Source organism: Cellulomonas sp. P4_B5_2 (genome assembly GCF_056402235.1).
The window spans coordinates 1-53,282 of sequence record NZ_JBFUHU010000003.1 but is presented as its reverse complement, the minus strand read 5'-3'; the positions used below and the strand labels follow the sequence as shown (position 1 = coordinate 53,282).

Below are 53,282 nucleotides of genomic sequence, written 5' to 3'. Positions count from 1 at the left end.
CCTCGGGGGTCGACAGGTGGTCCGGACGGACGAACGCGGAACCGCCGCCCTGCACGAACGGGTGAACCGCGTTGGGGCCGAGCAGGGCGATCCGGGTGACGTCGTCGGGTGACACCGGCAGCGCGTGCTCGTCGTCGCGGAGCACGACCATGGAGCGGGAGACCAGCTCGCGCAGCACGCCACGCACGTCCACGTCGGCCACCCGGTCGCGGCTCGCACCCGACGGCGCCACGCCCTCGAGCGCACCGACGCGCTGGGCCAGCCGGAGCAGTCGGAGCACCTTGGCGTCCAGCAGCGACTCGCTGACGTCCCCGGCACGGACCGCGTCGAGCAGGCCGTCGCCCCAGGGGCCGTCCGGTCCGGGCATCTGCAGGTCGAGGCCACCCTCGGCGGCAGCCGCGACGGACTTGGTGGCCACCCAGTCGCTCATGACGACGCCGTCGAAGCCCCACTCGTCCTTGAGCACGCCGGTCAGCAGGGGGCGGTGCTCGGCGGCGGTCGCGGCGGTGGTCCCGTCGTCGATCCCGGAGTACGCGCTCATCACCGACCACGCCTGGGCGTCGTGCACCAGCCGCTCGAAGGGTGCCAGGTACACCTCGCGCAGGGTCTGCTCGTCGACGCGCGACAGGTAGCTGGTGCGCTGCGTCTCGGAGTCGTTGGCGACGAAGTGCTTGACGCACATGCCCACGCCGCGGTCCTGCGCGGAGCGGACCACGTGCACCGCGATGTCGCCGGTGAGCAGCGGGTCCTCGGAGTAGCACTCGAAGTGCCGGCCGCCGACGGGCGTGCGCTGGAGGTTCACCTGCGGGGCGAGGACGACGTCGACGCCGTGCCGGCGGGCCTCGGCGGCGAACACGTGGCCCAGCTCGTCGGCCAGGTCGACGTCCCACGTCGCGGCGAGCGCGCTCGGGGCAGGGAAGCTGGCGGACGTCTCGTCGGCGGAGTCGGAGACACCGCGGACGCCGGCCGGACCGTCGGACACGTGCATGGCGCGCAGGCCGATGTGCGGGATCGCCGTGGTGGACCACAGGCCGGCGCCGACGACGAGCCGCGTCTTCTCCTCCAGGCTGAGGGCAGCCAGGATGGTCGAAAGGTCTGTGGCGGGCCGTTCAGCCGTGGGCGGCTGGGTGGCCGTGTCGAGTGACACAGCAGGGTTCTCCGATCGGACAGCGTTGTCGTCTGCCGAGAATGAAACCACAACTTACTGACTTGTCAGTAAGTGGCAAGATCACAGTATGGTTTCGGTCATGGACGACGCCGTTCCCCCCGCAGCCGCGCCCAGGCGCCGCGCGCGGCAGCCCCGTCAGGCCACGGCAGACCGCCGTGCGGAGATCCTGCGCGCCGCCGCGATCACGTTCGGGTCCAAGGGGTACAACAACGGCTCGCTCGCCGAGGTCGCCGAGCAGGTGGGGATCACGCACGCGGGGGTCCTGCACCACTTCGGCTCCAAGGAGCAGCTGCTGGTCGAGATGCTGGAGTACCGGGACAAGGAGGACGTCCGCGACCTCGAGGGCCAGCACATCCCCGGTGGGCTCGGCCTCTTCCAGCACCTGGTCCGCACCGCGCGCATGAACGTCGACCGGCCCGGCATCGTCCAGAGCTACTCGGTGCTCACCGGCGAGTCCGTGACCGAGAACCACCCCGCCCGAGGATGGGTCACCGACCGGTTCCGCGTGCTGCGCGGCGAGATCTCGGACGCGGTGATCGCTGTCGGTGAGGGCAGGGTGTCCCGGGAGACCGCCGACTGTGCCGCCAGCGCGATCATCGGCGTGATGGACGGTCTGCAGGTCCAGTGGCTGCTCGACGACGACGTCGACCTGCCCACCTCGACGCAGTTCGCGATCGAGGCGATCCTCGCGGCGGCGCTCCTCGGCGACGACCGCCCGCACACCCTCGACTGAGCGATCCTCAGCCAACTCACAGGTTCGGTCCAGGGCCACAACAGGTAACCGGCCCAGTCTTGGGGTCATGACGACGACCATCAGCCACCGCCCGGACGCGCTCTCCCGTGCCGACGGATCCCCTGTCCGTGCTCTGGTGGTCGACGACGAGCCGACCCTCGCCGAGCTGCTGTCGACCGCCCTGCGCTACGAGGGCTGGCAGGTCGACCACGCGCTGACCGGCCACGCCGCCGTCCGCGCCGCCAAGACGCTCGACCCCGACGTCATCGTGCTCGACGTCATGCTCCCCGACCTGTCCGGCATCGACGTGCTCCGCCGGGTCCGCGCCACGCACCCGAACGTCCCCGTGCTCTTCCTGACCGCCAAGGACGCGGTCGAGGACCGGATCGCCGGCCTGACCGCGGGCGGCGACGACTACGTCACCAAGCCCTTCAGCCTGGAGGAGGTCGTCGCGCGGCTGCGTGCCCTGCTGCGGCGGACCGGTGCGGTGTCGTCGCGCGAGGAGGCCGTGCTCGTCGTCGGCGACCTGCGGATGGACGAGGACAGCCACGAGGTGTCCCGCGACGGCGAGGACATCCGCCTGACCGYCACGGAGTTCGAGCTGCTGCGCTACTTCATGCGCAACCCCAAGCGCGTGCTGTCCAAGGCCCAGATCCTCGACCGCGTCTGGCAGTACGACTTCGGCGGCCAGGCCAACATCGTCGAGCTCTACGTGTCCTACCTGCGCCGCAAGATCGACAAGGGCCGCACCCCGATGCTGCACACCCTGCGCGGGGTCGGCTACGTGCTGAAGCCGTCTGTCTGATCGTGCCCACTCGTCCACGCTGGACGCTGCGCCGGCGCCTCGTCGTGATGGTCGTCGCGCTGGTGGCGATCGTGGCGGGCGCCATGGGCACCGTGTCGACGCTCGCGCTCCAGGGCTCCCTGGTCGCGCAGCTCGACGAGAAGGTCACCGCGGCTCACCGGCGCGCGGCGGACTTCCCGCGGCAGGGCACCCAGGACCCGGGCGAGGTCTTCGCGGCCCCGCCCGGCACCGGTGACTTCCGCCCGGGGCAGGACGCCGGCACGGTCAACGTGGAGCAGCCCGCCGGCGTCGACCCCGCCGACCTGACCGTGTTCCAGGMCGGCTACATCGACGACGACGGCACGCCGACCGCGCTGACCGACGCCCAGACCGTGGAGATGCTCGCCGTCCCGACCGACGGCGACGCGCACACGATCACCCTGACCGGGCTGGGCAGCTATCGGGCGGTCTCGAGCATCGACGCCGATGGCACGACGACGGTCACCGCCCTGCCCACCACCTCGGTGTCCAGCACCGTCACCACGTTCGTCGTCGTGGAGCTGGTGGTGGCCGCACTCGCCCTGCTGGTTGCGGCGGCCGCCGGCCTGGTGCTCGTGCGCCGCGAGCTCCGACCGCTGGACCGGGTCGTCGGCACCGCCAACCGCGTGGCACAGCTCCCCCTCGACCGCGGTGAGGTGGTGCTCGCCGACCGCGTGCCCGCGCAGGACACCGATCCCGCCACGGAGGTCGGGCAGGTGGGTGCCGCGCTCAACCAGCTGCTCGGGCACGTCGAGCAGGCCCTCGCGTCCCGGCACGAGTCCGAGTCGCAGGTGCGCCAGTTCGTCGCCGACGCCAGCCACGAGCTGCGCACCCCGCTGGCCTCGATCCGCGGGTACGCCGAGCTGGTGCGCCGCTCCCCCGACGAGATGCCCGTCAGCGCGCTGCAGGCCATGTCCCGCGTCGAGTCCGAGTCCCTGCGCATGACCGCGCTGCTCGAGGACATGCTGCTGCTCGCGCGGCTCGATGCGGGGCGCCCCCTGGCCTCGGAGCCGGTGGACCTCACCGTGCTGGCCATCGACGCGGTGACCGACGCGCACGCCGCCGGCCCGGACCACGACTGGCGGCTCGACCTGCCGTCGGACGACGACCTCGAGGACGCCCTCGTGGTCGGCGACGACCACCGGCTGCGCCAGGTGCTGGCCAACCTGCTGTCCAACGCCCGGCTGCACACGCCCGCGGGCACCACCGTCACCGTCCGCGTCCGCCGCGCCGGGCAGCAGGTCGTCGTGCAGGTCGCCGACGACGGACCCGGCATCCCGCCCGCCCTGCGCGAGAGCCTGTTCCAGCGGTTCACCCGCGGCGACGCCTCCCGCAACTCCGCCAGCGGGTCCACCGGTCTCGGGCTCGCCATCGTGCACGCGGTCGTCACCGCCCACGGCGGCACGATCACGGTCGACAGCGGCCCGGGGACGACGTTCACGGTCACCCTCCCGGCGGCGGCCAGTCCCGACCGCACTCTCGCGCACGCCTAGCCGCCGGGCCGGTCTCGCGAGAACCTGGACGAGTTCTCGACCCTGATCCGGAGGAATGACCATGGCGGACCTCAGCAAGGCGTTCAGCGGGTTCTCGACCGACGACGTCCCGGCGGCGAAGGCGTTCTACGCCGACGCGCTCGGGCTCGACGTCACCGAAGAGAACGGGATGCTCTCCCTGCACTTCCAGGGCGGCCACGACGTCCTGGTCTACCCCAAGGGGCCGGCCCACGTGCCCGCCACCTACACGGTGCTGAACTTCCCGGTCGAGGACGTTCCCGGCACCGTGGCGGAGCTGCGCGGGCGCGGGGTGCCGTTCGAGCGGTACGAGGGCACGCCGGTGCAGACCGACGACGACTACGTGTTCCGCGGCGGGGGTCCGCTGATCGCGTGGTTCACCGACCCGGCCGGCAACATCCTGTCGATCATCGCGGCGAGCTGACTGCCGGGAGAACGACCTGGGACGCGTCCCCGGTCGTTCTCGGTCGTCAGAGCGGGAACGCGTTGTAGAAGTCGACGATCTCCGCGACCGGGCCCGTGACCTGGAAGACCGCGGAGCCGTTGGTCCAGACCGCGATGCCGGTCCCGTCGCCCGCGTCGCTGATCGTGTATGTGCCGGCCGCAGCCCCGCCGGCCGTGACCTCGCCGGTCTGCGGGAGGGTCGGACCGGTGGGCGACGCGGACGGGTCCGGGGCGGGTGCGGCCGGGACGGCGGCGACGAGGCTCGCGGCGAACGCGGTCGCCTCCGCGGGCGTCTCCCACTGGCCGGCGCGGACCGTCACGGTGCCGCTCCCGCCGTCGGAGTACGTCTCGGTATAGGCCTCGATGGCGCCCGCCGCCTGCCACTCGGCGTCGGGGACGGACGTCGCGAGCGCGTACTGGAGCACGGTCGTCGGAAGCGCCACGGCGAACGCGGTGGTCGCGGGCCGGGCGACCGGCTCGAGCGTGGGCGTCGGGGACGGCAGGAGGATGGTCGTCGCGACCGCGGGGGGCGCCTCGTCGGTGTCGCCGTTCGAGCTGACGACGATCCCGACGACGATCGCGGCGACGACCAGCACGACGACGCCGATGATCGCCGGGATCAGCCAGCGGGGACGACCCGAGCCGGCGGGCTCGGCGGCGGCGGGCTCCTCGTCCGCGCGCGGCGCAGCGAACCCGGTGGGCGGCCCTGCGGTCGGGCCCTGAGGTCCCGGCGAGGCGGGCGGCACCGGCGCCGTCGGGGGCTGACGCTGCACCGCCTCCCAGTTCGAGATCGGCGGCACCGGCTGGCCGACAGGTCGTTCGGGGCCGGGACGGCCGGTGTCGCTCATCGGGGCTCCCTCGTGCATCGCGTCGCCCGAACCCTCGTCGGACGCCCCGCAGCCTACCTACGCACGCTCATCCCACGACGTCACGACGCCGGAACGCGGCCAGCCCGGCGCAGATCAGCCCGACCGCGACGACGACCAGGGCCAGCACGGGCGGCCAGTCCATCGGCTCGGCCGGCAGCTGCGGGGTGTACGTGAAGGGCGAGAGCACGTCGGACCCCTCGGGCAGCAGCCGGGCGAACATGCCGAGGACGCCGACGTACGTGACGTAGGCCCAGACCAGGCCGAACGCCCGCGGGGCCACGCCCATGACGACGACGGCGACGCCGAGCACGATCCCGACCGCGGGCAGCGTGACCGCCGCGGCGCCGACCATGCGCCCGACCCAGGCGTCGTCGTCCAGCGAGATCGCCGCCATGACCCCCATCAGCAGGCCTGCGGCCAGCATCATCACGATCGCCGCGACACCGGCGACGGCGACCTGCGCCCCGAGCCAGCGTGCGCGGGACACCGGCCCGGCGAGAACGAGGGCGCCGCGTGCCGCTGTCTCCTCCGCCCGCGCGGCGCTCACCGCGGTCGCGCAGTAGGCCCCCGCGACGACCGCGAGGAACACCACGTAGAGCGCGAAGGCCGACGCCGCGGCGCCGGTGGGCCCGGTCGGGAACATCTGCTCGAGCCGCGGCTCGCTGGAGATGAAGTCCACCAGGGCCCCGGCCAGCAGCCCGATGAATCCGCCCATGGCGACGATCCCGACCCCCCACGCGAGGATCGAGCCCGCCTGGCGTCGCAGGGTCAGCGCGACCATCCCCGAGAGGCGTTCCGAGGCCCGCGCCGGGCCCACCCGCTCGGCCAGCAGACCGGTGCCCAGGTCGCGGCGGCCGACGAGCCAGAACGCCACCGCCACGAGCGCGAGGGCCACCACGAAGCCGATCGCCAGCGGCCAGAAGCGCTCGTCGACGTAGGCGCGCGTCGCCTGCGCCCACCCGAAGGGCGACAGCCAGGTCAGCACGCTCGTGCTCTCCGGCCCCCGCACGTCACCGATCGCCCGCAGCACGAACGCGACCCCGAGCGCCGCCATCCCGAGCGAGCTGGCCGCCCGCCCGTGCGCGGTGAGCTGGGACGCGACCGCGGAGATGCCGGCGAAGACGAACCCGACCATGACGATCCCGCCGGCGAGCGCGACCGAGCCCACCGGGTCGAGCCCTGTGCTCAGCAGGGCGAGGAACGTCAGGCCGCCGACCGCGAGGGTCGCGACCGCGGCGGCGACGAGCCCCGCGACCACCGGCGCGTCCCGGCCGACGGGCGCGGACCGCACCAGCTCGAGCCGGCCGTCCTCCTCCGCCGCGCGCAGGTGCCGGGTCACGGTGAGCAGCGCCATGATCGCGACCGGCACCATGACCCACAGCCCGAGCTCGTTGGCCGTCATGGCGCCGACGGTGTAGTCGTCCAGCCCGTAGCCCGGTCCGGCCAGGGCGGTCGCCGCGGGCGACGAGATGAGCTGCGCGCGTGCGGCCAGCGACTCCGGCGACGAGTACAGCTCCGTGAGCGCGTTGACCGACACCTGCGTCAGCCCGGCCACCGCCACGGCCCAGACCGCGGTCCGCCAACGGTCGAGGCGCAGGGCGACCCGGACCAGCCCCGCGGTGCCGGACAGCTRGTTCCCGCGTGCGTCGACGACGGTGGTCATCGCGATCCCTCCGGGACCCCCAGGGTCGCCAGCTCGTCGCTGTACTCGCGCAGGAACAGGTCCWCGAGGGTCGGCGGGTGCGCGGTCAGCGACTGGACGCCGAACGCGGTCAGCCGCGCGAGGACGCCGTTCAGCGAGGCGGTGTCGACGTCGACCGTCAGGTGGCCGTCGTCGCGCTGCACGTGGTGCACGCCGGCCAGCGCGGCCAGCGCGTGCTCGGCGTCGTCGGCGTCGCGAAGCCCCGCCGTGACGGTCGTCCGCGTGAGGCTGCGGAGCTCCTCGAGCGACCCGCTCTGCACCGCCCGGCCCTGCCGGATGATCGTCACGCGGCGGCAGAGGGCCTCGACCTCCGCGAGGATGTGGCTGGACAGCAGCACGGTGCGCCCGTCGGCCGCCGCCTCCTGCACCACCTGCTGGAACACGGCCTCCATCAGCGGGTCCAGGCCGCTGGTGGGCTCGTCCATGAGCAGCAGCTCGACGTCCGCGGCGAGCGCGGCGACGAGCGCGACCTTCTGCCGGTTGCCCTTCGAGTACGCACGGCCCTTGATCCGCGGGTCCAGCTCGAACCGCTCGACGAGGGCGTCGCGACGGCGGGGGTCCAGTCCGCCCCGGAGCCGGCCGAGCACGTCGATCGACTCACCGCCGGACAGGTTGGGCCAGAGGGTGACCTCGCCCGGCACGTAGGCGAGCCGGCGGTGCAGCGCCACGGCGTCCCGCCACGGGTCCCCGCCGAGCAGCTGCAGGTCTCCCGCGTCGGGCCGAAGGAGCCCGAGCAGCACCCGGATCGTGGTCGACTTGCCGGCCCCGTTCGGTCCGAGGAAGCCGTGCACCTCCCCCGTCCGGACCGTGAGGTCGAACCCGTCGAGCGCGCGCTTGGCGCCGAACGTCTTGACGAGTCCGCTGACCGCGATGGCGTCGGTCATGGCTTCTCCTTGTACTGCAGGTAGGCGTCGAGATAGGCGCTGTCGGTGAACAGGCCGTACGTGTAGAGCTCGAGGCCGGGGAGCATCGAGGCCCTCGTCAGCTCGTCGATGGCCTTGGCGGGGTCGTCCGTCCCGCCGTCCAGGAGGCTGCGGACGATGTAGGCGAACAGGGGGGCGTACTCCTCCACGCGCGCCAGCATCCCGATGGTCTCGGCCGGTGACCCGTTCGTGATCGCGGCGGACTTCTCCTCGCGGACCACCCGGAGCACGTGCTCGTCGCACTCGGCGCGCAGCGCGTCCTTGGAGCCGAAGTGGTGGATGACGAGGGCAGCGCTCACGCCGGCGTCCTCGGCGATGGCGCGCACCGGCGCACGGAACCCGTCGCGCCCGAAGCGTGCGACGGCCGCGTCCCGGATCCGGGCGCGGGCGGTGAGGTCCTCTGAACGCACGTTCACCAGACTAAACACTCGTTCAGTCGCGTGGCAAGGGCGCTCTGTCAGAGCCTGCGGCTAGCGTGCGGCGCGTGACCACGACCTCCTCGAAGCGGCCCGACCGCAGCGCGCGTCCGGCGTTCCGTTGCACCGAGTGCGGGTGGACCGCCGGCAAGTGGGTGGGCCGGTGCGGCGAGTGCCAGGCCTGGGGGTCGGTCCTCGAGGACACCGGCCCCGGCGGCGGTGCACCGCGCACGGTCGCCACCTCCCCCACGCGCTCCCCGGCCCGGCCCATCGACCAGATCGACGTCGAGACCGCACGGGCGCGACCCACTGGGGTCGACGAGCTGGACCGGGTGCTCGGCGGCGGCCTCGTGCCCGGCGCCGTGGTGCTCCTGGCCGGCGAGCCCGGCGTGGGCAAGTCGACCCTGCTGCTCGACGTCGCCGCCCGAGCCGCGCGCACCGGGCGCAAGGTCCTGTACGTGACCGGCGAGGAGTCGGCCGCGCAGGTGCGCCTGCGGGCGGGCCGGATCCACGCGCTCGACCCGCAGCTGCTGCTCACCGCGGAGACCGACCTGGGCACCGTCCTGGGGCACATCGAGCACGTCGACCCCGACCTGCTGGTGCTCGACTCCATCCAGACGATCGCGTCCGCGCAGGTCGAGGGCACCGCCGGTGGGGTGTCCCAGGTGCGCGAGGTGGCCACGGCGGTGATCCAGGCCGCCAAGGCCCGGGACCTGCCCGTCGTGCTCATCGGTCACGTCACCAAGGACGGCTCGGTGGCCGGACCGCGCACGCTCGAGCACCTGGTGGACGTCGTCTGCCAGTTCGAGGGCGAGCGCCACTCCCGCCTCCGCATGCTGCGCGCGACCAAGAACCGGTACGGCCCCACCGACGAGGTCGGCTGCTTCGACCTGTCGGAGTCGGGGATCGTCGGGCTGGCGGACCCCAGCGGGCTGTTCATCTCGCAGGCGCTGCACGCGGTCCCGGGCACCTGCCTGACCGTGACGCTGGAGGGCCGCAGGCCGCTGGTGGTCGAGGTGCAGTCGCTCGTGGCGCCCAGCGCGGTGCCCAACCCCCGGCGGACCACCAGCGGGGTCGACAGCAGCCGGCTGGCCATGGTGCTCGCGGTGCTCCAGCGCCGGCTGGGCGCCCGTCTGGCCGACCAGGACGTGTACGTGTCGACGATCGGGGGCGCCCGGGTGGTCGAGCCCTCGGCCGACCTGGCGCTGGCGCTGGCCGCCGTGAGCTCGCGGGAGAACGTCCCGCTGCCGCGCGGTCTGGTGGCCATCGGCGAGGTGGGGCTCGCCGGTGAGATCCGGACCGTCTCCGGCGTCGGTCGGCGGCTCGCCGAGGCGGCGCGGCTCGGCTTCACGCGCGCGATCGTGCCGGCGGGGGCGCTGGACGGCGCGACGCCCCCGGCAGGGCTGACCGTCCTCATGGCCGCCGACCTGGGAGAGGCCGTCACCGCGGCCGGTCTGGTGCCGGATCTCGCGGGCAGCGCACGTCGCTGACGTCGATCGCCAATTCCTCTTGACCGGTATAGAGGCTTGGGTTACTTTATCGGTACAGAAGAGATCGAGACCGACAGGAGAACCCTGATGTCGATGGACACCCCTCAGTTCGGACTGCTGTTCGGTGTGACTGCGGCGCGGCACGAGGCCGAGAGCGCACGGCCCTGGGCACCCGAGGTGCCGGAGCCGGAGCGCATCCCGCGCGTCCGCCGGGCCCGCGCACCACGCACCCGCCGCAGCCTGGCCGGTGCGCTGCACCACCTGGCCGACACCATCGCCCCCGCGAACGGCTGCGAGGGCTACCCGGCGCGATGATCGCCTCGCCACCGGGACCGGCCCCGGCGACCTACCCTGTCCCGCATGGAGCGGAACAGGGTGGCGTCGTGTCCCGGGTGACGCTGCAGACGATCGCCGACCGCGTGGGCGTCAGCCGGATGACCGTGTCGAACGCGTTCTCCCGGCCGGACCAGCTCTCGGCCGAGATGCGCCGCACGATCCTCGCGGCCGCTGCCGACCTCGGCTACGTCGGCCCGGACCCGTCGGCGCGGGCACTCGCCCGCGGCACCACGGGTGCGGTGGGCGTGCTGCTCACGGAGTCRGTGGGCACGGCGTTCCGGGACCCGATCGCCGCGGCGTTCTTCGGGGCCGTCGCCGAGGAGCTCGCCCCCACCGGGATGGCCGTCGTGCTGCTCCCCTCGACGGGCTCGGAGGGCATGATCCCCGCCCGCGACATCCCGATGGACGGCGCGCTGGTCTACGGGTGCGCCGGCGACTACCCCGCCGTCGACTGGCTGGTGAAGCGCCGGCTGCCGCTCGTCTTCGTCGACGGGGAGCCGGTGGCGGGCGCGGCGAGCGTGCTCCTCGACGAGCAGCACGGCGCGCGCCTCGGCGCCGAGCACCTGCTCGGCCTGGGGCACCGACGGATCGGCATCCTCACCATGAACGTGACCGTTCCCCCGGGGCTCGCCCCGGACCCGTCCGCCGCCGGGTCAGGGTTCGTGGCGCGCGAGCGGCAGATCGGCTGGATGGACGCCCTCGACGCGGCGGGTGTGACGCCCGCCGTGATGGAGGTGCACGACAACGCGGAGCCGTACATCTCGGAGGGCGCGCGGGCGCTGCTCTCCGGCGACGACCGACCGACCGCGGTTCTGTGCTTCTCCGACCTCATGGCCGCCGCCGTCGTGCACGCCGCCGAGGAGCTCGGGCTGCGCGTCCCGGAGGACCTGTCGGTCGTCGGCTTCGACGACTCGCCCCTCGCCCGTCGTCTGCGCCCGGCCCTCACCACCGTCCACCAGGACTTCGCCGCCAAGGGCAAGGCCGCCGCCGCAGCACTGACCGCGTCGATCGCGCGGTTCCGCGCGGGCGACGGCCCCGAACCGGAGCACCACCGGATCCTCGTCGACCTGGTGGTGCGCGACAGCACCGCCCCGCCGCGCTCCGCCTGAGCGTGTCGAACGAGCGAACCCTCGTCCGTCATGCGGGTCGTGACGGCCGTTGACCCCGCCCATCGTTACCATGCAACCGTGCCGTCGCACCTGCACGCCTCCGATGACCTCCTGAGGTCCACGCTCGCCGCCGTCGCCCCGGGTGGCGAGCTTCGCGACGGTCTGGAGCGGATCCTGCGCGGGCGGACGGGCGCGTTGATCGTCCTCGGGTTCGACCAGACGGTCGAGAGCATCTGCTCGGGTGGCTTCGTCCTGGACGTCGAGTTCTCCGCGACCCGCCTGCGCGAGCTGGCCAAGATGGACGGCGCCGTCGTCGTGGATGCGGGCATCTCCCGGATCCTGCGCGCGGCCGTGCAGCTGCTGCCGGACGTGACCATCGAGACGTCCGAGTCCGGCACCCGGCACCGCACCGCCGAGCGCGTCGCCAAGCAGACCGGCCTGCCGGTCGTGTCGGTCTCCGCGTCCATGCGGATCATCGCCCTGTACGTCGGCGGTCAGCGGCACGTCATCGAGGACTCCACGACCATCCTGTCCCGCGCCAACCAGGCCCTGGCCACCCTCGAGCGGTACAAGTCGCGGCTCGACGAGGTCAGCGGCACCTTGTCCGCGCTGGAGATCGAGGACCTGGTCACGGTCCGCGACGTGTCCGCCGTGGTGCAGCGCCTCGAGATGGTCCGCCGGATCTCCGAGGAGATCGAGGGCTACGTCGTCGAGCTGGGCACCGACGGTCGCCTGCTCACCCTGCAGCTGGACGAGCTGGTCGGCGGCATCGGCTCCGACCGGGCACTGATCATCCGCGACTACGTCGACACCAGCCGCCGGGACGTGGACTCGGTGCTCGACGAGCTGGCCGAGCTGGACTCCACCGAGCTGCTCGACAACGCGCGGATCGCCAGCGTGCTCGGCCTGCCCGGAGGTGGCGACGCGCTCGACGCGGCCGCCGGACCGCGCGGCTACCGGCTGCTGTCCAAGGTCCCCCGCCTGCCCGGCGCCATCGTCGACCGGCTGGTCGCGCACTTCGGCGGGCTGCAGAAGCTGCTCGCCGCGGGCATCGAGGACCTCATGGCGGTCGACGGCGTCGGTGAGCAGCGCGCGCGGGCCGTGCGCGAGGGGCTGTCCCGGCTCGCCGAGTCGAGCATCCTCGAGCGGTACGTCTAGCCCAGTCCGAACACCGCGGGCGGGGCGCTCGTCCCGGCCAGGTTCAGCTGCGCCGAGTACGTGCCGGCACCGGGAGCCGGGAGTCCCTGCGGGCAGCCCTCCGCCGACCGGACGCGGTTCCAGGCGAACGACGTGGTGTCGGTGAAGCCCGCAGCGAGCAGGAGCGTGCGCTTCTCCGTGCCGGGGACCACGCAGTCCCGGTTGGACCACACCCGGTCCGCGCCGGACGTGATGACGATCTCGCGCTGGACCTCACCCGCGTCGACCAGGCAGGCCTCCGCGCCGGTGTTGGTGATCGAGACCGTGAACGTGGCGCTCACCCCCGCCGCGAACGACACGGCGTCCGGCGTCATGGCCAGGACCAGGCCCGTGGGTGCGCAGCTGGCCAGGGCCGGCGTCTCGCTCGGCGTCGGCTCCTCGACCGGCGGCGTCGACGTGGTCTGCGCGTCCGGTGCCGGGTCCTCGTCCGACCCGCGCCCGGCGACCAGCCAGACCACCACGGCGAGGACGACGAGCGGGATGCCGAGCACCACCAGCCGACGCACCCAGTAGACCCGGGCGGGGAGGCGTCGCGAGTCGCTCATGCGTCCTCCGGACCGGTCGGCTGCGCCGCGCGATCCCGCGGCGCGACCACCGTAGAGGCAGGTCCGCCGACCCGCGCGGCGGACGCGCGGACGCGCTCAGAGAGCGAGACGAACGATCGCCCGGCCGTCCTTCGGCCGCGCCACCACGTCGAAGTCGGCCGCCAGGAAGAGGCTGACCGTCCCCCGGTAGAGGTCGGCCGACGAGAGCCTGCGGGCGCCCGGCTCGAGCGGATACCCCTCGAGCGTGTGGGCGCCGGATGCCCGGGCGTGCTCGACGGCCGCCGCGAGCAGGGCACCCGCGACACCCTGTCGTCGGAACCCCGTCCGCACGACGAAGCAGGTCACGGCCCAGATCCCCGGGTCGTCGAGATCCGCCTTGAGCTCGCGCGTGGTCATCGACGGGCTCGTCCGGATCCGCGGGAACTCCGACCGCGGCGCCACGGACGCCCAGCCGACCGGGTCACCGTCGAGCGTCGCGACCACGCCCGGGCTCGCTCCGGGCTCGCTGATCCGGGTAGCGAGCCGACTCTGCAGCTCCTCGACCGACATGGCCCGGTACTGCGAGTTCGGCACCCGGTCGAACTGGCAGAAGCACCGGCCGGGGTCACCCGGACCCTCGAGGACCGCGACCGCGTCGTCGACGCTCGCGCAGGGCGCCGCCCGCAGCTCAGCCATGCGACCACGGTAGCCACGACCTCGGACAGCCTCCTGTCACCGCGTGAGGCAGGATGCTGCGGTGCCGCCGTCCCCCGCCCAGCTGCGCGAGCCGGTGCTCGCCTGGTTCGACGTGCACGCGCGCGACCTCCCGTGGCGCGCCGCCGACCGGACGCCGTACGGCGTGCTGGTCAGCGAGGTGATGCTGCAGCAGACGCCGGTGGTCCGCGTCGAGCCGGCGTGGCGTGCGTGGATGTCCCGGTGGCCGACACCCGCGGACCTCGCGGCGGCCCCGACGGCCGACGTGCTGCGCGCGTGGGACCGCCTGGGCTACCCGCGCCGCGCGCTCCGGTTGCAGGAGTGCGCGCGGGCGATCGTGGAGCGGCACGGCGGGGTCGTCCCGTCCGACGAGTCGTCGCTGCTGGCGCTGCCCGGCATCGGCTCGTACACCGCCGCCGCGGTCCTGGCCTTCGCCTACGGACGCCGGTCGGTGGTGCTCGACACCAACGTCCGGCGCGTGCTGGCCCGCGCGGTCGACGGAGCCGCGCTCCCGGCCCCGAGCCAGACGGTGGACGAGGTCCGCCGCGCCACCCGGTACGTCCCCGAGGACCACACGACCGCCGCGCGCTGGGCCGCCGCGTCGATGGAGCTGGGCGCCCTCGTCTGCACCGCCCGGTCCCCGCGCTGCGACGCCTGCCCGGTCCGGGACGTGTGCGCCTGGTACGCCGCCGGACGGCCCGCCGACGAGCACGCCGGACGTCGCCGGACCCAGTCGTTCGCCGGGACCGACCGGCAGGTGCGAGGACGCGTGATGGCTCTGCTGCGCGAGGCCCTCGGTCCGGTCCCCGCCGCTGCGGTCGACGCGGTCTGGCCGGACGCCCCCCAGCTCGCCCGCTGCGTCGACGGGCTGGTGGCCGACGGGTTGGTCGCGCGGGACCCGGCCGTCAGCGACGACGACCCCCCGACGTACCGGCTCCCGTCCTGACCGCGTGGGACGATGCGGCCATGCTGACCTCCGCCGACGTGCTGAACCAGAAGTTCGCGGCCACCAAGTTCCGCGAGGGCTACGACCAGGACGAGGTCGACGACTTCCTCGACCGCGTCGTCGAGACCTTGAAGGAGCAGGAGGGCGCCGGCCGTGCGGCGAAACCCCTGACCGCATGGGACATCGGGCAGGTCCGGTTCCAGACCACCAAGTGGCGCGAGGGCTACGACCAGCAGGAGGTCGACGCCTTCCTCGACCGGGTGCGCGAGCAGCTGACGGTCGACGCCGCACCGGCGGCGGAGCCGGTCCCCGTGTGGCAGCCCGCTGCGACGCCGGCGATCTCCGGGTCCGCGCTGGTGCTGCACCTGCAGACCATGCGGGCCACGCGGCCGGCCGGTGCCCCGGACACCATCTCCGTCCGGCTCCCCGACGGCACGCTGCGCCCGGTCACCGACCTGCGCAACACGGCGGACGGCATCGAGCTCGTCGTCGGCTGACCTCCCGCGGCTACCGCCGCTCCCACGTCTCCTTGGTGATCTCGTATCGGAAGCCGCCCAGCTCGGAGCCCTCGACCATGAGCATGTCGTCGGGAGTGTCGAGCTTCTCCGCGACGGTCATGTCGACCTTCTCCATCACCTTCTGCGAGGCGCGGTTCAGGAACATCGTCGCGCCCCAGACCACGCGCACGTCGAGCTCGGTGAACGCCTTGTCGAGCAGTGCGCGCGAGCCCTCGGTGGCGTACCCCTTGCCCCAGGCGTCCTGGCGCAGCCGGTACCCGAGCTCGACCTCGTCCGTCGGGCCACCCGGCTCGGGTCGCAGGCAGAACCACCCGACGAACGCGCCGCTGTCCTTCTCGTGCGCCGCGAACACCCCGAACCTCCCGTCCCACCGGTCGTAGCCCCGCAGGAGGCTCGGCAGGTCGCGCTCGCGGACGACCTCGGGCGGGGTCGGCTCGCCCCCGCTCAGGTAGCGCATCACCTCGGGGTCGCTGTCCAGCTCGATCAGGAGGTCGGCCTCGTCGGCGGAGAAGGGGCGCAGGGTCAGGCGCTCGGTCGCCAGGTAGGTGGTCACGCCCTGAGCGTGCCCGACGCGGACCGGGCATCCCACCGATTTACAGCTCGATGAGCATCCGGGTGTTGCCGAGCGTGTTCGGCTTCACGCGCGCGAGGTCGAGGAACTCGGCGACGCCGTCGTCGTGCGACCGCAGCAGCTCGAGGTAGACGTCCGGTGTGACGGGCGTGCCCTCGATGACGTGGAAACCGTGGGACTCGAAGAACGCCACCTCGAACGTCAGGCAGAAGACGCGGCGCAGCCCCAGCTCCCGGGCACGGTCCAGCAGCGAGTCCAGCAGCGCGTGCCCGACGCCGGTCCCCCGGAACGTGCGGTCGGCGGCGAGCGTGCGGATCTCGGCGAGGTCCTGCCACATCACGTGCAGCGCACCGCAGCCGATGACCGTCGCGTCGTCCGCCTCGGCGACCAGGAACTCCTGCACCGCCTCGTAGTACCCGACCCACTCCTTGGCCAGCAGGATGCGCTCGGCGGCGTACGGCTCGACCAGGGCGCGGATCGCGCGGACGTCGGCGGGCAGGGCGGGACGGACACGGAAGGACACCGGGACAACCTAACCGCGAGCCGGGCGCCCACGCGGGACGGCTCACACCGCGGGCTCGGGCTCCGATCCGCGCGGGACCGGGACGGTCTCGTCGGGCATCCCGTCCGCGATCGCCCAGGCCTCCTCCGTCACCGTGCGCGGCCAGACCGCCGCGGCCACGAGGTAGGCCAGGAGCGACGCACCGAACCCCCAGAACGTCGGCCACCCGTCGAACGACGCGTCGATCAGGTCGTTCGGGATGTACCAGACGTCGTTGGGCACCCCGTAGACCGTCGGCGTGAGGACGAAGAGCACCAGCCGGACGCCGACACCGACCACCAGCGCGGCGACGGCCGCCCGGGTGCCGCCGCGCTTCCAGAACAGCCCGAGGATGAACGGCACCAGCAGGCCGGCGAGCATGAGGTCGAAGGCGAGGGTGAGCAGGATGCCGGTCTGAGCCACCTTGAGCGCCACCGAGACGCCGAGCACGACGATCGGGACCATCGCGACGCGGGTCCACAGGAGCAGGGGGTCCCGGACGCCCTCCTCCTTGACGGAGACCACGCGGCGGACGCCGACGATGTTCCGGACCGCCACGGCGGAGGTCGCGAGGATGGCTCCCGACGCGGTCGAGAAGGACGCGGCGACGATCCCCGACAGGACCAGCACGGTCAGGCCGGAGGGCGCGTAGTCGTCGAGGAGCTGGAACAGGATCGGCCCCGAGTCCGTCGTCAGGCCGAGCACCGACGACGCCGACAGGGCGACCATGGCGAACGCGACGCCGATGATCGCCGTGCCGGCCGCGCCGGTGAAGCAGGACTTCTGCGCGGTCTCGGGGTTGCGCGCCGCGAAGATCCGCTGCATGAAGTCGATGGCGACGATGTCCCCGATGCCGAGCGCGACGAGCGTGGCCCAGTTGATGGGCGCTCCAGCGCTGGTCTGGGTCAGCTGCTCGAAGTCGAACGGTCCCATGCCGTCGGCCACCTCGAACCCGTAGGTCATGCCGAACCAGACGACCAGGCTGACCGTGGCGACGATGGTGATGACGATCTGGATGGCGGCGGTGTAGGCGTCGGAGAACATGCCGCCGCCGATCGTGTAGACGAGCACCAGGGCGACCGCGACGAGCACCCCGACGGTGTAGTCGAGGCCGAGGAACCGCTCCAGCAGGAACCCGCAGGCCACCAGGTTGCCGGCCATGAGGATGGCGAACGCGAAGATCATGAACACCGACGACGCCACCTCGACCCCGCGCCCGTAGCGCAGCCGGTAGAAGTCGGCGAGCGTGAACAGCTTCATGCGGTTCATGGGCTTGGCCAGGAACAGGCCGGTCAGCAGCAGACAGATGGCCAGGCCGAGCGCGAGGGACGCCCCGGCCCAGAAGCCGAAGGACGCCGACAGGTCGGTGTTGCCGACCGTGGCGTTCGAGTCGACCGCGGCGGCCATGAGGGAGGCCGCGACGAGGGGGACGCCCAGGCGGCGGCCGGCGACGAGGTAGTTGGCGCTGTCCCCGTCGACCTTGCGGGCGACGACGATGCCGACGAGGACGACGGCGAGGACGGAGAGACCGACTCCGGCGATGATCATGGGGGCTCCGGGTGGCGAGAGGGGACCGACCGCCGGCCCGGAGTTTCTGTCGGCCGACAGGATCATTGACCACCCGGCCTGTGTCGGCTCCGCTGCACGCACGAAACGCTTGTGTTAATTCGGCGGCTGCAGCACTCGCGTACGCGCGCGAGGGGCTCAGACGGTGAGCGACACCGGCAGCGCGCGGGCCAGCGCGATCTCTGTCGGCGTGCAGCCGACCAGCCGCAGGACCCCGTCGGCCACCGCGTCCTGCACGGTGGGGACGTCGAGGTCCGGGGTGTCCCGGCGGCGCAGGATCACCGACTCCACCAGGCCGAGGACGAGCTCCCCGCGGTCGTCGGCCTCGTCCGACGCCGCCGAGGAGAGCTCGCTGTACCGGGCCCGCAGCCGCGAGCGCAGGGCGTGGAACTCGGCGAACTGCTCGCCGGCCACCTCGGGCAGCACGTAGAGGACACCGAGGTTCACGGGTCCCGCACCGAGCAGGCCGACGTCGGCGTGCACGAGGGTCCACAGGCGCGCCGCGGCGGGCTCGGAACCGGCGACGAGGGCGTCGGCGAGCTCCAGCGACGGGCGCACCGTGCCGAGCAGGAGCTCGAGGAGGAGCGCGTCCTTGCCGGCGAAGTGGTGGTAGATCGAGGCCTGGCGGACCCCGGCGGCGTCGGCGATCGCGCGGGTGCTGGTGGACGTGAAGCCGACCGTGCAGAACAGCGCGGCGGCGGCGTCGAGCACGTCGCGACGGGTGTCGCGCTCACCGTCGGGGTCGCCGCTCGCGCGCGGTCGACCGGGTCTGCGTGCCATGGCGAGCCGACGCTACCACCGGGCACCGAACGCTCCGTCGCCCACCCGCAGCGTCCGAGGATCTGGTCGCCCGAGCGCTCAGTTCCTCGGACGCTGCGGGGTGACGGCGGCTCGTAACAGGAGGTTTACCTGGCGGAGACGGGACGGGAACCTCCGCGCACGAGCCTGTTTCTGTCAGTCGACAGAAATCGAGGACGCGATGACCGCCACCACCACCGGGACCACGGCCGGCGCCCGGGAGCACGCACGGGCCCAGGAGGCCGCCGCCGCCGGCACGGTCCCGACCCTGCCGGTCCGCCCCGCGCGCGACTGGCCGACGCCGCCCAGCGAGGTCGATCCCGCCACCCTGGTGCATACCGAGGTCGTCGCGGGCGGCGGCTACACGCACCTCGCGGTCGCCCGGGGGACGCACGTCCGGCTGACCGACCTCGTCGGCGACGCCTGCGCCCACCTGCTGGCCTACCGGCTGGACCGCCCGTGGGAGCGGCTGAACGTCGCGGACACCGTCAAGGTGCAGTGGCAGGTCTACCTGACCGCGGGCCACCTGCTGCTGAGCGACCAGGGCCGCGTGCTGGCGAGCATCGTCGGCGACACGTCCGCGCACCAGGACGCGCTCTACGGGACCTCGTCGAGGGCCCGGAACGAGCAGCGGTACGGCGACGGCAGCGCGCAGGGTCCGACGCCGGCCGGGCGCGAGCTGTTCGCGCTTGCGGCGGCCAAGCACGACCTCGCACGCCGCGACCTGCCGCCGAGCATCTCGTTCTTCCAGGGCGTCCGGATCGACGACCAGGGCCGCCCGGTGTTCGAGGGCTCCGCGGGGCCGCGCGCCTCGCTCACCCTGCGGGCCGAGGTGCCGCTGCTCCTGCTCGTCGCCAACACGGCCCACCCCCTCGATCCGCGCGAGTACGTCAGCACGCCGGTGGAGGTCCTGGCCTGGCGCGGGGAGCCGACGGCGGAGACCGATCCGCTCTGGACCGCCACGCCGGAGGGTCGCCGCGCCTTCGTCAACACGCTCGCCGACCTCACCGCACGGGGGCTCGCATGACCACGCTGCTCGACACCGTCGTCCCCGCCCGCGCGCCCTGGTCCGCGGTGGTGCGCCAGGGCGAGGTCCTTACCATCGTCGACCTCGGCGGCAACCAGGCCGTCGACTTCCTCGTGTTCGACGCCACCGACACGAGCCTGCGCTACAGCGCCCCCGACACGATCCAGGGCCAGGACTCGGTGTTCCTGACCACCGGCTCGGTCCTGCGTGACTGCGAGTACGGCCCGCTCATGACCGTGGTCGCCGACGAGGTCGGCCGGCACGACACGCTCGGCGGCGCGTGCTCCAAGGAGTCGAACACCCTGCGCTACGGCCACCACACCTGGGCGCAGCACGCCTGCGTGGAGAACTTCCTGGCCGAGGGCGGTCGGTACGGGCTGGGCAAGCGCGACCTGGTGTCGAACATCAACTGGTACATGAACGTGCCGGTGGACCCGGACGGTGCGCTCGGGATCGTCGACGGCATCTCCGCACCGGGCCTGTCCCTGTCCCTGCGCGCCGAGCGGGACGTGCTGGTGATGGTCAGCAACTGCCCGCAGATCAACAACCCGTGCAACGGCTTCGACCCGACGCCGGTGCGGATGGTGATCTCGTCGTGACGTTCGACACCCTGCTCGTCGCCAACCGCGGGGAGATCGCCGTCCGGATCCTGCGCACCGCGCGCGAGCTGGGCCTGCGCACGGTCGCGGTCTACTCCGACGCCGACGCGGGCGCGGCCCACGTGCACCTGGCCGACGTGGCGGTCCGCCTCGGCCCCGCGCCCGCGCCGCAGTCGTACCTGCGCGCGGAGCTCCTCCTCGACGCGGCCCTCGCGCACGGCGCCGGCGCGATCCACCCGGGCTACGGGTTCCTCAGCGAGAACGCGGCGTTCGCTCGCACGGTCGAGTCGGCGGGGATCGCGTTCGTGGGTCCGACGCCGGAGCAGCTGGAGCTCTTCGGCTCGAAGCACACCGCCCGCGACGCGGCCCGTGCGGTCGGCATGCCGATGCTCTCGGGCACCGGCCTGCTGGGCTCCCTCGACGAGGCGGTCGCGGCGGCTGACGCGATCGGCTACCCCGTCATGCTCAAGGCCACGGCAGGTGGCGGCGGCATCGGCATGCGGGCGTGCCACGGCCCCGACCAGCTGGTCTCCGCGTGGGAGGCGGTGCGCCGGACCGCGGGGGCCGCGTTCGGGTCGGCCGGCGTCTACCTGGAGCGGCTCATCACGGCCGCGCGGCACGTCGAGGTGCAGGTGTTCGGCGACGGTCTCGGCCGCGTGGTGACCCTGGGCGACCGCGACTGCTCCCTCCAGCGCCGGCACCAGAAGGTGGTCGAGGAGGCTCCAGCCCCGAGGCTCCCCACCCACGTGAGGTCCCAGATCGACGACGCCGCCCGCGTGCTCGCCGAGTCGGTGAGCTACCGGTCGGCCGGCACGGTCGAGTTCGTGTATGACGCCGAGCGGCACGAGGCGGCGTTCCTCGAGGTGAACACGCGCCTCCAGGTCGAGCACCCGGTCACGGAGGCGGTGTTCGGCGTCGACCTGGTCGCCTGGATGATCCGGCTGGCCCAGGGCGACACGTCCGTCGTCGACACCCCGCTCCACCCGCGCGGCGCCGCTGTCGAGGCTCGCGTCTACGCGGAGAACCCCGACCACGACCACCTCCCGAGCGCCGGGACGGTGACCGCGTTCGAGGTCCCAGGCGACGTCCGCGTCGACACCTGGATCGAGCCCGGCACGGAGGTCTCCACCCACTACGACCCGCTGCTCGCCAAGGTCGTCACGGCCGGCGCCGACCGCGAGAGCGCCTGGCACGCCCTGGGCGTCGCGCTGGCCGACACCCGCCTGACGGGCATCGCGACCAACCTGGGCCTGGTTCGCACGATCGTGCACTCCCCCGAGGTCGCCGCCGCGCGGCACCACACCGGCACCCTCACGCACCTGCGCGACGAGACCCCGCGCCTCGAGGTCCTCCGCCCGGGGCTGCTGACGACGGTCCAGGACTGGCCCGGCCGCACCGGGCTGTGGCACGTCGGCATCCCGCCCTCGGGTCCGATGGACGACCTCTCGTTCCGGCTGGGCAACACCGCGCTCGGCAACCCCGAGGGCGCCCCCGGCCTGGAGTGCACGATGGCCGGCCCCGAGCTCAGGTTCGTCACGGGCGCGACGGTCATGGTCACCGGCGCGCCGGCCGCGGTCACCCTCGACGACGTCCCGGTCCCGCAGTGGGAGCCGGTCGAGATCCCGGCGGACGGGGTGCTCGCGATCGGTGCCCCGGCGCTCGGCATGCGCACGTACCTGCTGGTCAGGGGCGGCCTCGACGTCCCGCACGTGCTCGGCTCCGCGGCGACGTTCGACCTCGGCCGCATCGGTGGCACCACCGGTGTGCCGCTGCGTCCGGGCGACCAGCTGGCGATCGCGGCACCGACCGGGACGGCGCGGGCGGTTCCCGACAGCGACCGGCCCCTCATCACCGACACCTGGCACATCGGCGCCCTCGAGGGGCCGCACGCCGCCCCGGAGTTCTTCACCCCCGGCGACGTCGAGACGTTCTACGCCGCGACCTGGGCGGTCCACTTCAACTCCGCGCGCACGGGCGTCCGGCTCGTCGGCCCCAAGCCCACGTGGGCGCGCCCGGACGGCGGCGAGGCGGGGCTGCACCCGTCGAACATCCACGACACCCCGTACGCGGTCGGTGCGGTCGACTACACCGGCGACCTGCCGATCCTGCTCGGTCCGGACGGCCCGTCGCTCGGCGGGTTCACGTGCCCGGCGACGGTCGCGCTCGGGCAGCTGTGGAAGCTCGGTCAGCTGCGGCCCGGCGACACCGTGCGGTTCGTGCCGGTCGACGAGGCCGAGGCGGACGCGCTCCGGGCGAGACCGCAGGCGGCACCCCGCGCGACGCGGCACGCGCACGACGACGGCGGCATCCTGGCTCGCACCGACTCCGACAGCGAGGTCACCTACCGCCGCAGCGGCGACRACAACCTGCTGGTCGAGTACGGCGCGATGACCCTCGACCTGGCCTCCCGGATGCGCGTGCACGCCCTCGCGCAGGAGGTGCAGCAGCGCGTCGACCACGACGGCCTGCGCGGCATCGTCGACCTGACGCCCGGCATCCGCTCGCTCCAGCTGCACGTCGACCCCGAGCGGCTGCCGCTGCGGAAAGCGCTCGACCTGGTCCGCGAGATCGAGCACACCCTGCCGGCCACCACGGACCTCGTGGTCCCCAGTCGCACGGTCCACCTGCCGCTCAGCTGGGACGACCCCGCGACGCGCGAGGCGATCGAGCGCTACATGGCCGGTGTCCGCGACGACGCCCCGTGGTGCCCCTGGAACATCGAGTTCATCCGCCGCATCAACGGCCTGGGCTCGGTCGACGACGTCTACCGGACGGTGTTCGACGCGTCCTACCTGGTCATGGGCCTGGGCGACGTGTACCTGGGCGCCCCCGTGGCCACCCCGCTGGACCCGCGCCACCGGCTGGTCACCACCAAGTACAACCCAGCCCGCACGTGGACCCCGCAGAACGCGGTCGGCATCGGCGGCGCCTACCTGTGCATCTACGGCATGGAGGGACCGGGGGGCTACCAGTTCGTCGGCCGCACCATCCAGGTCTGGGACACGCACGCGCGGCACCGGCCGTTCGAGCCGGGCACCCCCTGGCTGCTCCGGTTCTTCGACACCATCCGGTGGCACCCGGTGGGCGCTGACGAGCTGCTGGACCTGCGCGCGGACATGGCGGCCGGCCGGCTCGACGTGACCATCGAGCCCGGCACCTTCTCCATCGCGGAGCACCAGCGGTTCCTGGCGGACAACGACTCGGAGATCACCTCCTTCCGCGCGCAGCAGGCGGCGGCGTTCGGCGCCGAGCGGGACGCGTGGGCGGCGGCGGGCGAGTTCGACCGCGTGATCGAGCCGGACGCACCCGCCCCGTCGGTCGCCACCGAGGTGCCCGTCGGGTGCGAAGGCGTCGAGGCGCCGTTCGTCGCGACGGTCTTCCGCGTGGACGTGCGGCCCGGCGACGTGGTCGAGCGCGGTCAGCAGCTGCTCGCGCTCGAGGCCATGAAGATGGAGGCCCCGGTCATCGCGACGGTCGGCGGCACGGTTCTCGACATCGTCGTGACCCCGGGCGACCAGGTGGGCCCGGGCCAGGTGCTGGTCATCGTCGAACCGGCGGCGGTGACCACGGCGGCCTAGGTCACACGATCCCGTCGCCCGCGGCGTTGTCCCACGCCTCGCTCTCGCCCGACTCGAGCCACTCGTCGAACGCCAGCGCGTACTGCTCGTCCAACGTCACCTGCGGAACGTAGCGCGCCGGCGCTACATCGGCGCAAGGCTCTGGGCGCCGCTACACCCGCGCGCGCACCCGCCGCGGGTGGGGCGGCTCGGCCGCGTCGAGCAGTCCGGTGGCCGTGATCTCGTCGACCACCAGGTCGGTCACCACGCCGGCGCGCAGGGCGGCCAGCAGCGGCGCCACCTTGTTGTCCCCGGCCACCACGCACACGCGTCGCGGGATCCGCTGCAGCTCGACGGGGGTCGGGCCGGTGGCGCGCTCGTTCAGGTGCACGTCCTGCCAGGACCCGTCGGCGCGCAGGAACACGGTGCACACGTCGCCCACGACGCCCTCGTCGTGCAGGTTCTTCACGTCCGCGTCGTCGAGGTAGCCGGCGGAGTAGACGTGCGACGGCACCGCGCCGGCGACCGCCCCGACGGAGAACACGGCGATGTCCGCGCGCCGCTGCATGTCGAGCACCCGCCGGACCGACCGCTCGCGCCACATGGCCGCCTTGGTGTCCGGGTAGTCGAAGAATGCGGGCACCGAGAAGTGGTGCACGGCCGCCGCGAACGCGGTGCCGAACGTCGAGATCAGGTCGCTGGCGTACTCGATCCCGCTGGTGCGCATGTTCGCGGCACCGTTCAGCTGGACCACCGCGGAGCCCCGCGTCGGCTTCGGCGCGAGGTACCGGGACACCGACGCGAGGGTGGTCCCCCACGCGACGCCGAGCACCATGTCGGAGTCGAACCACGAGGACAGCAGGCGCGCCGCGGTGATGGACACCTGGTCGAGCCGCTCGATGTGGCTGGCGGAGTCGGGCACGGGGACCACATAGGTGTCGATGCCGAACGTCGCCGCGATCGTCCGACCGAGACCCGGTGCACGCGTGCTCGCCGGGCGCAGCGTGATCTCGACCAGCCCGGACTGCCGCGCACGCTTGATGAGCCGGGAGACGGTCGACCTGGAGGTGCCGAGGTGGCGGGCGATGACCTCCATCTTGATGTCCTGGAGGTAGTACATGGACGCGGCCCGCAGCACGTCCTGCTCACGCTCGACGTACACGGACACCCCCTCCCGGCTCGCAGCCGATCCTGCACGTATGTGCACCGCGGTTGCGCGTTCGTTCGCCTCATGACGACGATAGCGAGCATGCCCGTACTGGGCGAGTGGGACATGAAGGACAAACAGAGCCACCGGGGGTACCACGGATGAGGACGGCGCCGCTGACGGCCCAGGCACGACAGGACGCACTCGACGCGATGCGCGGGAGTGCCGAACGCGGGAACGAGCTCGACGTCCTGGTCATCGGTGGCGGAGTCACCGGCGCGGGGATCGCGCTCGACGCGGTGAGCCGTGGCCTGTCCACCGCGATCGTGGAGGCGCAGGACTGGGCGAGCGGCACGTCGAGCCGGTCCAGCAAGCTGGTGCACGGCGGCCTGCGCTACCTGCAGATGCTCGACTTCCACCTGGTGCGCGAGGCGCTCACCGAGCGTGACCTGCTGATCAACCGCCTGGCGCCGCACCTGGTCAAGCCGGTGAGCTTCCTGTACCCGCTGGAGAACCGCATCTGGGAGCGGGCCTACGTCGGCGCCGGCGTCGCGCTCTACGACACGCTGGCCTCGGTCACCGGCTCGCGTCGCGCGCTCCCGATCCACCGGCACCTGACCCGCAAGGGCATGGAGCGGCTGTTCCCCGACCTTCGGCACGACGCCGCGATCGGCGCGGTCCGCTACTGGGACGCCAGCGTGGACGACGCCCGGCTCGTCGAGACCCTGGTCCGCACCGCCGTCAGCTACGGCGCGCACGCCGCATCCCGCACGCAGGTGCTCGACCTGCAGACCACCACGGGCGGCGCAGTCACGGGCGCCGAGGTGGTGGACCTGGAGACCGGCGAGCACATCGACGTCCGGGCCCGGGCCGTCATCAACGCGACCGGAGTGTGGACCGAGCAGACCGAGGCGCTCGCGGGGGCCGAGGGCGGGCTGCGCGTCCTGGCCAGCAAGGGCGTGCACATCGTCGTGCCGCGCAGCCGGATCTCCGGTGACACCGGGCTGATCCTGCAGACCGAGAAGTCGGTCCTGTTCATCATCCCGTGGTCGCGGTACTGGGTCATCGGCACCACGGACACCCCGTGGGAGCAGGAGCTGCTGCACCCCGTGGCCACGAGCGCGGACATCGACTACATCATCGAGCACGCCAACACGGTCCTGTCCCGGCCGATCACGCGCGAGGACATCATCGGCACCTGGGCCGGCCTGCGTCCGCTGCTCCAGCCGCACGTCAAGGAGGGCACCAGCTCCGCCAAGGTGTCCCGCGAGCACACCGTCGCCTCCCCCGCCCCCGGCTTCACGGTCATCGCGGGCGGCAAGCTCACCACCTACCGGGTGATGGCCAAGGACGCGGTCGACTTCGCGATCGGCAGCCGGGCGACGAGCCTGCCGTCCATCACGCACGACCTCCCGCTCGTCGGCGCCGAGGGACTCCAGGTGTTCCAGCGGCAGGCCCGCGCCATCAGCCAGAAGTACGGCTGGAGCCGCCCGCGCATGGACCACCTGCTGCACCGGTACGGCTCCCTGCTGGGCGAGCTCATCGACCTCGTCGACGCCGACCCGACGCTCGCCGAGCCGCTGGAGCACGCCGACGCGTACATCCGGGCGGAGATCGTCTACGCGGTCAGCCACGAGGGCGCGCTGCACCTCGACGACGTCGTCATGCACCGCACGCGGCTCAACTACGAGCAGGCGGACAAGGGCGTCGGCGCACTGGAGGAGATCGGTGACCTCGTCGCCCCGATCCTCGGCTGGGACGCGCACACCCGCAGCCAGGAGATCGAGGCGTACCGCGCGCGGGCCGAGGCCGAGGACGCCGCCGCGCAGGAGCTGGACGACGCCGAGGCCGAGAAGGTGCGGCTCCGGGCAGCGGACGTCTCGCCGATGATCGGTGACGCGTCGGTGAACGCCGGCACCAAGCCGGGATCCCCCGCCGGGAAGGGGTCCTCAGGCCCCGTAGGCACCTGAAACTCCCCGCGGCCATCCGCGGGGTGCACGTGACAACGATGTCCGTCAGAAAGGGTCGACAGTGGACTTCACAATGGGAGACGCCTTCGTCTCGGAGGTGATGGGCACCGGGATGCTGATCCTCCTCGGTGCCGGCGTCGTCGCGAACGTCATCCTGCCGAAGAACAAGGGCTTCAACGGCGGCTGGCTCCTCATCAACTTCGGATGGGGTCTCGCGGTGTTCGCGGGTGTGTACGTCGCGTACAAGTCGGGGGCGCACCTCAACCCCGCGGTGACCATGGGGATCTGGACCAGCGGAGCGGACGAGTTCGCCCCGGGCATCCCGGTCACGGCGGCGAACGGCTTCCTCTACGTGGTGGCCCAGATGACGGGCGCGGCACTCGGTGCAGGTCTCGCGTTCCTCGCCTACAAGCCCCACTTCGACGAGGACGCCGACGCCGGGACCAAGCTGGCCGTCTTCTCCACAGGACCGGCGATCCGCTCGTACGCGTGGAACTTCGTCACCGAGGCCATCGCGACGTTCGTCCTGGTGTTCGTCATCCTCTGTTTCGGCCTGACTCCGTCCGGGCTGGGACCGCTCGCCGTCGCCCTCCTGGTGGTCGGCATCGGCGCCAGCCTCGGTGGCCCCACCGGGTACGCCATCAACCCCGCGCRTGACCTCGGGCCCCGCATCGCCCACATGCTCCTGCCCATCAAGGGCAAGGGCTCGAGCGACTGGGCCTACTCCTGGGTGCCGGTCCTCGGCCCCCTCGTCGGTGGCGCCATCGGTGGCCTCGTGGCCGCCGCATACGTCGTCTGACGTCCCGACAGCCGTCCCCGTCCGGGCGGCGTCCACCAGCGCCGGTGGACGTCGTCCGGGCAGCCCCTGAACCACCGGAGGAAACCTCACCATGCCCGACACCAAGTACGTCCTCGCCATCGACCAGGGCACCACGAGCACCCGAGCGATCGTGTTCGACCATTCCGGCCAGATCGTCGAGTCCGGCCAGATCGAGCACGAGCAGATCTTCCCGCGCGCCGGGTGGGTCGAGCACAACGCCGAGGAGATCTGGAAGAACACCCGTGAGGTCGTCGGCCTCGCGCTCACCCGCGCCAACCTGACGTACCGGGACCTCGCCGCGGTCGGCATCACCAACCAGCGCGAGACCGCCGTGGTCTGGGACCGCACCACCGGCAAGCCGGTCTACAACGCGATCGTCTGGCAGGACACCCGCACGCAGAAGATCGCCGAGGAGCTGGGCGCGCTGGGGGGCGGCGCCGACCGGTACAAGGCGAAGGTCGGCCTCCCGCTGGCCACCTACTTCTCCGGCCCGAAGATCAAGTGGATCCTCGACAACGTCGAGGGCGCCCGCGCCAAGGCCGAGGCCGGGGACCTCGCGTTCGGCAACACCGACGCGTGGGTGCTGTGGAACATGACCGGCGGCGTCGACGGCGGCGTCCACGTCACCGACCCGACCAACGCGTCCCGCACCATGCTCATGGACCTCGCGACGCTCACGTGGGACGCCGACATCGCGGCCGACATGGGCATCCCGCTGTCGATGCTGCCCGAGATCAAGTCGTCGTCCGAGGTGTACGGGAAGGGCCGCGAGGGCGGCATGGTCCCGGGCGTCCCGATCGCGGGCATCCTCGGCGACCAGCAGGCGGCCACGTTCGGTCAGGCGTGCTTCGAGGTCGGCATGGCCAAGAACACCTACGGCACCGGCAACTTCATGCTCATCAACACGGGCACCGAGCCGATCCCGTCGAAGAACGGCCTGCTGACGACGGTCTGCTACAAGATCGGCGACGAGCCGACCGTCTACGCGCTCGAGGGCTCGATCGCCGTGAGCGGCTCGCTCGTCCAGTGGCTGCGCGACAACCTCGGGATCATCTCGTCGGCACCTGAGATCGAGGAGCTGGCCAAGACGGTGGACGACAACGGCGGCGCCTACTTCGTGCCGGCGTTCTCGGGCCTGTTCGCGCCGTACTGGCGGTCCGACGCCCGCGGCGCCCTCGTCGGGCTCACGCGGTACGTCAACAAGGGGCACATCGCCCGGGCCGCGCTCGAGGCGACGGCGTTCCAGACCCGCGAGGTCCTGGACGCCATGAACGCCGACTCGGGCGTCGACCTGACCGAGCTCAAGGTCGACGGCGGCATGGTCCAGGACGAGCTGCTCATGCAGTTCCAGGCGGACATCCTCGGAGTCCCCGTGGTCCGGCCGAAGGTCGCCGAGACCACGGCGCTCGGTGCGGCCTATGCGGCCGGCATCGCGGTCGGCTTCTGGAACGGCGAGCAGGACGTCATCGACAACTGGGCCGAGGACAAGCGCTGGGAGCCGACGATGGACGCGGACGAGCGCGACCGGCAGTACCGGCTCTGGAAGAAGGCGGTCACCAAGACGTTCGACTGGGTGGACGACGACGTGAGCTGACCTGTGCACGACGAGGGCCGGGGTGGCAGGCTCCCCCGGCCTTCGTCGTGCCCGGGCTACTGCGCGACGGGTGCGACCGGCGCCGCGGGCGCGCTCGGGCGCTCGAGTGCAGCACCCTCGATGTCGACGTTCGGGATGATCCGGTCGAGCCAGCGCGGGATCCACCAGGCCGACCTGCCCAGCAAGGTCATGGCCGCCGGGATCATCGTCATGCGGACCACCAGCGCGTCGAACAGGATGCCGATGGCCAGCGCGAACGCGATCGGGCTGATCTGCGCGGACCCGCTGAACACGAAGCTGGAGAACACCGAGATCATGATCAGCGCGGCGGCGAGCACCACGCGGGCACCGTGCGCGAAGCCGAGGCGGACCGACGTGACCGGGTCGGCACCGTGCACGTGCTCCTCGCGCATCCGGGACACCAGGAACACCTGGTAGTCCATGGCCAGCCCGAACAGCACGCCGACCAGCAGGATCGGCAGGAAGCTGAGCAGCGGGCCGGCCGAGTCGACGTTGAAGATGCCCGACAGCCAGCCCCACTGGAACACGGCCGTGGTCGCGCCGAACGCGGCGGCGATGGTCAGCAGGAAGCCGAGCACCGCGGTGATCGGGACCAGGAGCGAGCGGAACGCCACGAGCAGCAGGACGATCGCGAGGCCGACGACGATGAGCAGGAACAGCGGGAACGCGTCGGCCAGCTTCTCGGTGATGTCGATGTTCGCGGCGGCGGCGCCGGTCACCCACAGGTCGGTGCCGGTGGCGGCTTCGAGGTCCGGGCGGGCGTCGCGGATGGCGTGCACCAGGTCGGCCGTCTCCTCGGAGTTCGGCGCGCCGGTGGGGATGACGACGACGAGCGCGGCGTCGGCACCCGCGGACGCACCGGGCGCCGCGACGGGGGCCGCGTAGGCGACGTCGGGAAGCTCCGACACCCGCGCCACCACGGCGCCGACCGCGTCCGGCAGGGACGCCGGGTCCTCGGCCGCGTCGACCAGCACGACGAGGGGGCCGTTGAACCCGGGACCGAAGCCCTCGGCCAACAGCTCGAACGCCCGTCGGTCGCCCGAGCCCTCGGGCTCGCGTCCGGCGTCGGGCAGCCCGAGCCGCAGGCTCAGCGCCGGGATGGCGATGGTCAGCAGCACGGCGGCGCTGACGACGAGCGTGATGATCGGGTGCGTGGTGACGAAGGCGCCCCAGCGGTTGCGCGCCTCGCGCGAGTGCTCGGCCTGCCGCATCGCCCGGCCGCGCGGACGCAGCCGCTCGCCGGCGAAGCCCATGATCGCGGGCAGCAGGGTGAGGGCGACGGCGACCGCGATGACGACGGTGGCGGCGGCCGCGAGGCCCATGGCGGCCAGGAACGGGATGCCGGTGACGGTCAGCGCGGCGAGCGCGATGACGACGGTGGTGCCCGCGAACCCGACCGCGCTGCCCGCGGTGCCGACCGCGCGGCCGGCGGACTCGAGCGGGTCCATGCCGTCGGCCAGCTGCTGGCGGTGCCGGGAGAGCAGGAAGAGGGCGTAGTCGATGCCGACCGCGAGCCCGAGCATGAGGGCCAGGGTCAGGGTGGCCGACGAGATCACGGTGATCCCGGACAGGGAGAGCACCCCGGCGATGCCGATGCCCACCCCGAGGAGCGCCGTGAGGATCGGCATGCCCGCGGCCAGCAGCGACCCGAACGTCACGACGAGCACGACGAGCGCGATGACCAGGCCGATCGCCTCGGTGGGTCCGGCCAGCTCCAGGGGCGCGGTGAACGGGCCACCCGACAGGGCGACCTCGTACCCGTCGGCCTCGAGCGCGTCGGCGGCGTCCTCGAGCGCGTCGGTCGTGGCCGCCGGGACGTCCTCCATGCCGACCGTGAACTGCACGTCGACGTACATCACGCTGCCGTCGGGGGCGACCGCCTGGGTGGCCACGGGGTCGGACACCCCGGCCACGGCCTCGGCCTGCGCGACCGGGCCGATCGCCGTCATGACGTCCTGGATCCCGGTGCCCTCGAGGAACGACTCACCCTCGGGCGCGGCGACGACGACGCGGGCGCTGGACGGCGCCTCGGCGTCCTGCGCCTGGGACGAGCTGCTGGACCCCACGCCGGCGGCCTGGTCGCCGAGCCGCTCGGCGACGAGCGCCTGGGCGCGGTCGGACTCGGTGCCCGGGATCGAGAACGAGTTCGACAGGTGCAGCCCCGACGACACCGCGCCGAACGCGGCGGCGGCGAGCACCAGCAGCCACGCGACGAGCACGATCCAGCGGTGCTTGTAGCTTCCCCGGCCCAGACGGTCCAGCACGCGTGCCATGTTCACTCCTTGGTCGACGGTGCAGGATACCCGACACGTGTCGGTTAACGAACGATGGCATCATGTGACGCGTGACGATCCAGGACGACGGCGCCCGGGTGGATCCACGAGTGCTGCGCACTCGTCGGCTGCTCCAGGATGCCCTGCTCTCCCTCGCGCGGGAACGGAGCCTGGACGAGATCTCGGTCGCCGACGTCGCCGACCGGGCGACCGTGAACCGCAGCACCTTCTACCAGCACTACCCCGACACGGACACGCTGCTGGCCGACGCCCTCGACGCGCAGGCCGCCCTCGTGGGCGCAGACCTCACCGACATCCACCCGGGAACGGGCGCCGGGGAGGCCCCTGACGTGCTCGTCCGCTACGCCACCCACGTGGCTGAGAACGTCGGCCTGTACCGCAGCGCGCTCGGCGAGCACGGCTCCCCCGTCGCCATCGCGCGGTTGCGCCGACGGATCGCCGCGCTGGCCCTCGAGGGCCTGGACCTGCACGGCTCCCCACCGGCACTCGCATCGATGCCCCGGCCGATCGCCGCCGCCGCGCTCGCCGGATCGGTCATCGGGGTGCTCGTGGCGTGGCTGGAGCGCGACCCGCTCCCGCCGGCGCAGGACGTCGCCTCCTGGGCATGGTCCGCCGTCAGCGGCTGGCCCGCACAGGGCTGAACCCCAGCGTCCGCAGATTCGCGCGCCCCGACGACCGGACGTGCGGACGCTGGGGCCTCCGAGGACGCGGTCAGGTGAAGTACGCGCCGCCGTTGACGTCGAGGACCGTGCCCGTGACGAACGCGGCGCCGTCCGACGCCAGGTAGAGCACCGCCTCGGCGATGTCGTCGGGCGCCCCCGCGCGGCTGAGCGGCGAGGCGCTCACCGCGGCGCGCTGCGCGGGCTCGGGGGTGTGCGCGGCGTGCAGCGGGGTCCCGGCGACGAACCCCGGCGCGACGACGTTGACCGTGATCCGGCGCGGTCCCAGCTCCCGGGCGAGCGCGCGGCTGAACCCCTCGAGCGCGGCCTTGGCCGTCGTGTAGGCGACCATGCCCGTGCCGCCACCGCTGCTCGCCGCCTGGGCGCCGATCGTGATGATCCGCCCGCCGTCGGGCATCACCGCGAGCGCGGCGCGGCTGGCGTAGAACGCGGACGAGAGGTTGAGGTCGAGCACTCCGTGCCAGTGCGCGTCGTCCATGGCCGGCACCCCGCGACGCTCGACGGGTCCGCCGACGTTGTTGACCAGGATGTCGATGCCGCCACCGAGCATGCTCGCCGCGTCGCTGACGGCCTTGTCGACGTCCCAGCTGCGTCGCAGGTCCACCTGGAAGGACGCCGCCGTGCGACCGAGGTCCTTGATCTCCGCGACCACGGCTGCGGCGTCGTGCGACAGGTGCGTGATCGCCACGTCGGCGCCTGCCCGGGCCAGGGCGAGGGCGGTCGCTCGGCCGATCCCCGAGGCCCCGCCGGTGACGAGCGCGCGACGGCCGCTGAGCTCGTCCTTCACCTCGGGTGACCTCCTTGTGCCTGGTGTTGAGCGCACCGTACGGGAGCGTTTCGTCCCGCTCAACAGCAGGTTGTCCGAATCGTCCGGTTGGCTCAATGGTCAGTGGCTCCCGGTAGCGTCCTGCCTCATGCGCCTGGCCACCTGGAACATCAACTCGATCCGCGCCCGCACCGACCGTGCGCTGGCCTTCCTCGAGCGGACGGGCGTCGACGTCCTGGCCCTGCAGGAGACCAAGTGCAAGGACGAGCAGTTCCCCCGCGAGGGCTTCGAGGCGCTCGGGTACCAGGTGGCGACCACCGGGTTCAGCCAGTGGAACGGCGTCGCGATCGTCTCGAAGGTGGGCATCGAGGACGTCGAGGTCGGGTTTCCGGGGATGCCGACGTGGGGGGACCCCGCGGCGGCCGAGGCCCGCGCGATCGGTGCCACCTGCGGCGGCGTGCGGGTGTGGAGCCTGTACGTGCCCAACGGCCGCGAGCTCGAGGACCCGCACCTCGCGTACAAGCTCGACTGGCTGGCCCGCCTGCGGGACGCCGCTCAGGGCTGGCTCGCCGCGGACGCGCAGGCGCAGGTCGCCCTCGTCGGCGACTGGAACATCGCACCCCTGGACACCGACGTCTGGGACATCGGCTTCTTCGCCGGTCGCACCCACGTGTCCCCGGCCGAGCGGGACGCGTTCACGGCCATCGCCGAGGCCGGGTACACCGAGGTCTCGCGCGTCCACCAGCCCGCCGAGCACACCTACACGTACTGGGACTACCAGCAGCTCCGGTTCCCCCGGAACGAGGGGATGCGCATCGACCTCACGTACGCGACGCCGGCGCTGGCGGCGCGGGTGACCGGGGTGAGCATCGAGCGCAACGAGCGCAAGGGGAAGGCGCCGTCCGACCACGTCCCGGTCATCCTCGAGATCGCCGGCTGACGGCGGGCCTGGTGCGGGTGATGTCGACGGAAACAGCGGTCGCCGGACGCTCCCGTTGGGCTAGGTTGCGCGCATGAGCAACGAGCCCGGGGGGCCGGCTCCGGTTCCCGACCCCTACGCCGCCCCCGACCCGGCACCCGCCGCCCCGGTGCCGCCCAGCGGCTACGAGGCCGTCCCACCGAGCGGGTACGAGGCGGTGCGGACGCCGGTCGGCGAGACGCCGCCGACCTACCCGTACGGCGCGACCCCTCCAGCGGCGARCCCGTATGCCCAGCAGCCCGGAGCCGGCGACGCCCCGCCCGCCTACGGGGCACCGCCGGCCTACGGCGGGCCGCAGCACGGAGCACCCCAGTACGGAGCGCCGCAGTACGGAGCACCGCAATGCGGAGCACCGCAATACGGAGCGCCTCAGTACGGCGCACCCGGCTACGCCCAGACTCCTCCCCCGTACGGCGCGCAGCCCTACGGGTACGGGCAGCCGTACGCCCCGCCCCCCACCGAGGGCATGGCGATCGCGTCGTTCGTCACCAGCACCGCCGGGCTCCTGTTCTTCGGCGGCCTCCCCGGCCCTGTCGGCCTCGGGCTCGGGATCGCCGCGCTCCGGCGCATCGGGGTCAACGGCAAGGCCGGGCGGGGATGGGCCATCGCGGGCATCATCATCGGCGCGGTCGGCATCCTGTCGATGCTCGCGATCGTCGCGTACATCGTGTTCGTCATCGCTCTGATCGGCAGCTCGGGCAGCGGCTTCTGGGACGAGGTCGGGCAGGGCTTCGAGGAGGGGTACGACCAGGGCACCGAGGACTCGGGGTCCGACCAGCTCCCGGACTTCGACCTACGCACCGACCTGGCGGCCGGCACCTGCCTCACCACGTACTCGTGGGAGTACGACATGGCGGACACCGAGCCCGTGGACTGCGCCGTCCCGCACGAGGCCGAGGTGGTCGGAGTGATCACCATGACCGGCCCGGTGAGCCTGAACGCCGACGACGAGTTCGACTCGGCCTACAACGACGCCTGGGACGAGTGCGACCAGCTGACCGAGGGCCTCCTGCCCGACTACTTCTCGAACGGCAGCATCGAGCTGTACTACCCGCACCCCGACGACTTCGCCGCCGGCAGCACGTCCGCCTACTGCGTGTACTACGGCGACGAGACCGGCATGACGGGATCGGCCACCGCGGGCACCCTCGAGCTCGCCGCCTCGGGGACGTCCTCCTGAGCAGTCCCACCAGTCAGTACGAGTACCCGGAGCCGCACTACGCCCCCGGGTGGGCACCGCCGCGTCCGCGGCTCGAACCGACGGCCGTCTGGTCGCTGGTGACGGGCGTGCTCGGGCTCGGTCCTGCGGCGCTCGTGCTCGCGATCGTCGCGCTGCGCCGCATCGCGTCGCGGCAGACGCGTGGGCGTGGCCTCGCGATCGCCGGGGCAGTCCTCGGCATCCTCGGGACGGTGGCTCTGGTCGTCGGGGTGACCGTCGTCGTGCTCACCACGCTGGCCACCCGCCCGCTGCCGACCGACGTGCCCGCAGCCCGCGACGCCCGGGCCCAGCAGCTGGTCACGGGCAACTGCCTCGCGTCGCTCCCGGCGGACGGCCGGGTCGGCTCGGTCCGGGTGGTCCCGTGCGCCGACCCGCACGAGGCCCAGGTGGTCACCGAGTTCTCGTTCGCGTCGAACGCCGTCTGGCCCGGGCAGCAGGCGGCGGACGCCCGCGTGGCCCGGGCGTGCGTGCTCGACGAGGACGAGATCGCCGCCGGCGTGCGGACGGTGACCTGGTCGCCGACCGAACGCTCCTGGGCGGACGGCGACCGGGTGGGACTGTGCCTCGCGGTCGTGGACGGCGGCGGGGTCACGGGCTCGTTCCTCGACGGCACGGCGACCCTTCCCTGAGGCTGCGGACTCCCCCGCACACCATCGCCGTGGTCGTTGCTCGTGGGCCATACTCGGCCCGTGACCACCGACGATCGGCCGCCCTACCTCGACGTCCTCGCAGCCATCCACCGACGGTTCGCACCGCGGACCTACCTCGAGGTGGGGCTGCGGAACGGGTGGTCGTTCGCGCAGGCGTCGTGCGCGGCCGTCGGGATCGACCCGGAGTTCGAGATCAACGCCGAGCTCAGCGGACGCATCCAGCTGCGGCGGACGACGAGCGACGACTACTTCGCGCGGGAGGACCCGAAGGTGTGGCTCGGCGGGCCGATCGACCTGGCGTTCATCGACGGCATGCACCTGGCCGAGTACGCGCTGCGTGACTTCATCAACATCGAGCGGCACTGCACGTGGTCGAGCGTCGTCATCTTCGACGACGTCCTCCCGCGCACCTCCGACGAGGCCGCCCGCGATCGGCACACGCAGGCGTGGACCGGTGACGTCTTCCGGGTGCGGGAGATCCTGGCCGAGCACCGCCCCGACCTGACCCTGACCGTCCTCGACACGAACCCGACGGGGCTGCTGCTCGTGACGGGGCTCGACCCGACCTCACGGGTCCTCGACGAGACGTTCGACGCGATCGTCGCCGCGCACGTCCACCCGGACCCGCAGGAGGTCCCCGACCCGGTGCTGCACCGGACGGGCACCGTCCGCGTCGACGCCCTGTTCGGCTCGGAGTACTTCGACACGGTGGCACCGGGACGTCGTCGCACCGCTCGGCGGGTTCGGCAGCTGCACGACGTCACCGCCGCGTTGGCCTGATCCACGGACACTTACCACGTGGTAGGGAATCGGGTAGGGTAGCGGGAACGAACCCCAACGAGGAGGTACCCCGCGATGACGCAGGTCTTCGACGTCGAACGTGTCCTGGCTCAGCTGACCCTGGAGGAGAAGGCGTCCCTGACGTCCGGCTCCGACTTCTGGCACACGCAGGGCGTCGAGCGCGCAGGCGTCCCGGCGGTCATGGTCACCGACGGCCCGCACGGCCTGCGCAAGCAGCCCGAGGAGGCCGACCACCTCGGGCTCGGCAACTCCGTCCCGGCCACGTGCTTCCCGACCGCAGCCGCCCTCGGCTCGTCGTGGGACGTCGAGCTGGTCACCCGTGTCGGCGAGGCTCTCGGCCGCGAGACGCGCGCCAACGACGTCGCGGTGCTGCTGGGCCCCGGCGTGAACATCAAGCGGACACCTCTCTGCGGTCGCAACTTCGAGTACGTCTCGGAGGACCCGGTGGTCGCCGGTGAGCTGGGCACCGCGATCGTTCGCGGCATCCAGAGCCAGGGCGTCGGCACGTCGCTCAAGCACTTCGCGGCCAACAACCAGGAGTCGGACCGCATGCGCGTGTCCGCCGAGGTCGACGAGCGCACGCTGCGCGAGATCTACCTGCCGGCCTTCGAGCGCGTGGTGACGAACGCGCAGCCGTGGACCGTGATGTGCGCGTACAACAAGGTCAACGGCACGTACGCCTCCGAGAACCACTGGCTGCTCACCGAGCTGCTGCGCGACGAGTGGGCGTTCGAGGGGCTCGTCGTCTCCGACTGGGGCGCCGTGCACGACCGCGTGCCCGCGCTCGTCGCCGGCCTGGACCTGCAGATGCCCGCCGCCGGCCCGCGTCCCGACGAGGAGGTCGTGGCCGCCGTCCGCGACGGCTCGCTGGACGAGGCCGTGCTCGACGTCGCCGCGCGCCGGGTGCTCCGCCTGATCGCCCGGTCGCTGCCCGGCGTCGAGGCGGACGACTCGTTCGACGTCGACGCGCACCACGAGCTGGCCCGCGAGGCCGCGGCCGCCGGATCCGTGCTGCTGAAGAACGACGGCGGGCTGCTGCCGCTGGCCTCGACCGAGGGCGTCGCGGTCATCGGCGAGTTCGCCCGCACCCCCCGCTACCAGGGCGCCGGCTCGTCGCAGGTGAACCCGACTCGGCTCGACGCCCCGCTGGACGCGCTGCGGGAGGCCGGTGAGCTCGAGTTCGCCCCCGGCTTCACCATCGCGGGCGGCCCGGACGGTGACGACGCTGCCCTGCTCGCCGGGGCCGTGGAGGTGGCGCGCTCCGCGGAGACCGTCGTCGCGTTCCTCGGCCTGCCTGGGCCTGACGAGTCCGAGGGCTACGACCGCCCCCGCCTCGGGCTCCCCGACAACCAGGTGGCCCTGCTCCGGGCCGTGGCCGAGGTCAACCCCCGGGTCGTCGTCGTGCTCGCCAACGGCTCCGCGGTGAGCGTGACCGACTGGCGCGACCTCGCCCCGGCGATCCTGGAGACCTGGCTCGGCGGACAGGCGGGCGGGTCGGCCGTCGCGGACCTGCTGCTCGGCGTCCGCACCCCGTCCGGCCGGCTCACCGAGACCATCCCGCACCGGATCGAGGACACCCCCGCGTTCGGGAACTTCCCCGGCGAGGCCGGTGTCGTCCGGTACGGCGAGGGCGTGCTGGTGGGCTACCGCTGGTACGACACCCGCGCGATGGACGTCGCCTACCCGTTCGGCCACGGCCTGTCGTACACGACGTTCGGCTACTCCGACGTGGCGGCGACCGCGGACGGCACCGACATCACCGTGACCGCCACGATCACCAACACCGGGTCGGTCGCCGGCGCCGAGGTGGTCCAGGTCTACGTCCGCGACCCGCACGCCTCCGTGCTGCGCCCGACGCGCGAGCTCAAGGCCTTCGCCAAGGTGGCGCTCGAGCCCGGCGAGTCCCGCGCGGTGTCGTTCACGCTGGGCGCCCGCGACCTGTCCTACTGGCACCCCGGCCTGCACCGCWGGGTGCTCGAGGGCGGCGAGTTCGTCATCGAGGTCGGTGCGTCGTCCCGTGACCTGCGCGGTGCGGTGTCGCTGGAGATCGAGGGCGAGCCGCTGTGGGGCGAGCTCACGCCGATGTCCACGATCGAGGAGTGGCTCGCGCACCCGGTCGGCGGTCCGCTGCTGCAGGCCGCCCTGGTGCCGCCGGCCGACATGGGCCCGCTCGACGAGACGATGCAGGCGATGATCCAGCAGATGCCCGCCAAGGTGATCGCCGACTTCGGCCTCTCGGGCTTCGACCGCGAGACGCTGGACACCCTGGTGGCGAAGGTCGCGAACGGCACGTCACGCTGCCGTTCTCGCGGCTGGGACACTCGTGCGATGGACCTGGACCTCGTGCTGGCCCGGCTCGACTCGGCCGGGGTCTGGCTGGACCCCGGGCTGAGCGCCGACGAGCTCGCGGACGTCGAGCGGCGGTTCGGGTTCACGTTCTGCGCCGACCACCGCGAGCTTCTGACGCTCGCCGTGCCGGTCGGTGACCGCTGGCCGGACTGGCTCGACGAGGACGCGGAGGCACTCCAGAAGCAGCTCGCGTGGCCCGTCGACGGCGTGGTGGTCGACGTGCTCCAGAACGAGTTCTGGCCGGCGTCGTGGGGTCCGCGGCCTACCGACGACCTCGAGGCCGAGGCCCGTCGGCACCTCGCAGCGGTCCCGACGATGGTCCCCGTGTACGCGCACCGCTACCTGCCGAGCGGTCCCGCGGCGCCGGGAACGCCCGTCTTCTCGATCTACCAGACCGACGTCATCTCCTACGGCTGCGACCTGGCGGACTACCTGGAACGCGAGCTCCTCGGTCGGTCGTCGCCCGTCCCTCTGCCGGACGCCTCGCTCCGGGTCCCGTTCTGGTCCGACCTCGTAGACGGCGTCGACCCGGCGGACATGTGACGTCCACCCGGTCGCCGAGCTCGTGAGTTCGCGTCGAGTTCGGGAGCTGCAGCTCAAGAAGTCGGCGCGAACGCACGAACTCGCACCGGTCAGTCGGTCAGGAGCGCCGCGAACTGCGCCCGCAGGGCCTCCGCCATGTCCGGGCGGTCGTCCGGGGTGTCGGCCGCGAGCAGCCACTGGATCTGCATGCCATCCATCACCGCGACCGTGAGACGGGCAGCGGCGAGCGGATCGATGCCGGCGCGAAGGCGTCCTTCGTCGCGCCACCGCTCGAACTCCGCCGTCGTCAGGGTGAGGACGGCGCGGTAGCGGTCCTGGAAGTACTCGTGCGCGGGATGGTCGGGGGCGGTGGCCTCCGCGGAGAGCGTCGCGAACAGCTCGACGATCCCGGGGCGCGCGGCGTTGCGCTCGATGAGTCGCGCCAGGCCGGCGAAGTAGTCGTGGCCCGCGTCGAGGTCGGCCCGGAAGAGCGCCTCGTCCACCTCGTCCCGCCGCGCGAGGACCGCCGCGAGCAGTACGGCCTTGCTCGAGAAGTGGTGCAGCAGACCCGGGTGGGAGATGCCGACACGCGAGGCCACCTCGCGCAGGGACGCCGTGTGGTACCCCACCTCGCCGAACAGCTGCATGGCCGCGTCGAGGATCTCCTCGCGCGTGGCACGGCCCTTGGCGTAGCCGGCCGCGCGGGAGCCTGACGCCGGAGGAGCTGCGGACTGCGTCGCTGCGGTCGTGACCTCGGTCGTCATGGGCCCAGGATGCCACGAGGGAGCCAATTCCGACCAGATGGTAACCACGGCCTTCCACCAATCCCGACCGCGTGGTAACTTCCCACTTACCACGCGGTCGGGATTCAAAGACGGTCCGACCCGCTGTCCGACACAGGAGTCGACATGGCCCTCTCCCAGCCCCCGGCCCCGCTCACGAGCGCGGCACCCCCGGCACCGAGCACCACCGCGCGCGAGCCGCGCAGCTACCTGCCCGCCCTCAGCCTCGCCAACCTCGGCGTCTACGTCGCGCTGCTCACGCCGGTGATGGTGTCGATGGCGTTCAAGATCGACCACCTCGTCGGCAGCGAGGCGGCGCCGGCCACGCTCGGCATGGTCATGGGTGTCGGCGCGCTGTTCGCCCTCATCTGCAACCCGCTGGCCGGCCGCCTGTCCGACCGCACCACCAGCCGCCTCGGCATGCGTCGCCCGTGGATCATCGGCGGCGCGATCGTCGGCACCGCGGCCCTCGTCGTGGTCGGCACCGCGCAGTCCGTCGCGCTCGTGCTGGTCGGCTGGTGCGTGGCGCAGGCCGGGTTCAACGCGGTGCTCGCCGCCGCCAACGCGACCATCCCGGACCAGGTGCCGGTCGAGCGCCGCGGCAAGGTGTCCGGCCTGGTCGGCATGGCGTTGCCGCTGGCCATCCTGCTCGGCAGCGTGATCGTCAACCGGATCTCCGCCGACGTCACCCGGTTCCTGGTCCCGGCCGCCCTCGGCCTGCTCTTCTCGCTCCTGCTCGCCGCCGTCCTGCGCGACCGCCGCCTGTACGAGGCGCCCGCGCAGAAGTTCACCGCCGGGCAGTTCTTCGGGTCGTTCGTCTTCAACCCCCGCAAGCACCCGGACTTCGGCTGGACCTGGCTGACCAAGTTCATGGTGATGTTCGGCTACGCGGGCATCGCCACGTTCCTGCCGTACTACCTGATCGGCCGGTTCGAGCTGTCCGAGCAGGACGCCACCGGCGTCATTCTCACCGCCACGTTCGCGTCGGTGATCGGCATGGTCATCTCCAGCCCCATCGGCGGCATCCTGTCCGACCGGTTCGGCAAGCGTCGCCCGTTCGTCGCCGCCGCCGGCGCGATCATGGCCGTCGGCCTCGTGGTGCTCGCGTTCGCTCCGTCGATCGCGCTGGTCGTGGTCGGGCAGGCCATCATCGGGCTCGGCGCGGGCGCGTTCTTCTCCGTCGACATCGCGCTGGCCACGCAGGTGCTGCCCAGCAAGGACGACACCGCCAAGGACCTCGGTGTCCTCAACATCGCCAACGCGCTGCCGCAGTCGCTGGCGCCCGCGATGGCCCCCGCCATCCTGGCGGTCGGCGCCCACCTGCCCATCGGGCAGTACCCCACCTGGTACCTGTTCGGCGCGCTCGTCGCGCTGGCCGGCGCCGCGCTGGTCTACAAGATCAAGGGCGTCCGCTGATGCGGGAGTACGAGGACCCGACGCGGCCCGTCGACGAGCGCGTCGAGGACCTGCTCGGCCGGATGACGCTCGAGGAGAAGGCCGGCCAGCTGTTCCAGCACATGATCACCGCCGGACCGCTGGACGAGAGCGACGCCGTCTTCGGCCTGCCGTCCGCCAAGGAGTACGTCCTCGGCAAGCACATGACGCACTGGAACCTGCTGGGCGTCCCCGGCGACGCCCGCCAGATCGCCGAGTGGCACAACCGCCTCCAGGCCCTGGCGCAGGAGACGCGGCTCGGCATCCCCGCCACGATCGCGACCGACCCCCGGCACGCGTTCACCGACAACCCGGGCACGGCCCTGCTCTCCGGCCCGTTCTCGCAGTGGCCCGAGACGCTCGGGCTGGCGGCGACGCGCGACGAGGCGCTCACGGAGCGGCACGCGGACATCGCCCGTCAGGAGTACCTCGCGGTCGGACTGCGGACCGCGCTGCACCCGCAGGTCGACCTGGCCACCGAGCCTCGCTGGGCGCGCGCCAACGGCACGTTCGGGGAGGACGCCGACCTGACCGGCCGCATGGGCGCCGCGTACGTGCGGGGGTTCCAGGGGCCCGACTTCGGGGTCGAAAGCGTCTCGACGATGACCAAGCACTTCCCCGGCGGAGGTCCGCAGAAGGACGGCGAGGATCCCCACTTCGCCTACGGCCGCGAGCAGGTGTACCCCGGGGGCCGGTTCGCCGAGCACCTGGAGCCGTTCAAGGCGCTCCTGGCGGCCGGGACGCGGCAGATGATGCCGTACTACGGGATGCCGGTCGGGTTGGAGGGCATCCCCGAGGTCGGCTTCGGGTTCAACAAGCCGGTGCTCGACCTGCTCCGCGACGAGCTCGGCTTCGACGGGATCATCTGCACCGACTGGGGCCTGGTGACCGACGCCGAGGTGTTCGGGCAGCCGTTCCCCGCGCGGGCGTGGGGGGTCGAGCACCTGTCGGTCGAGGACCGCGTCGCTCTCATCCTCGATGCCGGCGCCGACCAGCTGGGCGGCGAGGCGTGCCCGGAGGTCGTCGTGTCGCTCGTGCGCAGCGGCCGGATCACCGAGGCGCGGGTCGACGCGTCCGTCCGGCGGCTCCTGCGGGAGAAGTTCCTGCTCGGGCTCTTCGACGAGCGTCGTTACGTCGACGTCGACGCGGCATCCCGGATCGTCGGTTCCGACGAGTTCCGCGCCGCCGGCATCGCAGCCCAGGCCGCGGCGGTGACCGTCCTGACCAACGACGGCATCCTGCCGCTGGCCCCCGGACTGCGGATCTACGCCGAGGGGTTCGAGGGCACGGTGGACGACCCCGCCGATGCCGACGTCGCGATCCTGCGGCTGCAGGCGCCGTACGAGCAGCGCGGTCCCGGGTTCGAGTCGTTCTTCCACGCCGGCTCGCTCGACTTCCCCGAGTCGGAGGTCGCGCGCATCGCCGCGATCTGCGCGCAGGTGCCGACCATCCTCGACGTGTACCTCGACCGGCCGGCGATCCTCACGCCGCTGGTGGAGGGGGCCGCGGCGGTCGTCGTGAACTTCGGCGCCGGTGCCGGTCCCCTGCTCGACGCGCTCCGCGGTGCCGCGCGCGGGAGGCTCCCGTTCGACCTGCCCCGGTCGATGGCCGCCGTCGAGGCGTCCCGCGAGGACGTCCCGTTCGACACGGCCGACCCGCTGTTCCGGTTCGGGCACGGCCTCACCGTCTGAAGCCGGCACTCGCGTGAAGACTTCGTACCGCCTGGCGTGACGAAGTCTTCACACGAGCGAGGTCGGGCCGACGCGGGCGGTACCGAACGGCCTCCGCGGCGTGCCGAGAGGACGACGAGCGCGAACCGCCGCAGTCCGCGGAGCCCGCCCACCGCTCGCGCCGCGTTCTGCTCTTGCTGCTGGTCCCGGTCGCGGCGGTCGCCGTGCTGGCCGGCGCTCAGCAGGTGAGCGAGGCCCTCGAACGGGCAGCCGACGCGAGGGTGGCCGCACTGCCGGGCGCGATCGACCCGCTGGGCGACAGCGTCGACGTCGTGTGGCGCTCCGACCCGATCGACCTCCCGCTCGCGTACGGGCTCGTGGCGCAGGGCGCGGTGCACGGCGTCGTCGTCGGCCCGGACGGGTCGCTGACGTACCGGGCCGTCGACCTCGCGACCGGGGCCGAACGGTGGTCCACCGACCTCCGCGGCCCCGACCCGGACCTCGTCGACCCCCTGAACACCAGCCGCACCCGCTGCCAGCCCTGGGGCGCGGACCTCGCCGACCCCACGCAGGTCGTGTGCCTGGTCACCGACGTCTACCTGGGTCGAGCCGGCACGGGCGAGGCGGGCCGCGTCGCCTCGCAGTCGCGGCTGCGCCTGCTCGACCTGGCGGACGGGCACACGCTGGTCGACCGCGCGATCGAACCCGTCGGCTCGATGGCGGTGCTCCCGGGCCTCGTCGCGACCGGCGCCGTGGACGCTGCGAACCACCTGCTCGTCGTGGCGACCGACCCGCTCACCGGGGCGGAGCTCTGGCGGTACCGCGGCGCCGGACCCCTGCCCGGAGCCACCCCGCCGCCCCCGGACGTCGCCGGGGTGGGCGGCCTCGTCTTCGTGGCCACCAGCGCCGCCGACGGCCCGATGCTGCTCTCTGCCACGGGCGAGCGCATCCCGGTCGACGCCGCGACCAACGGCTGGGCGGGGACCGAGCAGGGCTGGCTCACGCTGCAGCGGCTGGAGCCCGGCCGCAACGACCCCGTCACCACCGTGTACCGGCCCGGCGAGCCGCCGGTGGAGGTGGACGGGACGTTGCTCGACCGCAGCGTCGACGACGGCAGCGTGCCGGGCTTGGAGGTGTCGACAGGGCAGGAGTTGTACGGCTGGGACACGAGGACGGGCGCCCGGCGCTGGGAGGCAGACGTGGACGTCGCACCCGCCTTCCGACCGTCGGTCCTGGTGATCGAGGGGGTCGTGTACGTGGCGGGGTTCGACGACATCGTCGCGCTCGACGCGCGGACCGGCGACGTGCGGTGGACGTTCCCGCGACAGGTCGGCAGCTACCGCGGGGAGCTGCTGACCGACGGCGCGCACATCCTGCTCGTCGAGGCGCTCGGCGACGGCTTCGGGACCGCCTACGTGATCATCCTCGACCGGCGCGACGGCAGCTTCGTCCACCGCCTCGCCCTCCCGGCCGGCGTCCGGGACGTCTTCGCCGCGGGGCGCCGGCTCGTCGACGCCGGGCCGCAGGGGATCGCCGGGCTCGGGTGACGGATCAGGTCCCGACCACCAGCCCGGCCTCGCCGCGGTCCACGAGGACCGTGTCGCCGTCCTTGATCTCGCCCGCGAGGATCTGCCGGGCCAGCCGGTCACCGATCTCGCGCTGCACCAGTCGCCGCAGCGGCCGCGCGCCGTACGCGGGGTCGTAGCCCTCGATCGCCAGCCACTCGCGCGCGGCCGGCGAGACCTCGAGCGTGAGCCGGCGGTCCTTCAGACGACGGCCCAGAGCGGCCACCTGGAGCTCCACGATGTGCCCGAGCTCGTCCAGCGAGAGAGGGTCGAAGAGGACCACGTCGTCGAGCCGGTTGAGGAACTCCGGCTTGAACGCGGTCCGCACCGCGGACATGACCGCCTCGCGCTTCTGATCGTCGGACAGGAGAGGGTCCACCAGGAACTGCGAGCCGAGGTTCGACGTGAGCACCAGGATCACGTTGCGGAAGTCGACCGTGCGCCCCTGGCCGTCGGTGAGCCGCCCGTCGTCGAGCACCTGCAGCAGCACGTCGAACACCTCGGGGTGCGCCTTCTCCACCTCGTCGAGCAGGACCACCGAGTACGGCCGGCGGCGGACGGCCTCGGTCAGCTGCCCGCCCTCCTCGTACCCGACGTACCCGGGGGGCGCGCCGACGAGCCGGGCCACCGAGTGCTTCTCGGCGTACTCGGACATGTCGATGCGGACCATGGCGCGCTCGTCGTCGAACAGGAAGTCYGCSAGCGCCTTGGCCAGCTCGGTCTTGCCCACGCCGGTCGGCCCGAGGAACAGGAACGATCCCGTCGGCCGGTCGGGGTCGGACACGCCCGCACGCGCACGGCGGACAGCGTCCGACACCGCGGCGACCGCGGGGCGCTGCCCGATGAGCCGCTCCCCGAGCACGTCCTCCATGCGCAGGAGCTTGGCCGTCTCGCCCTCGAGCAGCCGCCCGGCCGGGATGCCGGTCCACTGCGCGACCACCTCGGCGACCTCGTCGGGCCCGACCTTCTCCGCGATCATCGGCGCCGAGTCGGGCAGGGAGTCGACGGCCTCCTCGTCCGCCTCGGCAAGAGCGATCTGCTCCTGGAGCGCGGGCAGCTCGCCGTACTGGATGCGCGCGGCACCGGCCAGGTCGCCCTCGCGCAGCAGCCGCTCCGCGTCCGAGCGCAGGGCGTCGAGCCGGGCCTTCAGGTCGCCGACCAGGTTGTGCCCGGCCTTCTCCTTCTCCCACCGCGCGGTCAGCGACGCGAGGTCCTCGCGCCGGTCGGCCAGATCTGCCCGCAGGCGCTGCAGCCGGTCCGCCGAGGCGGGGTCGTCGGACTCGCTGAGCACGACCTCCTCCATCTCGAGCCGGGTCACGGCGCGCTGCAGCTCGTCGATCTCGATCGGCGACGAGTCCAGCTCCATTCGCAGGCGGGACGCGGCCTCGTCGACCAGGTCGATGGCCTTGTCGGGGAGCTGGCGGCCGGTGATGTAGCGGTCGGAGAGGGCGGCCGCGGCGACCAGGGCGGAGTCGGCGATGGTGACCTTGTGGTGCGCTTCGTACCGCTCCTTGAGCCCGCGCAGGATGGCGACGGTGTCCTCCACCGAGGGCTCGCCGACGAACACCTGCTGGAACCGCCGCTCCAGCGCGGGGTCCTTCTCGATGCGCTCGCGGTACTCGTCGAGCGTGGTGGCACCGACCAGGCGCAGCTCGCCGCGGGCCAGCATGGGCTTGAGCATGTTGCCCGCGTCCATGGCGCCCTCGGAGCCGGCACCCGCACCGACGACCGTGTGCAGCTCGTCGATGAACGTGATCACCTCGCCGTTCGAGCCGGTGRTCTCCGCCAGCACGGCCTTGAGCCGCTCCTCGAACTCGCCGCGGTACTTGGCGCCGGCCACCATGGCGGCCAGGTCGAGCGCCACGAGCTTCTTGCCGCGGAGCGACTCGGGCACGTCACCGGCGACGATGCGCTGGGCGAGCCCCTCGACGACGGCGGTCTTGCCGACGCCGGGCTCGCCGATGAGGACGGGGTTGTTCTTGGTGCGGCGCGACAGCACCTGCACGACGCGGCGGATCTCGGCGTCGCGGCCGATCACCGGGTCGAGCTTGCCGTCACGGGCGCGCTGGGTCAGGTCCATGCCGTACTGCTCGAGCGCCTTGTACGTGCCCTCGGGGTTGGGCGTCGTGACCCGCGCCGAACCGCGGACCGCGGGCAGCGCTGCCGCGAGCGCGTCCCGGGACGCGCCCTGCGCGCGCAGGGCTTCGGCCACACCGGACTGGCCGGTGGCGAGGCCGAGCAGCAGGTGCTCGGTGGAGATGTAGTCGTCGCCGAGCGAGCGCGCCTCGGAGGACGCCGCCTCCAGCGCGGTCGACGTGGCGCGCGATGCCGAGGGCTGCGCGACGGTGGAGCCGCTGCTGGACGGGAGGTTCACCAGCATGGCCCGGACGGCCCGGCCGAGCGCACCGCGGTCCGCGCCGACGGCGTCGAGCAGGCCGTTGGCGACGCCGCCCTCCTGCTGCAGGAGCGCGTTCAGCACGTGTGCGGGCTCGAGCTGCGGGTTGCCGGCGGCCGATGCCTGCTGGATGGCGTCGCCCAGGGCCTCCTGGGACCGGGTGGTGAACTTGTCGTCCACGTGACCTCCTTGTGTGTCGAGTCTGCTCTTCGCAACCGCGGCCAGAGTTGAGTCTATTCCGCTCAAGTCTGGAAGCCACCTCGGCAGGTTCGCTCGTGCGACGATCACGCCATGACCGACGACGTGCTCGGGCCCGGCTGGACTGCTCAGACGCTGCCGCTGCGGCCCGACGGCCGCACCCCCGATCCCGTCGCCACCCTCGTCCACCGCACCGGATCACCCAGCCGACGCGCCCTGCTCTACGTGCACGGGTTCGTCGACTACTTCTTCCACACGCACGTCGGTGACGCGCTCGCGGCCCACGGCTACGACGTCTACGCGCTCGACCTGCGCGACTTCGGGCGCTCGATCCGCGACGGTCGGCCGCCCAACCACGTCACCGACCTGGGCGCGTACGCCGAGGAGATCGACGCCGCCGTCCGGATCATCCGCGCCGACCACGACGAGGTCGTCCTGCTGGGTCACTCGATGGGCGGGCTGGTCACGTCCCTGTGGGCGGACGCCCGCCGGGGCGAGCACCTCATCGACGCGCTAGTGCTCAACAGCCCGTGGCTCGACCTGCGCGGCTCGTGGTTCGAGCGCACGGTGTTCACCGCCGTGCTCGACGGCGTCGGCAGGGTCGCCCCGGACGTCGTCGTCGGCAAGATCGGTCCGTTCTACGGGCGCGCCCTGCACGAGGGCACCGGCGGGGAGTGGTCGTACGACCTCGCGTGGAAGCCTCACGACGGCTTCCCGGCCCGCGCCGGGTTCGCCCGGACCATCCGGCGCGGCCACGCGCGCGTCGCCCGCGGCCTGGACATCGACGTGCCGGTCCTCGTCCTGGCCTCCGACGCCTCCGGCCCCGACGACGTCTGGCACGACGCCCTGCTGACCACGGACTCGGTGCTGGACGTCGCGGACATGAAGCGGCTAGCACCCAACCTCGGCCCGGACGTCACCTACGTCGAGATCCCCGGCGGCACCCACGACCTGGCGCTGTCCCCCAGGCCCACCCGCGACACGTACGTCGCCGAGGTGCTCAGGTTCCTGGACGCGCGTCTGGGCTGACCGGGTCCATCAGCGGCGGGCGGTTGGTGACCACCAGCCACGCTGCGAGCGTGGCGAGCACCAACCCGACCAGCAGCGACACCTGCGGCACCACCGCGACCGCCATGAACAGGCTCAGCCAGCCGTTGCGGGTGGCGGCGACGACGATGCCGACCACGGCCGCCCCGACCGCGAGCGCCAGGGGCACCGCGTCCCACGCGGAGTGCACGGCGAACCCGAGCGCGACGCCGACGAACAGCGCGGGGAAGATGCGTCCGCCACGGAAGCCGGACGTGGCGGCGACCAGCAGCGCGGCCAGCTTGATGCCGGCCAGGGCCAGGAAGCCGAGTGCGGTCGTGGTGGCAGCCAGGCCGGGCAGCTCCTGCATCTGCGACAGCCCCTTGAACAGGGTCACCTCGCCGCCGAGCGCGCCGAGCAGGCCCAGCAGCAGACCCCCGGCCGTGAGCATGAGGACCGGGTGGCCGATCCGCAGGAACAGGCGGTGCATCGGCACGAAGAGGTACACGGCGACCAGGCCGACCGCGGCGGCGCCGACGGCGATGACGATCGCGTAGCCGAGGTCCTCCAGGCCGCCGTAGGTGTACGCGGGGACGTCGACGGACAGGTCCAGGTCCTCCAGCTGCAGCATGGTGAGCGCCCCGGCGGTCGCCGCGACCAGAGGAGCGAACAGCCGGTCCCACAGCGGGATGCGGCGGTCGCCCGCATCCAGCTCCGAGAGCAGCAGCGCGGCCGCGACGGGCGTGCCGAACATCGCGCCGATCGTGCCGGACACCGCGATGGCCAGCCACATGGTGGTCTTGACCTTCGGCAGGAAGCGCAGCCCGAGAGCCACCGCCAGTCCCACGTTGATCCCGATGATCGGGTTCTCCGGCCCGAGGCTCACCCCGCCCGCGAGCATGAGGACCAGGGCGAGCGCCAGCCCCGGCAGCACCCGCAGGCCCAGAGGCGCGGCGACCAGCTCCTGCGTGGCCGGGTCCGGACCCGCGTGCCCCGGCACGTAGCGGATGACGAGCCCGATGAGCAGACCGATCGCGGTGAGCACCCCGATGATCCAGAGCGCGGAGTTGGAGTCCACGCCGAGCGCCGCGCTCAGGTCGTCCCAGATCCAGCCCTCGAGCAGCTTGGCCAGCCAGCTGAGCGCGAAGAGCGTGAGCGCGCAGCCGATCCCGACGACCGCCGCGGGCACGGCGAGCCGCAGCAGGCTCAGGACCGGCACCCGGAACTCCTGCTCGGTCGCCATGTCAGAGGCCCGCGTCCTGGGGCTCGGACAGGGAGAGCGTCGCGCCGACCACCGCGGGCGTCGCCGAGATCCGCCGCTCCAGCGACGCGAGCACGTGCGACGCGTCGTCCTCGGCCATGTTGCCCGCCAGGTCGACGGCACCCACCAGGTAGATCTGCCGCGCGCCGACGAACTCGAGCCGGAGCTCGGTGACCCGGTCGACCTCGGGGAGCTCCAGCAGCGCCCGGACGGCCGCGGCCTGCAGGCTCGGGTCCACCGCCTGGCCGACGAGGAACCGCCGGTTGCGGTCGATGAGCACCACCGCGACCACGGCCAGCAGCACCCCGACGAGGATCGAGCCCACCGCGTCCGGGACAGGCGAGCCCGTCACCTGGTGCAGCGCGATGCCGACGAAGGCGATGAGGATGCCGACGAGCGCCGCCGCGTCCTCGAAGAACACCGCCCGCACGGTCGGGTCCGACGTCTCGAGCACGTGCTCGAGCACGTCCCGGTCCTGCCGGGCGGCGGCACGCTTCACCTGCCGTGACGCCTGCACGAACGAGATCCCCTCCAGCACCGCCGAGACCGCCAGCACCACGTACGCGATGACGAAGTCGCTGGCCGGCTCCGGGTGGATCAGCTCCTGGATGCCGTGCGTGATCGACACCCCGGCGCCCACCGCGAACAGCCCGATCGCCGCGAACAGCGACCACACGTACACCTCGCGGCCGTAGCCGAGCGGGTGCGTCGGGTCCGGGGGCCGTGCGGCGCGCCGCTGCGCGATGAGCAGGAACACCTCGTTCCCGGCGTCGGCCCACGAGTGCGCGGCCTCCGCGAGCATCGACGCCGCCCCCGTCATCACGGCGGCCACCGTCTTGGCGACGGCGATGAGCAGGTTGGCCCCGAACGCGACGACGACGGTCAGCGTGCTCTCGCCGTGGGACTCCTCCGTCGACCCCGCGGCGGACACCACGGCGACGGGCGGTTCCCTGGGGTCGCCCGCGGCGAAGGGTGCCATGAGACGTGACTAGCACAGGCACCGGGTGATGTCTCCCCCCACAGAGCGCGTTCTGGCTGGTCGCCCGGGTGCGGCCAGCGCGGCGGGGGTGTTGGGTGAGCGCATGACGACCCACCGCGAGGCATGGCCCACCGGCACCCCGGCGTGGGCCGACATCACGGTGCCGGACGTCGCCGCCGCACGCGCCTTCTACGGTCCGCTGTTCGGCTGGGAGTTCGAGGTCGGCGGTCCCGAGGTCGGCTCGTACACGCAGGCGTTCACCGACGGGCGCCGCGTCGTCGGCTTCGGCGAGCCCATGAACGAGGAGCCCGCGCCCCCGCCCGCCTGGTGCGTCTACCTCGCCACCCAGGACCTCCCCGCGACCGCCGCCGCCATCGCCGAGGCCGGCGGAAAGCAGGTCGTGCCGCCGATGCCGATCCTGGACCTCGGCAGCATGGGCATCTTCGTCGACACCGCAGGGGCCGTGTTCGGGGTCTGGCAGCCCGGCTCGCACACCGGCTGGGACGTGGTCGAGGAGCCCGGCTCGGTGGTCTGGTCCGAGGTCATGGTGCACGACCAGCCCGCCGCGGCCGCGTTCTACGAGCGGGTGTTCGCCTACGACGTCGAGGACCTGAGCGCGCCCGGCTTCACCTATGCGTCGGTGTCCGTCGGCGGCGCACCCGGGGCCGGCGTGGGCGGCTACGGCGCCCAGGCCGGGGCCGACGCGCCCGCCGCGTGGACCCTGTACTTCGGCGTGACCGACACCGACGCGTCGGCCGCGCGTGTCACCGAGCTGGGCGGCACGGTGGTCAGCCCGCCGACGGACTCCGCGTTCGGGCGGATGGCTATCGTGGCCGGGCCGTTCGGCGAGGTCTTCGCGCTGATGGGGCCGACGGCCGACGCCTAGGCTGGACCCTCGTGACCCTCCCGTCCGACGCGTTCCGGCACGTGGCGTCGCGGCCGCACGAGCCGCTGCGCACGTTCCACCCGCGTCGCGCTCCCCTGGGCCCCGAGCGCGAGGACGCCCTGCGGCACCTGTGGCCGCGGCTCGGGTTCTCGGTGCACGACGCGGGCTCGCCGATGCCAGTGGCGCCCGACGGCTCCCTGGACACGGTCGCGCTCTTCGGGCGGTCGGCTCCGGTGGTGCTGGAGATCGGGTCGGGCATGGGCGAGACGACGACCGCGATGGCCGCCGCCGATCCCGCGCGGGACTACCTGGCGGTCGAGGCGCACCTGCCCGGCGTCGCGAACCTCCTCGGCCTGGTCGACCGCGCGGGGCTCACCAACGTCCGGGTGGCCCACGGCGACGCGCTGGACCTCGTGCGGACCGCCGTAGCCGAGGAGTCGCTCGACGCCGTGCACGTGTTCTTCCCCGACCCGTGGCCCAAGGCCCGCCACCACAAGCGCCGCCTGGTGCAGCCGTCGCACGTCGCGCTCCTGCGGTCGCGGCTGCGGCTCGGCGGCACCCTGCACTGCGCCACCGACTGGGCCGAGTACGCCGACGCGATGCTCGCCGTGCTCGCGGCCGACCCGTCCCTCGAGAACACCGTGGACGCGTTCGTCCCGCGTCCGCCGCACCGGCCGGTCACCAAGTTCGAGCAGCGCGGCCTCGACCTGGGCCACGAGGTCCACGACCTGGTGTTCCGGAGGATCCGATGACGTTCCGCATCCTGCTCGTCCCCGGCGTCAACCCCGACCGCTGGCTGCGCGTCTGGCAGGAGCGGCTGACGGACGTCCCGGTCGAGCTGGTGCACGCGCAGCCCGACGAGGCCGTGACCGTCCTGCGATCGGGCCGTGCCGACGTGGCCCTGGTCCGGCTGCCCGTGACCGATGACGACCTGTCGACCATCCCGCTGTACACCGAGTCCACGGTCGTCGTGGTGCCCAAGGACCACGTGTTCAGCGTGGTCGAGGAGATCGACGCAGCGGACCTTGAGGACGAGCTGCTCGTCGTGCCCCTCGACGACCAGCTGCACTGGGCCGACGCGCCCGGCGCCCGCTTCGCCGGCGACCCCGTCCCGATGACCACCGACGCGGTCGAGCTCGTCGCCGCCGGGGTCGGGGTGCTCGTCCTGCCGCAGTCGCTCGGTCGCCTGCAC

Annotated in this window: 47 protein-coding genes; 29 read left to right on the top strand and 18 right to left on the bottom strand. The window is 72.8% G+C overall.

Going from position 1 to position 53,282, the window contains the following annotated elements; genetic code table 11:
• Window positions 1-1,147: glycoside hydrolase family 3 protein (locus tag AC1DUQ_RS00530; protein ID WP_477073256.1), on the bottom strand; the 1,147-nt coding region annotated here is incomplete at its 3' end.
• A 100-nt stretch (window positions 1,148-1,247) separates the two neighbouring features.
• On the opposite strand from AC1DUQ_RS00530, the gene AC1DUQ_RS00525 reads away from it, so the two are divergent.
• From AC1DUQ_RS00525 to AC1DUQ_RS00510, 4 genes are all read left to right on the top strand, one after another.
• Window positions 1,248-1,901 (top strand): TetR/AcrR family transcriptional regulator, encoded by a 654-nt coding sequence (locus AC1DUQ_RS00525; protein WP_477059852.1) that lies wholly within the window; start codon window positions 1,248-1,250, stop codon window positions 1,899-1,901.
• Window positions 1,902-1,968: 67 nt separating this feature from the next.
• On the top strand, window positions 1,969-2,706 hold the full coding sequence (locus AC1DUQ_RS00520; RefSeq protein WP_477073255.1) for a response regulator transcription factor: 738 nt from the start codon (window positions 1,969-1,971) through the stop codon (window positions 2,704-2,706).
• 2 nt (window positions 2,707-2,708) lie between these two features.
• Window positions 2,709-4,217, top strand: coding sequence for a sensor histidine kinase (locus AC1DUQ_RS00515; RefSeq protein ID WP_477073254.1), 1,509 nt, complete (start codon window positions 2,709-2,711; stop codon window positions 4,215-4,217).
• 61 nt (window positions 4,218-4,278) lie between these two features.
• Window positions 4,279-4,659 carry a VOC family protein gene (locus AC1DUQ_RS00510; protein ID WP_477059850.1) on the top strand — a complete coding sequence of 127 codons (381 nt, stop codon included), beginning with the start codon at window positions 4,279-4,281 and terminating at the stop codon, window positions 4,657-4,659.
• A 46-nt stretch (window positions 4,660-4,705) separates the two neighbouring features.
• Here AC1DUQ_RS00510 and AC1DUQ_RS00505 read toward each other — a convergent pair whose 3' ends face one another.
• From AC1DUQ_RS00505 to AC1DUQ_RS00490, 4 genes are all read right to left on the bottom strand, one after another.
• The gene (locus AC1DUQ_RS00505) at window positions 4,706-5,527 is read right to left on the bottom strand and encodes a hypothetical protein (RefSeq protein WP_477059849.1); all 822 of its coding nucleotides are present in this window, start codon (window positions 5,525-5,527) and stop codon (window positions 4,706-4,708) included.
• A 67-nt stretch (window positions 5,528-5,594) separates the two neighbouring features.
• On the bottom strand, window positions 5,595-7,211 hold the full coding sequence (locus tag AC1DUQ_RS00500; protein WP_477073253.1) for an ABC transporter permease: 1,617 nt from the start codon (window positions 7,209-7,211) through the stop codon (window positions 5,595-5,597).
• Window positions 7,208-8,134 (bottom strand): ABC transporter ATP-binding protein, encoded by a 927-nt coding sequence (locus tag AC1DUQ_RS00495; protein ID WP_477073252.1) that lies wholly within the window; start codon window positions 8,132-8,134, stop codon window positions 7,208-7,210. The genes AC1DUQ_RS00500 and AC1DUQ_RS00495 overlap by 4 nt, the downstream gene beginning before the upstream one ends.
• On the bottom strand, window positions 8,131-8,589 hold the full coding sequence (locus AC1DUQ_RS00490; protein WP_477073251.1) for a TetR/AcrR family transcriptional regulator: 459 nt from the start codon (window positions 8,587-8,589) through the stop codon (window positions 8,131-8,133). The genes AC1DUQ_RS00495 and AC1DUQ_RS00490 overlap by 4 nt, the downstream gene beginning before the upstream one ends.
• 68 nt (window positions 8,590-8,657) lie before the next feature.
• Here AC1DUQ_RS00490 and radA point away from each other — a divergent pair, with 68 nt between their 5' ends.
• From radA to disA, 4 genes are all read left to right on the top strand, one after another.
• Window positions 8,658-10,079 carry a DNA repair protein RadA gene (radA, locus tag AC1DUQ_RS00485; RefSeq protein ID WP_477059845.1) on the top strand — a complete coding sequence of 474 codons (1,422 nt, stop codon included), beginning with the start codon at window positions 8,658-8,660 and terminating at the stop codon, window positions 10,077-10,079.
• A gap of 93 nt (window positions 10,080-10,172) precedes the next feature.
• Window positions 10,173-10,394: a hypothetical protein gene (locus tag AC1DUQ_RS00480; protein WP_421735949.1), complete on the top strand. Its 222-nt coding sequence runs from the start codon at window positions 10,173-10,175 to the stop codon at window positions 10,392-10,394.
• Window positions 10,395-10,462: 68 nt separating this feature from the next.
• A complete protein-coding gene (locus AC1DUQ_RS00475) occupies window positions 10,463-11,524 on the top strand; it encodes a LacI family DNA-binding transcriptional regulator (RefSeq protein WP_477059844.1) in 1,062 nt (353 codons plus the stop codon).
• A 30-nt stretch (window positions 11,525-11,554) separates the two neighbouring features.
• Complete coding sequence (gene disA / locus AC1DUQ_RS00470; protein ID WP_477059843.1) at window positions 11,555-12,682, top strand: DNA integrity scanning diadenylate cyclase DisA; 1,128 nt, start codon at window positions 11,555-11,557, stop codon at window positions 12,680-12,682.
• On the opposite strand, the gene AC1DUQ_RS00465 is transcribed toward disA, so the two are convergent.
• Both AC1DUQ_RS00465 and AC1DUQ_RS00460 read right to left on the bottom strand, forming a co-directional pair.
• Window positions 12,679-13,266 carry a hypothetical protein gene (locus tag AC1DUQ_RS00465; protein ID WP_477059842.1) on the bottom strand — a complete coding sequence of 196 codons (588 nt, stop codon included), beginning with the start codon at window positions 13,264-13,266 and terminating at the stop codon, window positions 12,679-12,681. The two genes, disA and AC1DUQ_RS00465, sit on opposite strands and share 4 nt — an antisense overlap.
• A 96-nt stretch (window positions 13,267-13,362) precedes the next feature.
• The gene (locus AC1DUQ_RS00460) at window positions 13,363-13,941 is read right to left on the bottom strand and encodes a GNAT family N-acetyltransferase (protein ID WP_477059841.1); all 579 of its coding nucleotides are present in this window, start codon (window positions 13,939-13,941) and stop codon (window positions 13,363-13,365) included.
• Window positions 13,942-13,984: 43 nt separating this feature from the next.
• Here AC1DUQ_RS00460 and AC1DUQ_RS00455 point away from each other — a divergent pair, with 43 nt between their 5' ends.
• Window positions 13,985-14,905: an HhH-GPD family protein gene (locus tag AC1DUQ_RS00455; protein ID WP_477073250.1), complete on the top strand. Its 921-nt coding sequence runs from the start codon at window positions 13,985-13,987 to the stop codon at window positions 14,903-14,905.
• A 20-nt stretch (window positions 14,906-14,925) separates the two neighbouring features.
• Window positions 14,926-15,402: a DivIVA domain-containing protein gene (locus AC1DUQ_RS00450; RefSeq protein ID WP_477073249.1), complete on the top strand. Its 477-nt coding sequence runs from the start codon at window positions 14,926-14,928 to the stop codon at window positions 15,400-15,402.
• A gap of 10 nt (window positions 15,403-15,412) precedes the next feature.
• Here AC1DUQ_RS00450 and AC1DUQ_RS00445 read toward each other — a convergent pair whose 3' ends face one another.
• From AC1DUQ_RS00445 to AC1DUQ_RS00430, 4 genes are all read right to left on the bottom strand, one after another.
• Window positions 15,413-15,976 carry a GNAT family N-acetyltransferase gene (locus AC1DUQ_RS00445; protein ID WP_477059838.1) on the bottom strand — a complete coding sequence of 188 codons (564 nt, stop codon included), beginning with the start codon at window positions 15,974-15,976 and terminating at the stop codon, window positions 15,413-15,415.
• Between the two features lie 40 nt (window positions 15,977-16,016).
• Window positions 16,017-16,517: an amino-acid N-acetyltransferase gene (locus AC1DUQ_RS00440; protein ID WP_477059837.1), complete on the bottom strand. Its 501-nt coding sequence runs from the start codon at window positions 16,515-16,517 to the stop codon at window positions 16,017-16,019.
• A gap of 42 nt (window positions 16,518-16,559) precedes the next feature.
• Window positions 16,560-18,083 carry a high affinity choline transporter 1 gene (locus AC1DUQ_RS00435; RefSeq protein ID WP_477059836.1) on the bottom strand — a complete coding sequence of 508 codons (1,524 nt, stop codon included), beginning with the start codon at window positions 18,081-18,083 and terminating at the stop codon, window positions 16,560-16,562.
• 156 nt (window positions 18,084-18,239) lie between these two features.
• Window positions 18,240-18,881, bottom strand: coding sequence for a TetR/AcrR family transcriptional regulator (locus AC1DUQ_RS00430; RefSeq protein ID WP_477059835.1), 642 nt, complete (start codon window positions 18,879-18,881; stop codon window positions 18,240-18,242).
• A gap of 199 nt (window positions 18,882-19,080) precedes the next feature.
• Between AC1DUQ_RS00430 and AC1DUQ_RS00425 the strand changes: the two genes are divergently transcribed.
• The 3 genes from AC1DUQ_RS00425 to uca are packed head-to-tail and all read left to right on the top strand — an operon-like array spanning window position 19,081 to window position 24,103.
• Window positions 19,081-19,926 (top strand): urea amidolyase associated protein UAAP1, encoded by an 846-nt coding sequence (locus tag AC1DUQ_RS00425; RefSeq protein ID WP_477059834.1) that lies wholly within the window; start codon window positions 19,081-19,083, stop codon window positions 19,924-19,926.
• A complete protein-coding gene (locus AC1DUQ_RS00420) occupies window positions 19,923-20,525 on the top strand; it encodes an urea amidolyase associated protein UAAP2 (RefSeq protein ID WP_477059833.1) in 603 nt (200 codons plus the stop codon). The genes AC1DUQ_RS00425 and AC1DUQ_RS00420 overlap by 4 nt, the downstream gene beginning before the upstream one ends.
• Entirely contained in the window at window positions 20,522-24,103 is a 3,582-nt protein-coding gene (gene uca, locus AC1DUQ_RS00415; protein ID WP_477073248.1) for an urea carboxylase, read from the top strand. The genes AC1DUQ_RS00420 and uca overlap by 4 nt, the downstream gene beginning before the upstream one ends.
• A 151-nt stretch (window positions 24,104-24,254) precedes the next feature.
• On the opposite strand, the gene AC1DUQ_RS00410 is transcribed toward uca, so the two are convergent.
• Window positions 24,255-25,244 carry a sugar-binding transcriptional regulator gene (locus tag AC1DUQ_RS00410; RefSeq protein ID WP_315093300.1) on the bottom strand — a complete coding sequence of 330 codons (990 nt, stop codon included), beginning with the start codon at window positions 25,242-25,244 and terminating at the stop codon, window positions 24,255-24,257.
• A 146-nt stretch (window positions 25,245-25,390) separates the two neighbouring features.
• Between AC1DUQ_RS00410 and AC1DUQ_RS00405 the strand changes: the two genes are divergently transcribed.
• The 3 genes from AC1DUQ_RS00405 to glpK all read left to right on the top strand — a co-directional run bounded on the left by AC1DUQ_RS00405 (window position 25,391) and on the right by glpK (window position 29,613).
• Window positions 25,391-27,199 carry a glycerol-3-phosphate dehydrogenase/oxidase gene (locus AC1DUQ_RS00405; RefSeq protein ID WP_477059831.1) on the top strand — a complete coding sequence of 603 codons (1,809 nt, stop codon included), beginning with the start codon at window positions 25,391-25,393 and terminating at the stop codon, window positions 27,197-27,199.
• Between the two features lie 73 nt (window positions 27,200-27,272).
• On the top strand, window positions 27,273-27,998 hold the full coding sequence (locus AC1DUQ_RS00400; RefSeq protein ID WP_477073247.1) for an MIP/aquaporin family protein: 726 nt from the start codon (window positions 27,273-27,275) through the stop codon (window positions 27,996-27,998).
• A gap of 91 nt (window positions 27,999-28,089) precedes the next feature.
• Window positions 28,090-29,613: a glycerol kinase GlpK gene (glpK, locus tag AC1DUQ_RS00395; protein WP_477059829.1), complete on the top strand. Its 1,524-nt coding sequence runs from the start codon at window positions 28,090-28,092 to the stop codon at window positions 29,611-29,613.
• 56 nt (window positions 29,614-29,669) lie between these two features.
• Here the strand turns inward: glpK and AC1DUQ_RS00390 are convergent, their stop codons facing one another.
• Window positions 29,670-31,907 (bottom strand): MMPL family transporter, encoded by a 2,238-nt coding sequence (locus AC1DUQ_RS00390; protein WP_477059828.1) that lies wholly within the window; start codon window positions 31,905-31,907, stop codon window positions 29,670-29,672.
• Between the two features lie 71 nt (window positions 31,908-31,978).
• Here AC1DUQ_RS00390 and AC1DUQ_RS00385 point away from each other — a divergent pair, with 71 nt between their 5' ends.
• Window positions 31,979-32,569: a TetR/AcrR family transcriptional regulator gene (locus AC1DUQ_RS00385; RefSeq protein WP_477059827.1), complete on the top strand. Its 591-nt coding sequence runs from the start codon at window positions 31,979-31,981 to the stop codon at window positions 32,567-32,569.
• A 70-nt stretch (window positions 32,570-32,639) separates the two neighbouring features.
• On the opposite strand, the gene AC1DUQ_RS00380 is transcribed toward AC1DUQ_RS00385, so the two are convergent.
• Window positions 32,640-33,395 (bottom strand): SDR family NAD(P)-dependent oxidoreductase, encoded by a 756-nt coding sequence (locus AC1DUQ_RS00380; protein ID WP_477059826.1) that lies wholly within the window; start codon window positions 33,393-33,395, stop codon window positions 32,640-32,642.
• A gap of 127 nt (window positions 33,396-33,522) precedes the next feature.
• Between AC1DUQ_RS00380 and AC1DUQ_RS00375 the strand changes: the two genes are divergently transcribed.
• From AC1DUQ_RS00375 to AC1DUQ_RS00355, 5 genes are all read left to right on the top strand, one after another.
• The gene (locus tag AC1DUQ_RS00375) at window positions 33,523-34,314 is read left to right on the top strand and encodes an exodeoxyribonuclease III (RefSeq protein WP_477059825.1); all 792 of its coding nucleotides are present in this window, start codon (window positions 33,523-33,525) and stop codon (window positions 34,312-34,314) included.
• Window positions 34,315-34,387: 73 nt separating this feature from the next.
• Window positions 34,388-35,533, top strand: coding sequence for a DUF4190 domain-containing protein (locus tag AC1DUQ_RS00370; RefSeq protein ID WP_477073246.1), 1,146 nt, complete (start codon window positions 34,388-34,390; stop codon window positions 35,531-35,533).
• 95 nt (window positions 35,534-35,628) lie between these two features.
• Window positions 35,629-36,201 (top strand): DUF4190 domain-containing protein, encoded by a 573-nt coding sequence (locus tag AC1DUQ_RS00365; RefSeq protein WP_477060801.1) that lies wholly within the window; start codon window positions 35,629-35,631, stop codon window positions 36,199-36,201.
• Between the two features lie 60 nt (window positions 36,202-36,261).
• Complete coding sequence (locus AC1DUQ_RS00360) at window positions 36,262-37,002, top strand: class I SAM-dependent methyltransferase (RefSeq protein WP_477059823.1); 741 nt, start codon at window positions 36,262-36,264, stop codon at window positions 37,000-37,002.
• A gap of 75 nt (window positions 37,003-37,077) precedes the next feature.
• Window positions 37,078-39,915: a beta-glucosidase gene (locus tag AC1DUQ_RS00355; protein WP_477073245.1), complete on the top strand. Its 2,838-nt coding sequence runs from the start codon at window positions 37,078-37,080 to the stop codon at window positions 39,913-39,915.
• Between the two features lie 89 nt (window positions 39,916-40,004).
• On the opposite strand, the gene AC1DUQ_RS00350 is transcribed toward AC1DUQ_RS00355, so the two are convergent.
• A complete protein-coding gene (locus AC1DUQ_RS00350) occupies window positions 40,005-40,658 on the bottom strand; it encodes a TetR/AcrR family transcriptional regulator (protein WP_477059820.1) in 654 nt (217 codons plus the stop codon).
• A gap of 144 nt (window positions 40,659-40,802) precedes the next feature.
• On the opposite strand from AC1DUQ_RS00350, the gene AC1DUQ_RS00345 reads away from it, so the two are divergent.
• The 3 genes from AC1DUQ_RS00345 (at window position 40,803) to AC1DUQ_RS00335 (ending at window position 45,327) form a co-directional block, all read left to right on the top strand.
• A complete protein-coding gene (locus AC1DUQ_RS00345; RefSeq protein WP_477073244.1) occupies window positions 40,803-42,092 on the top strand; it encodes an MFS transporter in 1,290 nt (429 codons plus the stop codon).
• Entirely contained in the window at window positions 42,092-43,801 is a 1,710-nt protein-coding gene (locus tag AC1DUQ_RS00340; RefSeq protein WP_477059818.1) for a glycoside hydrolase family 3 protein, read from the top strand. The genes AC1DUQ_RS00345 and AC1DUQ_RS00340 overlap by 1 nt, the downstream gene beginning before the upstream one ends.
• Window positions 43,802-43,974: 173 nt before the next feature.
• On the top strand, window positions 43,975-45,327 hold the full coding sequence (locus AC1DUQ_RS00335; RefSeq protein WP_477073243.1) for an outer membrane protein assembly factor BamB family protein: 1,353 nt from the start codon (window positions 43,975-43,977) through the stop codon (window positions 45,325-45,327).
• A gap of 4 nt (window positions 45,328-45,331) precedes the next feature.
• On the opposite strand, the gene clpB is transcribed toward AC1DUQ_RS00335, so the two are convergent.
• The gene (gene clpB, locus AC1DUQ_RS00330; RefSeq protein WP_477073242.1) at window positions 45,332-47,920 is read right to left on the bottom strand and encodes an ATP-dependent chaperone ClpB; all 2,589 of its coding nucleotides are present in this window, start codon (window positions 47,918-47,920) and stop codon (window positions 45,332-45,334) included.
• Between the two features lie 111 nt (window positions 47,921-48,031).
• Here clpB and AC1DUQ_RS00325 point away from each other — a divergent pair, with 111 nt between their 5' ends.
• Window positions 48,032-48,967, top strand: a complete 936-nt coding sequence (locus AC1DUQ_RS00325) for an alpha/beta hydrolase (RefSeq protein WP_477059815.1) — start codon at window positions 48,032-48,034, stop codon at window positions 48,965-48,967.
• Here AC1DUQ_RS00325 and AC1DUQ_RS00320 read toward each other — a convergent pair.
• Both AC1DUQ_RS00320 and AC1DUQ_RS00315 read right to left on the bottom strand, forming a co-directional pair.
• Window positions 48,939-50,207 carry an ion channel protein gene (locus tag AC1DUQ_RS00320; RefSeq protein ID WP_477059814.1) on the bottom strand — a complete coding sequence of 423 codons (1,269 nt, stop codon included), beginning with the start codon at window positions 50,205-50,207 and terminating at the stop codon, window positions 48,939-48,941. The two genes, AC1DUQ_RS00325 and AC1DUQ_RS00320, sit on opposite strands and share 29 nt — an antisense overlap.
• Before the next feature lies 1 nt (window position 50,208).
• Window positions 50,209-51,204: a cation diffusion facilitator family transporter gene (locus AC1DUQ_RS00315; RefSeq protein WP_477059813.1), complete on the bottom strand. Its 996-nt coding sequence runs from the start codon at window positions 51,202-51,204 to the stop codon at window positions 50,209-50,211.
• Between the two features lie 103 nt (window positions 51,205-51,307).
• Between AC1DUQ_RS00315 and AC1DUQ_RS00310 the strand changes: the two genes are divergently transcribed.
• From AC1DUQ_RS00310 to AC1DUQ_RS00300, 3 genes are all read left to right on the top strand, one after another.
• Complete coding sequence (locus AC1DUQ_RS00310) at window positions 51,308-52,090, top strand: VOC family protein (RefSeq protein WP_477073241.1); 783 nt, start codon at window positions 51,308-51,310, stop codon at window positions 52,088-52,090.
• Between the two features lie 11 nt (window positions 52,091-52,101).
• Window positions 52,102-52,842, top strand: a complete 741-nt coding sequence (gene trmB, locus AC1DUQ_RS00305; protein WP_477059811.1) for a tRNA (guanosine(46)-N7)-methyltransferase TrmB — start codon at window positions 52,102-52,104, stop codon at window positions 52,840-52,842.
• Window positions 52,839-53,282: LysR substrate-binding domain-containing protein (locus tag AC1DUQ_RS00300; RefSeq protein ID WP_477073240.1), on the top strand; the 444-nt coding region annotated here is incomplete at its 3' end. The genes trmB and AC1DUQ_RS00300, both read left to right, overlap by 4 nt.

Bases quoted from the DNA above. Each gene is read 5' to 3' on its own strand.
- disA (WP_477059843.1), top strand. From the start codon at position 11,555: ATGCGGGTCGTGACGGCCGTTGACCCCGCCCATCGTTACCATGCAACC.
- AC1DUQ_RS00390 (WP_477059828.1), bottom strand. From the start codon at position 31,907: ATGGCACGCGTGCTGGACCGTCTGGGCCGGGGAAGCTACAAGCACCGC.
- AC1DUQ_RS00425 (WP_477059834.1), top strand. From the start codon at position 19,081: ATGACCGCCACCACCACCGGGACCACGGCCGGCGCCCGGGAGCACGCA.
- glpK (WP_477059829.1), top strand. From the start codon at position 28,090: ATGCCCGACACCAAGTACGTCCTCGCCATCGACCAGGGCACCACGAGC.
- AC1DUQ_RS00405 (WP_477059831.1), top strand. From the start codon at position 25,391: ATGAGGACGGCGCCGCTGACGGCCCAGGCACGACAGGACGCACTCGAC.
- AC1DUQ_RS00450 (WP_477073249.1), top strand. From the start codon at position 14,926: ATGCTGACCTCCGCCGACGTGCTGAACCAGAAGTTCGCGGCCACCAAG.
- AC1DUQ_RS00465 (WP_477059842.1), bottom strand. From the start codon at position 13,266: ATGAGCGACTCGCGACGCCTCCCCGCCCGGGTCTACTGGGTGCGTCGG.
- AC1DUQ_RS00375 (WP_477059825.1), top strand. From the start codon at position 33,523: ATGCGCCTGGCCACCTGGAACATCAACTCGATCCGCGCCCGCACCGAC.
- AC1DUQ_RS00505 (WP_477059849.1), bottom strand. From the start codon at position 5,527: ATGAGCGACACCGGCCGTCCCGGCCCCGAACGACCTGTCGGCCAGCCG.
- AC1DUQ_RS00325 (WP_477059815.1), top strand. From the start codon at position 48,032: ATGACCGACGACGTGCTCGGGCCCGGCTGGACTGCTCAGACGCTGCCG.
- AC1DUQ_RS00525 (WP_477059852.1), top strand. From the start codon at position 1,248: ATGGACGACGCCGTTCCCCCCGCAGCCGCGCCCAGGCGCCGCGCGCGG.
- AC1DUQ_RS00510 (WP_477059850.1), top strand. From the start codon at position 4,279: ATGGCGGACCTCAGCAAGGCGTTCAGCGGGTTCTCGACCGACGACGTC.
- AC1DUQ_RS00350 (WP_477059820.1), bottom strand. From the start codon at position 40,658: ATGACGACCGAGGTCACGACCGCAGCGACGCAGTCCGCAGCTCCTCCG.
- AC1DUQ_RS00435 (WP_477059836.1), bottom strand. From the start codon at position 18,083: ATGATCATCGCCGGAGTCGGTCTCTCCGTCCTCGCCGTCGTCCTCGTC.
- AC1DUQ_RS00480 (WP_421735949.1), top strand. From the start codon at position 10,173: ATGGACACCCCTCAGTTCGGACTGCTGTTCGGTGTGACTGCGGCGCGG.
- AC1DUQ_RS00340 (WP_477059818.1), top strand. From the start codon at position 42,092: ATGCGGGAGTACGAGGACCCGACGCGGCCCGTCGACGAGCGCGTCGAG.
- AC1DUQ_RS00345 (WP_477073244.1), top strand. From the start codon at position 40,803: ATGGCCCTCTCCCAGCCCCCGGCCCCGCTCACGAGCGCGGCACCCCCG.
- AC1DUQ_RS00430 (WP_477059835.1), bottom strand. From the start codon at position 18,881: ATGGCACGCAGACCCGGTCGACCGCGCGCGAGCGGCGACCCCGACGGT.
- AC1DUQ_RS00460 (WP_477059841.1), bottom strand. From the start codon at position 13,941: ATGGCTGAGCTGCGGGCGGCGCCCTGCGCGAGCGTCGACGACGCGGTC.
- AC1DUQ_RS00310 (WP_477073241.1), top strand. From the start codon at position 51,308: ATGACGACCCACCGCGAGGCATGGCCCACCGGCACCCCGGCGTGGGCC.
- AC1DUQ_RS00420 (WP_477059833.1), top strand. From the start codon at position 19,923: ATGACCACGCTGCTCGACACCGTCGTCCCCGCCCGCGCGCCCTGGTCC.
- AC1DUQ_RS00315 (WP_477059813.1), bottom strand. From the start codon at position 51,204: ATGGCACCCTTCGCCGCGGGCGACCCCAGGGAACCGCCCGTCGCCGTG.
- AC1DUQ_RS00320 (WP_477059814.1), bottom strand. From the start codon at position 50,207: ATGGCGACCGAGCAGGAGTTCCGGGTGCCGGTCCTGAGCCTGCTGCGG.